Below are 56,156 nucleotides of genomic sequence, written 5' to 3' on the forward strand. Positions count from 1 at the left end.
GCTCCTCGCCCGCGGCAACCCCGCACCCTTTGCAGGAACGATTCGGCTGGCCGCCCACGGCGTGGAGATCGCCACCGCCTCCCCGGAGCTCTTCCTGCGCCGGACGGGCCGCCACATCGAGTCCGGCCCCATCAAGGGCACCGGCCGCACCGCCGCCGACCTGCTCCCCAAGGACCACGCCGAGAACGTGATGATCGTGGACCTCGTACGCAACGACCTCGGCCGGGTCTGCGCGACGGGCTCCGTCACCGTCCCCGAGCTGTGCGCCGTCGAGGAGCACCCGGGCCTGGTCCACCTCGTCTCCACCGTCAGCGGCGAACTCGCCGACGGCGCCGGCTGGCCCGAGCTGCTCGCCGCCGCCTTCCCGCCCGGTTCCGTCACCGGCGCCCCCAAGTCCTCCGCCCTGCGCATCATCGAGGCGCTGGAGACCGCCCCGCGCGGTCCCTACTGCGGAGGCATCGGCTGGGTCGACGCCGACCGGGGCACCGCCGAGCTCGCCGTCGGCATCCGTACCTTCTGGATCGACCGCGAGACGCCCGGCGGTCCCAGCCTGCTCTTCGGCACCGGCGCCGGCATCACCTGGGGCTCGGACCCCGACCGGGAGTGGGCGGAGACCGAGCTGAAGGCCGCCCGCCTGCTGCGGGTGGCGTCGGGCCTCGAAACCACCGGTGGCCAGGGCACCAACGGGACGATCGGAAGGACCGCAGGATGAGAATCTGGCTCGACGGAGCGCTGAAGGACGTCGGCAGCGCGCACGTGTCCGTCCTCGACCACGGACTCACCGTGGGAGACGGCGTCTTCGAGACGCTGAAGGCGGAGCACGGCCGGGCCTTCGCCCTCACCCGTCACCTGGAGCGGCTGACCCGCTCCGCCCGGGGACTCGGCCTGCCCGACCCCGACCCCGACGAGGTGCGCCGGGCCTGCGCCGCCGTGCTGGAGGCCAACCCGATGGAGCACGGCAGGCTGCGCGTCACCTACACCGGCGGAGTCTCCCCGCTCGGCTCCGACCGCGGGGACGCCGGCACCACCCTGATCGCCGCCGCCGCGCCGTCCGACCGCCGCCCGGACACCACCGCCGTCGTCACCGTCCCCTGGGTGCGCAACGAGCGCTCCGCCGTGGCCGGCCTGAAGACCACCTCGTACGCCGAGAACGTGGTCGCGCTCGCCGCCGCGCACCGGGCCGGGGCCTCCGAGGCGCTGCTCGCCAACACCCTCGGCCGGCTCTGCGAGGGCACCGGCTCCAACGTCTTCGTCGTCCTCGACGGGGAACTGCACACCCCGCCCCTGAGCTCCGGCTGCCTGGCGGGCATCACCCGGGCCCTCATCGTCGACTGGGCCGGCGCCAAGGAGACCGACCTGCCCTTCGAGGCGCTGGAACACGCCGAGGAGGTCTTCGTGACCTCCTCCCTGCGCGACGCCCAGGCGGTCGTACGGATCGACGACCGCGAGCTGGGCACGGGCCCCGGGCCCGTCACGGCCGAGGTGATGCGGATCTTCGAGGTGAAGGCCGCTTCGGACATCGATCCGTGAACCCTGGTGACGCGGGGCCGCGGGGCAGGTAGAACTCGAAGTGATGACCACCACCCTGCGGCCCGCACAGCCGCTCCAGCAGAACAGTGACGGAACCCGCTCGCGGACCTACGAGGTGCGGGTCAACAGCCGGCACGTCGGCGCCCTCGAACTGGCCACCCGGTCCGCCGCCGAGCCCCGGACCGGCGTGATCCGGGACCTGTGGATCGACGAACAGGACCGCCGGCGCGGGCGCGGCACGGTCGCCGCGCTCGCCGCCGAGGAGGTGCTGCGCTCCTGGCGCTGCACCGGCGTCGCCGTGTCGGTGCCCGCCGACGCCGGGCCGGCGCTGCGGATGGCCACGGCCCTCGGCTACCGGGAGACCGGCCGGGTCATGGTCAAGGAGCTGCCGGCCGAACCGCCCGCGCTCCCGGCGGGCAGCGCGGGCCGCCCCATGACCCCGGCGGAGTTCGACGCCTGGCTGGAGGTGGCGATCGTGGAGTACGCCCCCCGCCTCGTCGCCCCGGGCATGTCCGCGGAACAGGGCGTGGCCGCGTCCCGCGCCGATCACGCCCGGATGCTGCCGGCCGGGCGCGAGACCCCCGGCACCGCCTTCCACGTCGTGGAGAGCCCGCAGGGCGCGATCCTGGGCAGCGTGTGGGTGGGGGAGCGCGAGCTGCCCGGCCTCGGCTCCGTCCCGTACGTGTACGACGTCCGGGTCGAGCCCGGACACCGCGGCCAGGGGCACGGCCGGACCCTCATGCTGCTGGCCGAACACAGCGCACTGGCCGCGGGCGCCCGCCACCTGGGGCTGTACGTGGTCGAGGGCAACACCCCGGCCCGGCGGCTCTACGAGTCGCTCGGGTACCGGGACACCGCCGTGAACGCCGTCAAGGAGCTGATCTAGGACCTCAGGAGCCGAGCAGGCGGTCGGCGATCTCCTCGATGCGGGCGCGCAGGCCGTCCTGGCTCTTGCCGCCGTCGAGGCGCTCGCCGTCGATCACGTAGGTCGGGGTGCCGGTCACGCCGATCGCCTTGCCCTCGGCCTGGTCCGCGTCGACGATCAGGATGTGCCGCCCGTCGATCAGGGCGGTGTCGAACTCCTCGGCGTCCAGACCCAGTTCGCGCGCCACGTCCAGCAGCACCGGCTCGCCGCGCTCGGCCAGCTCGGCGGTGCGCGCCAGGACGGCCTCCGCGTAGGGCCAGCCCTGCCCCTGCTCGGCGGCCTCCTCGGCGGCCTGCGCCGCGGCGAAGGAGTGCTTGTGCTTCTCCAGGGGGAAGTGGCGCAGCCGGATGTCCAGCCGGTCGCCGTAGCGGGCCCGCAGGGCGCGTACGTCGTCCAGGGCGCGGTGGCAGTCCGAGCACTGGAGCTCGCACCAGACGTCGAGGATCACGGAATCGGTCATACGGACAGTCTCCCAGCCCCCGCCGGGCCCGCCGACCGGGACCCAGGGAGGAGGTACGACCCGGAGATGTCCCGGAGATCCGTCCGGGGAAGGCTGCGGACCTGGCCCCCGCGGCGACGGGCGGTGCAGGATGGATACGGACAGATCGCCTTGCCGCCGACAGCCCGGAGGACCGCATGCTCGCCGAGACCATTTGCTCCGCGGTGTCCGCGGCGGGCCTGGGCATCGCCGCGGTGACCGCCTACCGCAAGCGCTTCCTGGCCGCCGCGCGGATCACCGCGTACGCGCTGGTGCCCATCGGCCTGGTCCTGACCGGCGTCGTGGAGTGGGTGTCCGGGATGGTCTTCAAGCCGTCCGTCTGGGCCGGCTTCGGGCTGCTGGCGCTGGCCTGGCTGCTCCTCGCCACCACCCGGGGCGTCGAGCGCCGCCGCCTCGGCGCGTCCGGGGAGCCCGCGAAGAAGAAGGTCAAGCGGGGCCGGGCCCCGGAGGCCGTGGCCCCGGCCGCCTCCGCGCCGTCCCTCGGCGCCGCCGGAGCCGGGGCGCAGCGCGAGCCCGCGCCGGGCCGCAAGCCGGCGGCCGCGGCTCCCGCCGACGACTTCTCCGACATCGAGGCCATCCTCAAGAAGCACGGCATCTGACTCCGGGCCCGACCGGAGGACGCCCCCGGAAGGGGCCCTGGGGCGCACGGTCCACGAGATCGGGCGAACTGCCGCACGGTTGTTGGCGTGTTGAGGGGTGGACGGCGGCCCGCTGCGTCATCATCGCCCCGACATGCTCGAGACATCGCAGAGTGAGCCCTCGGTGCCCGTGCCGGTACCCGCCCCCGTCGTGGAGGAGCCGCGAGGCTGCCTCTTCGCGCTCTCCCAGCCGCCCCTGATGATCTTCCTAGCCGTGATCGGCATCCTGCTGCTGCTCGCCGCCGTGCACGACCTCTTCATGCTCTGACAGCCCCGCGTCGGCCTCCTTGCGCCGGGCCCGGTACGCCGCCACGTGCAGCCGGTTCCCGCAGGTCCGGCTGTCGCAGTAGCGCCGGGAGCGGTTGCGGGACAGGTCCACGAAGGCGCGCCGGCAGTCCGGAGCCTCGCAGCGGCGCAGCCGTTCCTGTTCGCCGGAGACCACGATGAAGGCCAGGGCCATGCCGCCGTCGGCCGCCAGGTGGTCGTCCACCGACGCGCCCGGCGCGAAGTAGTGCACGTGCCAGTCGTAGCCGTCGTGGTCGGTCAGCTGCGGGGTGGTGCCCGCGGTGTCCACGAGCTCGTTGATCAACGCGGCGGCCGCGCGGGGGTTGGGTGCCGCGAAGACCTGGGCGAATTTGGCGCGCACGGTCCGGACGCCGGCCAGGTCGCGGGCGCCGAGCTCGCCGACGTCACTGATCGCGTACTCCTGGACGAAGCCGCGCAGCGAGCCGACGTCCGAGAGTCCGTCGGGCTGGTCCGCCTCGGCCGCGGTGTTCACCAGCGCGACGACGACGTCGAGCGCGCGACGGGTGTCGTGGGGGATCTGCACGGGGTCTCCCTAGGGGCCGGGCCTGCGGCGACGGGAGGCGCCGCCGCTGCCGCCCGACAATAGCGGGTCCCGTCAAAGCACACCGGCGCCGTCCTCGCGGGTGGATCCCGCGGGGACAGCGCCGGCAGCCGTATGTGGTTGTCCGTCCCGCACCGTCGCCCCGAGTCGGACGGTGTCGAGCGGCTGTAGGCCTGGCTCAGCTTTCGGCCAGGATGTGGGAGAGCTCCTTGTCGAGGTCGAAGTGCCGGTGCTCGGTCCCGGGTGGAACCGCGGCGTCCGTCCGCTTGAGGAACGACTCGAGTGCTCGGGCGGGTGCTTCGAGCAGTGCTTCTCCCTCCGGTGAGCTCAGGGCGATGCAGACGACGCCCTGACCGTGGCTGCGGGACGGCCAGACGCGGACGTCGCCGGTACCGGTGGGCCGGTGGAGACCCTCCGCGAGGAGGTCGCGGGCGAATACCCATTCGACCGTCTCCTCGGCGCCGGTGTGGAAGGTGGCGTGCACGGCGTAGGGGTCGGCCGTGTCATACCGCAGGCCCGCGGGAACAGGCAGTGAGGACTCGCTCGACACAACGAGGCGCAGGTGCAGCTCGCAGCTGACCGTGGTGTTCATAAGCGCCAGGGCCTTTCGCTCAGTGTGCGCTCGGGGATTCGCACGTCGGCGAAATCGACATGCCACCTACGGTGCCGTTGTAAACCCCTCTGACCGTTTTGCGGACCTCTGGGTCCCTCGGACGGCGGATCCAAACCGTCATTCACGTGTGCTTCCGGCTCGGGTAGATTCGACCCCATGAATACGGGGAGTGACCGCGGAACCGACGAGTCCGCCGCCGAGGAATCCGCCGTGCGCGCCACGGGGGCCACCGAGGGCGCAGCAGCCGCCGAGGCCGTGAAGGCCGGGGAAGCCGTGGAGGCCGGGGAAGCCGCGGCCGAGGCGCCGCACGTCTCGAAGGCGCCCGCCTTCGTCAAGGCCCGCAGGAGCCTGCACCTCAGCTGGCAGGTCGGCGTCTTCGTCGTCGGCCTCGCCGTGATCGCCGCCGGTGTGGCCATGCTGGTCCTGCCCGGCCCCGGCTGGGTCGCGATCTTCGCGGGCCTGGCGATCTGGGCCACCGAGTTCGCCTGGGCCCACCTCGTGCTGCGCTGGACCAAGCGCAAGGTCACCGAGGCGGCACAGAAGGCGCTCGACCCGAAGGTCCGCCGCCGCAACATCATCCTGACCAGCGTGGGCCTCGTCATCGCGGGCGCACTGATCGGCTTCTACCTGTGGAAGTACGGGCTCGTCCTGCCCTGGAACCTCAAGGACCAGTGATGGTCGGGGAGCACCGCTGACATGCGGTAATGTTTGCGGTGCGTCCGGGCGATTAGCTCAGTGGGAGAGCACTTCGTTCACACCGAAGGGGTCACTGGTTCGAACCCAGTATCGCCCACCCGGACCAGAGGCCCGGAGACTTTCACAGTCTCCGGGCCTCTGGCGTTACCGCAGCCGTCCGAGCGCGTCCCGCAGCCGGCGGGCGTCGCGCAGCCGCTTCTCGTACGTCGCCCCCACCGCCAGCAGCAGCAGGCCCGCCAGGGCCGGCGGCACCCAGCGCGGCAGCGCCCCCGCGACCTGCACCACGTACGGGGCCAGCTCGTGCACCGCCACCACAGCCAGCACCGCACCGCCCAGCAGCAGCGGGGCCTGCAGCCGCCGCTGGGCGCCGATCAGGGTCAGGGCCAGCGCGGCCAGCCCCAGCAGCAGCGGCCTCACCCAGTTCCGGTCCTCCAGGGCCACCAGCAGGCTCGGCAGGAGGGTCGCCGCCAGCCCCGGGCCGTACGCCGTCCAGGACGAGGCCTGCGGGTCCCTGCGGCGCCGGATGAAGCCCACCACGAGGGCCGGCACCGTCACCGGCAGCGTGTAGGCCTCGGGCATCGTGACCCCGGCGTCGGCCAGCCGGACCCAGGTGGCCGCCGCGAAGAGCGCCCCCGCCGCCCAGCCCACCGCGCGCCGCTCCGGGCGCACCGCGGCCCCCGCACAGACCACCCCGGCCAGGGCCAGGACCAGCGCCAGCGTCCCGGCCCGCCCGGCCGACAGGGCCACCGCGAGGGCGCCGGCCACGGCCGCCGCGATCTCCACGGGCATCCGCACGCCGCCCAGCCGCGGCCCGGAAGCCGCCGCCAGCGCCGGGACCGCGAGCACCGGCAGCGACCACCACACCACCGCCAGGTCCGTCACCGCGGCCGCCGCCACCAGCAGCGCCGTGGCGTACCCGACGGCGCACACCGCCGCCGCGGAGCGGACCCGGAGCGGAGCGCGCCCGTAGGCCGCTCCCGCCGCGCAGGCCGCGCCCAGCAGCCCCCACACCGCGAAGGTCGCCACCCGGCCGTCCAGCGCGCCCACGGACACGTTCGCGGCCCCGGTCAGCGCGCACACGGCCGCCGCGATCCCGGCGCCGCGCGCGGGGGAGCGCAGGGCGAACACCCCGGCCGCGCCCGTGACCGCCAGCTGCGCGGCGAACACCGCCGCCGCCGGGAACCCGAGCACCGGAGCGGTGAACAGCCCCGCCCAGGCCAGGACCACCGCCACCACCCCGGGCTCCGGCCGCGCCAGCACCCGCGACAGCCACCAGCCCGCCCCCGCCGCCGTCAGCAGGATCAGCACGCCCGCCGCACCCGGCGCGTACGGAGTCGCGGGCGCAGCGCTCGCCGCCCACACCTCCTCCAGCACCCGCAGCCGGCCGAGCAGCGTCGGAACCACCGCTGCGCCGGCCGACAGCGCCACCAGGGCGGTCACCGCCACCCCCGCCCGCGCCAGGCCGCGTCGTACTGCCGCCGGGAGCGCGGAGACGCGTACCGCCGCCAGCAGCGGCAGTGCCACCAGCAGGTGCGCCAGCGCCACCCACGCACCGTCCCGGACCGAATCCGTCAGAGCCGGCCGGACCAGACCGCCCAGCGCCAGCACCGCCGCCAGGCCGGCCACCAGAGCGGCGACCCAGGCGCGCGGCTCCCGCCAGGCCGCCGCCGTGCCCAGGGCCGCGCCCGCCAGCAGCAGCGCCGCCGGAGCGAGCGCCTGCGTCACCGAGCCCGCCGACCAGGACTCGGCCACCCCGAGCAGCAGCGCCACCGCCGCGAGCACGGCCGCCGGGGCCGCCGCCGCCCGCACCCGCAGGGCGAGCGCCGCGTCCAGAACCGCCGTCGCCAGCAGCGCCCAGCCCAGCTCCAGCGGGCCCCCCTGCGCGGCCAGCGCCGCCAGCGGCAGCGGGAACTGCGCCGCCAGCACCGCCGCCGGCAGCGGGAGCCGCAGCTTCCGCAGGGCCGAGCCGTATCCGGCCCACACCGCCGCCAGCACCGCGGCCGCACCCGCCGCGTACCCGGTGCCGTCGGCGTCCGGCATTCCGACCGCGTACAGCGCGTACGCGTCCAGCACCGTCAGCAGCAGCCCCACCGCGGCCACCGACTCCGCGGTCGACCGCAGCCCCCGGCGCAGCAGCGGCACGGGCGCGGCCAGGGCCGCCGCCGTCACCGCGACCAGGACCGCCGAGCGCCCGGCGATCCCCATAGAGCCCCAGCTGACCAGCGTGAACGCGAGCGCGGCCACGGCCAGCAGCACGGCGCCCAGGGCGAGCAACACGTTCTGCGCGCTCGGGGCCGAGGTCTCCTTCGGCGGCCCGGCGGGCACGGCGGACCCCCAGCCGGCGGGGGCGGGGGCGGGTCCGGGCTGCTGGAGGATGTGCCGCAGCCAGTCCCGGCGGGTCAGCAAGTGGAGCCGCCGGGCATCGAGTTGCACCAGCTCACGCTCGATGAGCGCCAGCTCTTCGGCCGGCGGCAGAGGGTTGTTCATACCGGGAGTGTGGCGCCGGTCACGCCGTCAGGACATGGGCGGACGTACTCAGATCCGCTCTGAGTACGCAGCGGGAGGCAAGCGGTTTGAACCAGCCCCGAGGCTTCTGTATTGTTCAGTGCGTTCCCGGGCGATTAGCTCAGCGGGAGAGCACTTCGTTCACACCGAAGGGGTCACTGGTTCGATCCCAGTATCGCCCACCGGGACAGGCCGGTCCGTCGAAAGACGGACCGGCCTTCCGCATGTACGGGGCCGGGTGTCTTCAGGCCGCCTAGGCCGCCGTCGACAGGTCCGGCCGCAGCGGCCAGTGCGGATCGACCGGCTCCGGCGTCCCCTGCCGCGCGAACCACGCCTGCAGGCCCCGCGCCTGCGCCGCGTGCCAGACCGCCTGCAGCGTGTGCAGCTCCGCCGGCGACAGCCGCTCCAGCCGGGCCGCGAACCGGCGCCCCACCGCCCGTACGAGCTCCAGCGAGGCCATCGCGTCCGCCGCCGCGTCGTGCGCGCCCTCCAGCTCGATCCCGTAGTGCGCACACAGGTCCGTCAGCGTCCGCCGCCCCTTGCGGTAGCGGTCCAGGTGCTTGTCCAGCACCCGCGGATCCAGCACCGTCAGCGGCCGGTTGTCCAGGTACCGGGTCAGCGACGAGGCCCGGTGCCGGCGCAACTCCCGGTCCAGCAGCGTCAGATCGAACGGCGCGTTCATCACCACCACCGGCCGGCCGGCCACCTGCTGCTCCCCGAGCGCACGGGCTATCTCCTCCACCACGGGCGCCGGCCAGCGCCCGTGCCGCTGCAGGTGCTCGTCGGTCAGCCCGTGCACTTCCGTCGCCCCCGGCGGCACCGGAACGCCGGGATTGACCAGCCAGCGGGTGGTGCGGACCCGGCCCCCCGCACACTCCTGCACGACGAGCGCGGCGGACACGATCCGGTCCTGCTCGACGTCCACCCCGGTGGTCTCCGTGTCGAATGCGGCCAGCGGGCCCTCGTACCAGCGTGTCATGGCGAACTCCTCGTCCCCGGTCGGCAGATGGGGCGCACCTGGATCACGCCACCTTCGCCCGCATCGGTGATACCCGGGCTGTTTGCCCCGTACGCCGTTTGCGGGGACCCGGGTGCGGAGACAACATCCCTGGGGGGCCGTACACATGACCGGTCGTCACCCCACCCACCACCGACGGCAGAGCCCGGAAGGCATGGGGAGCCGGCCATGGCGCTCGCGCAGCCCGAACCGGGCGGGGTGCTGGCGGGGCAGATCGATCCGCGGACCGGAACACCGGACGACGCGCGGACCGGACCGCTGCGCGGCACACTCGCCACCACCGCCTGCATGGAAACCCTTCAGGTGGGATACCTGCACGCCGTCGCCGCCGCGGCCGGCTGCTCGCTCTCCCAGCCCTTTCCCGACAACGGCATCGACTGGCACGTCAGCCACGGCGCCCCCGAGCACGTCGTCGACGACGAGGTCACCATCAAGGTGCAGTTGAAGGCGACCTACCAGATACCGCCCCGGCCGGCCGGACCCACCTTCGCCTTCACCCTCGACAACGAGCACCTGGTGAAACTGGCCCGCACCCCGGTCGCCGTCCACAAGATCCTCGTCGTGATGCTCGTCCCGCGGGAGCGCGACCAGTGGCTCGCCGCCGGGCACGACCGCCTCGACCTGCGGCACTGCTGCTACTGGACCAATCTCGCCGGACACCCGGTGACCGGCCGCCGCCGGACCACCGTACGGATCCCGACCGCGCGGATCTTCGACGACCGGGCGCTGTGCGAGATCATGACCCGGGTCGGGTCGGGAGGGACACCCTGATGCACTGGCACTCGCCCAACCTGGAACCGCTGCCGTCCCCGGACTACGGCGGGTTCACGGACTCCGCGCACCCGGCCGCCCCCGATCCCGCACAGGTCGATCCGGCCGTGCTCGGCGCGCTGCTGCACCGCCACGGCTGGCTCCGCCGGGGCGGGGCCGCCGGCCGGTACGGGCGCTGGACCCCGCCCGCCGCGCACCCGACGGCCCGCGCCGCCACCAGCCTGCTCGTCCCCGAGAGCCGCACCTTCCCCGACTGCGCCGACCTGCTCGAAGAGGCGATCACGGCCCTCTCGCGCAGCGGCCTGCCCTCCGCGCGGGAGGTGCTCTACGGGCTGAGCGTGCCCAGCGACGAGATCCACTGGGACCGGGAGATCCCGCAGGGCGCGTACGGGCTCCGGGGCGAGGCCGCGTGGACGGTGCAGGAACAGCTGCGCTCGGCCGCCCGCCAGCTCCTCCTCGCCGGGGCCCTGGCCGAACGGGCCCGGGCCGGGTACTACGGGGCCCGGCACCGGGCCAAGGCCGAACGGGCCCTGGACGGGGTCCTGGTGGGCCCGCACCCGGGCGGCCGGCACCTGACCGCGTACGTACCGGTGGACGGCGGCCGGGGCACCGTGACCCGGCTCCACCACGCCCTGCACGCGGCCCGCGAAGCCGTGGACTACCAGCGGGCCACCGGCGGCATGGAGGCCTTCGACGCCGCGGTACGGGCCGGGGTCAGCCGGGAACTCGCCGAGGCACTGATCGCACTGGTCCGGGGCTCGGAGGGGGCCCGGATCGCGCTCGCCTGGGCACCGGCGGCCGGGGTCCCGGCGGGCTGCGCGGCCCGGCCCGAGCCGGTGGAGTTCTCACCGGGCGACCTGCCGGTGCTGCGGGAGGCGGCGGCGCGGTACACCCGGGACGAGCCGGCCGTCCAGGTCCGCATCGCGGGGGCGGTGGTCCGGATGCGGCGCTCGGCCCCGGGGGGCGGGGGCACGGTCCGGCTCCGGGTCCTCGCGGGCGCGGAGGTCCCGTACGTACGCGCCGCGCTGGACGAGGAGGCGTACCGGGTGGCGGGGCACGCGCACCTGGTGGGCCTGCCGATCCGCGTCGGCGGGCGGTTGCAGCGGCGGGGCGGCTTCCGTCGCCTCACGGACGCGACGGATGTGACGCCGGTGCCGCTGGACGAGGTCGAGCGGGACCGGCTGATGAAGTCGCTGGACGAGGCGTTCGATCCTGCGGATGTGCTCGAGGCCGAGGAGTAGCGCGCGCCGCCGCCGCTGGGGCTCCGCCCCAGACCCTCCCCCAGACTCCGTCCGGGGGGACCCCCACGCCTCAAACGCCGGCGGGGCTGAAACGGAAGGCGGCCATCGTCAGGTTCGGGGCGGGGGAGAAGTCGGGGCCTCGGGTGAAGCCCAGGTGTGCGTAGAGGGAGAGCGCGGGGGTGTTGGCGGCGCCCGTGGTGACCGTGACGGGGCGGCCCGCGAAGAGGTCGGTCAGGGCGTGGCGGAGCAGCAGGGAGGCGATGCCCCGGCGGAACCAGGCCGGGGACACGCAGAGACGGTCGATGGAGATGCCACCATCGGCCTCCTCCTCCCAGGCGAGGAAGCCGGCGAGCTCCCCGGCCTCGGGAACGGCGCCGACCCAGTTCAGCTCCTGCGCCCGCATCTCCGCGAGGCTCTCGCCCAGCGCCGGGATGCCGTCGAAGCCGATCAGCTCCGCCTCCACCGCGTACGCCGCCCGCCCGACCCGGTGCACGGCCACGGCAGTGGCGTCGTCGGTCAGGTCCAACAGGCGTATCCGCGGGCTAGGCATGCCGCCCAGGCTATCGGCCCCACCTCGAGGCGTGGCCGCATCATCCAGCCCCGCCGGCGTTTGAGGCGTGGGGGTCCCCCCGGACGGAGTCTGGGGGAGGGTGCGGGGCGGAGCCCCGGGTCTTTGAGCCGCACCCGGGCAGACCCGGTTGCTCCGGGGGCACGGGCGGAGCCCAGGGCAGGCGGGCGCGGGCCCCGGGCCGGGCCGGGGAGGTGGGTCCGGCGGGCCCGCGTCGTAACCGTTTAGCGGCGTGGCCGCTCCGCTCGGTACGATTCAGGCGCGCAGTGTTCGCTCGCGCACCCCCAGAGTTCAGGAGAGACCGGTGTCAGACGTCCGTGTGATCATCCAACGCGATTCCGAGCGGGACGAGCGCGTGGTGGCCACGGGCACTACGGCGGCCGAGCTCTTCGCCGGCGAGCGCACCATCGTCGCCGCGCGCATCGCAGGTGAGCTGAAGGACCTCGCGTACGAGGTGAAGGACGGCGAGACCGTCGAGCCGGTGGAGATCTCCTCCGAGGACGGCCTCAACATCCTGCGCCACTCGACCGCGCACGTCATGGCGCAGGCCGTGCAGGAGCTCTTCCCCGAGGCCAAGCTGGGCATCGGCCCGCCGGTCCGCGACGGCTTCTACTACGACTTCGACGTGGCCCGGCCCTTCACCCCGGAGGACCTGAAGGCCGTCGAGAAGAAGATGCAGGAGATCCAGAAGCGCGGCCAGCGCTTCTCCCGCCGCGTGGTCACCGACGAGGCGGCCCGCGAGGAGCTCGCCGACGAGCCGTACAAGCTGGAGCTCATCGGCATCAAGGGCTCCGCGTCGACCGACGACGGCGCGAACGTCGAGGTGGGCGGCGGCGAGCTGACCATCTACGACAACCTGGACGCGAAGACCGGCGAGCTGTGCTGGAAGGACCTCTGCCGCGGTCCCCACCTGCCCACCACCCGGAACATCCCGGCGTTCAAGCTCATGCGCAACGCCGCCGCCTACTGGCGCGGCAGCGAGAAGAACCCGATGCTCCAGCGCATCTACGGCACCGCGTGGCCGTCGAAGGAGGAGCTGAAGGCCCACCTCGACTTCCTCGCCGAGGCCGAGAAGCGCGACCACCGCAAGCTCGGCAACGAGCTGGACCTCTTCTCCGTCCCGGACGAGATCGGCTCCGGCCTCGCCGTCTTCCACCCGCGCGGCGGCATCATCCGCCGGACCATGGAGGACTACTCGCGCCGCCGGCACGAGGAGGAGGGCTACGAGTTCGTCTACTCCCCGCACGCCACCAAGGGCGCGCTCTTCGAGAAGAGCGGTCACCTGGACTGGTACGCGGAGGGCATGTACCCCCCCATGCAGCTCGACGGTGGTACCGACTACTACCTCAAGCCCATGAACTGCCCGATGCACAACCTGATCTTCGACGCGCGCGGCCGCTCCTACCGCGAACTGCCGCTGCGCCTGTTCGAGTTCGGCACCGTGTACCGGTACGAGAAGTCCGGCGTGGTGCACGGCCTGACCCGCGCCCGGGGCTTCACCCAGGACGACGCGCACATCTACTGCACCCGTGAGCAGATGGCGGACGAGCTCGACCGCACCCTCACCTTCGTGCTGAACCTGCTCCGCGACTACGGTCTGACCGACTTCTACCTGGAGCTGTCGACCAAGGACCCGGAGAAGTTCGTCGGCTCGGACGAGGTCTGGGAGGAGGCCACCGCGGTCCTCCAGCAGGTCGCCGAGAAGCAGGGCCTGCCCCTCACCCCCGACCCGGGCGGCGCGGCCTTCTACGGCCCGAAGATCTCCGTGCAGGCGCGCGACGCCATCGGCCGCACCTGGCAGATGTCGACCGTGCAGCTCGACTTCAACCTGCCGGAGCGCTTCAACCTGGAGTACACCGCCCCGGACGGCTCCCGCCAGCGCCCGGTCATGATCCACCGCGCGCTGTTCGGTTCGATCGAGCGGTTCTTCGCCGTGCTGCTGGAGCACTACGCGGGCGCCATGCCGCCGTGGCTGGCCCCGGTCCAGGCCGTCGGCATCCCGATCGGCGACGGGCACGTCGAATACCTGCAGGAGTTCGCCGCGGCGGCGAAGAAGCAGGGTCTGCGGGTCGAGGTGGACGCCTCCTCCGACCGCATGCAGAAGAAGATCCGCAACCACCAGAAGCTCAAGGTCCCCTTCATGATCATCGTCGGTGACGAGGACATGGCGGCGGGCACGGTCTCCTTCCGTTACCGCGACGGTTCGCAGGAGAACGGCATCGCCAAGGACGAGGCGCTGGCCAAGCTGGCCAAGGTCGTCGCGGACCGCGTCCAGGTCTGATCCGCACCCGCGGCATCGGTACCCGCAGCATCCTGGAAGGCCCCCGGAAGTGATCACTTTCCGGGGGCCTTCCTCGTACGGGAAGCCAAGGTCATATGCTTGCCGCCATGACGATTGAGCCGGAGCAGCAGATCGGTGTGGGCACGCAGGACGCGTTCCAGCGTCTGTGGACGCCCCACCGGATGGCCTACATCCAGGGGGAGAACAAGCCGACCGGTCCGGAGGCCGGCGACGGCTGTCCCTTCTGCGGGATTCCGGAGATGTCCGACCAGGACGGCCTGGTCGTGGCGCGTGGCAAGCACGTCTACGCGGTGCTGAACCTCTACCCGTACAACGGCGGCCACCTGATGGTCGTCCCGTACCGGCACGTCGCCGACTACACCGAGCTCGACGCCCCCGAGACGGTGGAGCTCGCGGACCTCACCAAGCGGGCGATGGTCGCGCTGCGCAAGGCCTCGGGCGCGCACGGTTTCAACATCGGCATGAACCAGGGCGTCGCCGCCGGAGCCGGCATCGCCGCGCACCTGCACCAGCACATCGTGCCCCGCTGGGGCGGGGACACGAACTTCATGCCGGTCGTCGGCCACACCAAGGTGCTGCCGCAACTGCTCGCGGACACCCGTCAGATGCTCGCGGACGCCTGGCCGGTCGGCTGACCAGCCGGCCGATCAGCCGGCCGACCGCCCCGCACGGCTCTCGCGCCACGCCTCCAGTACGGCCTCGACGTCGAATTCGGTCAGGCCCAGGGGCGGTCCCGGCGGGGGCCTGAGCAGGGCGGCGCGGATCTTCTCGTTCACCACCGTGAGGATGTCCCGCACCTGCCGCTCGGAGCGGGCCGCGAGGGCCGCCTCCCGGGCGTCCTCCGCCTCCTTGCGCAGCGCGAGCGCCGGGGGCAGGACGGCGAACCCCTCGCGGTGCAGCTTGCCCTTGATCCACCACAGCTCGTCGTACGGCGCGTCGAGGGAGTCCAGCGGCTTGCCGTAGCCGGGCAGGTTCTCGAATTCGCCCCGCTCGGCGGCCTGTCGGATCTGCCGGTCCACGAAGGACTCGAAGCTGACGCCAGGCGGTTTGCGCTCGGTCACGGCCGCTCCTCCGGATCGTAGGGATGCCACTGCCACTGCTCCAGCCCGCGCCTCCAGCCTACCTACGCGTCGTAGACGTCGGCCTTGCGCGGCGAGGGCTCCTGGATGAGCCCGCTCATGATCGAGGAGCGGTTGGTGAAGCGGTCGGTGTCGACGCCGTTCTCCTCCAGCACCTTGAAGGTCGCGGCGTGGATCGACCGCAGGACCGGAGCCACCGTGCGCAGGGCGTCGTCGGCCATGAACCGGTGGCGCCACATCGAGCTCGCCCAGACGTGCCGCAGGCCGAAGGGCTCGGGCAGCACGAGCTTGCCGCCGAAGAAGTCCAGGATCGGCGGGTACCAGGTCAGCGGGGCCCGTACGGCCAGGCGCACCACCTCCTGGACGTCCACCAGCGGCAGCGGTCGCTCCACGGTCTCCCAGAAGCGGATGCTCTTGGGCACCTCCACCACCGGGGCCGCGGACTTGGTGGTGAAGAGGCCGTGTACGGGGCCCAGGGCGTGCGCGGTGACGTCCACGCGCAGGGTCTTGTAGAGCACGGTGACCGTGACCAGCATGTTGATGACCAGCTGGCCGTCCCACAGCGGGTACTGGATGCCCAGGTAGTGCCGGTTCCCGGCGCTGAACTGCTGCTCGTTGCAGATCCGGGTGATCTCGTGCGGCTTGATGAGGAAGGCGTCGACGTTCTCGCCGGTGGGGCGGGCCACCTCGGCGGCGCCCTCGCCGACCGGGGTGACGATCCAGTGCTGGATCGCGGCCGTCGGGAAGCCGCCGGTGTGCAGGGGGCCCCGCTCCAGTTTGCGGAGCTGGGTGTCGATCGCGCGTATGACGTCCCAGCTGCGGAAGGGATGGATCTCCATCCCTTCGGTCTTGGGGGCGAGCTCCTCGGCCATCTGCCAGCTTCCCCAGCGGGTGCCCATGCCGAGGATCCCCTTGGGGCCCGCGTAGAAGACCTGGTTGCTGCGGTCCTCCGCGGTGAGCTTGGCGAGCTGGTGGCGCAGGTCCTCGCGCGCCTTCTCGTCGGGGTTGCCCGGAACGGCCTCGGGGATCTTGGCGCCGACCCCGCCGCCGGACAGCAGCCCGTCCCAGCGGGCGCGCAGGTCCTTGGCCGTGGCCTCGCAGGTCCGGCGGGCGAGCAGCCAGCCCAGGGCCGGGGCGATGATCATGCCGCGGGTGTAGAGCCCGAGGAAGCCGGTGAGCGGCAGCCGGAACATCAGGACGGCGGCCACGACGCCCACGCCGACCAGGACCGCGGTCCCGATCCAGGAGCTGCGCTTGTCGCCCTTGCCGGACAGGGTCTTGCGGAGTTGGAACAGGCCCAGCCACAGCAGCAGACCCGGCAGGAACAGCACCCCGCAGACCAGCATGATCAGCCGGAGCCTGCGGTCGCGCTCCTTGCGGATGCGGGAGGCGGCCAGGCAGTGCTCCACCACCGTCTGCGGATCGGCGCCGAAGGACTGGATCAGCGGCTTGCGGCCCGCGCCGAGGGTGCGGGCCTCGACGGCCCGGCAGAAGGCCTCGCCCAGGCTGGGCTCGAAGAGGGAGACCTTCGGGGGCTTGACCGTGGCCGGGTGGAGCTCGTTGTTGGCGGTGAGTAGCTTCTCCAGCCTGCTGTCCTTGCCGCCGTCGCGGTACGCGGCCGAGGCGAGGGCGTTGGTCGCCGCCGTCTGCCCACCGCCACCCTGGAGAGGAATCTGCGCTCCGGGCCTGAAGTCGAATCCGTCGTCCGCCACCGCTGCCCCCATCGCTGTGCGTTCGTGCTCTTTTGGTGCGCCGATGAGCCTATCGGCGGATCTCGCCCCATGGTCATGGGACAGGGAAATGCCGCCCACCGCAAGCTGGTTGGGTGGGCGGCCCTTCCCGACGCTATGTCAACTAGCTTCCCTTCTCTGTCTGTTCGCGCACCTTGTCCGCGATTTGAGGTGGCATGGGCTCGTGCCGGGCATAGGCCCGGGCGAAGCGTCCCGTGCCGTGCGAGACGGAGCGCAGCTCCACGGCGTAGCGGCCGATCTCGATCTCGGGGATCTCGGCGCGGACCCGGGTGCGCCCGGGGCCGGCCTGGTCGGTGCCGACGACGCGGCCGCGGCGGCCCGCGAGGTCGCTCATGACCGGGCCCACGTACTCGTCGGGGACGAGGACGGCGAGCTCGGCGACCGGTTCGAGGAGGTCGATGCGGGCCTCGGCGGCGGCCTCGCGCAGCGCGAGGGCGCCGGCCGTCTGGAAGGCGGCGTCGGAGGAGTCCACGGAGTGGGCCTTGCCGTCGAGCAGGGTGATGCGCACGTCGACCAGCGGGTAGCCGGCCGCGACCCCGCGGGCGGCCTGGCCGCGTACGCCCTTCTCCACGGACGGGATGAACTGGCGGGGCACGGAGCCGCCGACCACCTTGTCGACGAACTCGATGCCGCTGCCCGGCGGGAGCGGCTCCACCTCGATCTCGCAGATGGCGAACTGGCCGTGGCCGCCGGACTGCTTGACGTGCCGGCCGCGGCCGGCGGCCTTGGCGGCGAAGGTCTCGCGCAGGCTCACCTTGTGCGGTACGGGATCGACCTGGACGCCGTAGCGGGTGCGCAGCCGTTCCAGGGCGACGTCCTGGTGGGCCTCGCCGAGGCACCACAGGACGACCTGGTGGGTGTGCGGGTTCTGCTCCAGCCGCATGGTGGGGTCCTCGGCGACGAGCCGGGCCAGGCCCTGGGAGAGCTTGTCCTCGTCGGCCTTGCTGTGGGCCTCGATGGCGAGGGGGAGCAGCGGGTCGGGCATGGTCCAGGGCTCCATGAGGAGCGGGTCGTCCTTGGCGGAGAGGGTGTCGCCGGTCTCGGCGCGGGTGAGCTTGGCCACGCAGGCGAGGTCGCCGGCGATGCACCGGGTGAGGACGCGCTGCTGTTTGCCGAAGGGGCCGGTGAGGGTGCCGATCCGCTCGTCGACGTCGTGGTCCTCGTGGCCCCGGTCGGCGAGCCCGTGCCCGCTGACGTGGACGGTGTCCTCGGCCTTCAGGGTGCCGGAGAAGACGCGGACGAGGGAGACGCGGCCGACGTAGGGGTCGGAGGAGGTCTTGACGACCTCGGCGACGAGGGGGCCGGCGGGATCGCAGGTGACGTCCGGGCGGGCGGAGCCGTCGGGGCGGGTGACGGCGACGGCGGCGCGTTCCAGGGGGGTGGGGAAGCCGCCGGTGACCAGTTCGAGGAGTTCCACCGTGCCGAGCCCTTGGCGGGCGCCGTCGGTCGCGGGTGCGGCCATCAGGACGGGGTGGAAGGTGCCGCAGGCGACGGCCCGCTCCAGGTCGTCCACGAGGGTCTTGACGTCGATGTCCTCGCCGCCGAGGTAGCGGTCCATGAGGCCCTCGTCCTCGCTCTCGGCGATGATCCCCTCGATGAGGCGGGAACGGGCGTCGGCGATCAGCGCGAGCTCGGCGGGGTCCGGGTCGCGCTCCACGCGCTCGCCGGAGGAGTACTCGTAGACGCGCTGGGAGAGCAGGCCGAGCAGGCCGGTGACCGGGGCGTGGCCGTCGGGGCCGGCCGGGCCGTGCAGGGGCAGGTACAGGGGGACGACCGCGTCGGGGTCCTCGGCGCCGAAGATCTCGCCGCAGACGGTGGTCATCTGCGCGTAGTCGGAGCGGGCGGCCTCCAGGTGGGTCACGACGATGGCGCGGGGCATTCCGACGGCCTCGCACTCGTCCCAGACCATGCGGGTGGCCCCGTCGACGCCGTCCGAGGCCGAGACGACGAAAAGGGCCGCGTCCGCGGCGCGCAGACCGGCCCTGAGTTCCCCGACGAAGTCGGCGTATCCGGGGGTGTCCAAAATATTGATCTTGATCCCGCCCCATTCGACGGGGACGAGGGAGAGCTGGACGGAGCGCTGCCTGCGGTGCTCGATCTCGTCGTAGTCGGAGACGGTGGCGCCGTCCTCGACGCGGCCGGCCCGGTTGACCGCTCCGGCGGTCAGGGCGAGGGCTTCGACCAGCGTGGTCTTGCCGGATCCGCTGTGGCCGACCAGCACGACATTCCGGATGGAGGAAGGGCGGTCGGCCGTCAGTGCCCTGCCGGCGGCTCCGGCTTGGTGTGATGTGGCTCCCATGGTGCTCGTGCCTCCCGGTGGTGACGGTGAGGAGGGTGGGTTCCTTGATCGATTCCTTGAGCGGCTCCTCGGATGAGGAACACGGGGTTCTTCGAGCTTTGCACTGGTGTCACACCGCGTCCATACGTCGTACCGGGCACGTACCCGAGGGCCCACCGGAGGCGGTCCGTGACGTGAAGTACGCCTTACGCGGCACGAACCGGTGGGTGCGCGGCGTTCGGGCGGCGGCGTGCTGGCTACGATGGGCCAGCCGGTGGCCGTGGTGGCCGTGCGGCCCAGCGACCCTCCGGGAAGGCCATGCTGAACAAGTACGCGCGTGCATTCTTCACGCGTGTTCTCACGCCATTCGCCGCTTTTCTGCTCCGGCGGGGGGTGAGCCCGGACGCGGTCACCCTGATCGGCACGGCCGGAGTGGTGGCGGGAGCGCTGTTCTTCTTCCCCCGGGGCGAGTTCTTCTGGGGCACGATCACCATCACCCTCTTCGTCTTCTCCGACCTGGTGGACGGGAACATGGCCCGCCAGGCCGGCATCTCCAGCCGCTGGGGAGCCTTCCTCGACTCCACCCTCGACCGGGTGGCGGACGCGGCGATCTTCGGCGGTCTCGCGCTCTGGTACGCGGGATCCGGGAACGACAACGTCCTCTGCGCGGTCGCGATCTTCTGCCTGGCCAGCGGCCAGGTGGTCTCGTACACCAAGGCCCGCGGCGAGTCGATCGGGCTGCCGGTGGCCGTCAACGGGCTCATCGAGCGGGCCGAGCGCCTGGTGATCTCGCTGGTCGCGGCCGGCCTGTCGGGTCTGCAGACCTTCGGCGTGCCGTCCTGGATCGGGGTGCTGCTGCCGATCGCGCTGTGGATCGTGGCCGTGGGCTCGCTCGTCACGCTGATCCAGCGGGTGGTCACCGTACGCCGCGAGTCGGCCGAGGCCGACGCCGAGGCTGCCGCCGCCGACGGCGGCGCGGCCTGATGGGCAGCGCGCAGGACAAGCTGGTCAGCGGGCTCTACGGGCTCGGCTGGGCCGGGGTCAAGAAGCTGCCCGAGCCGGCCGCGGTGGCCCTGGGCCGGAGGATCGCGGACTTCGCGTGGAAGCGGCGCGGCAAGAGCGTGCTGCGGCTGGAGTCGAATCTGGCCCGGGTGGTGCCCGACGCCGGACCGGAGCGGCTGCGCGAGCTGTCCAAGGCGGGCATGCGCTCGTACATGCGGTACTGGATGGAGTCCTTCCGGCTGCCGACCATGGACCCGGAGCGGTTCAGTACGGACGTCGAGTTCCAGGACGAGCAGCTCCTGCGCGACGCCCTCGCCTCCGGGCGCGGGGTCGTCGTCGCGCTGCCGCACCTCGCCAACTGGGACCTCGCCGGTGCGTGGGCCATCGGCCACATCGGGGTCCCGTTCACCACGGTCGCCGAGCGGCTCAAGCCCGAGACCCTCTACGACCGCTTCGTGGCCTACCGGGAGAGCCTGGGCATGGAGGTCCTGCCGCACAGCGGCGGCGCCGCCTTCGGCACCCTCGCCCGCCGGCTCCGCTCCGGCGGCCTGGTCTGCCTCGTCGCGGACCGGGACCTGTCGGCCTCCGGGGTCGAGGTGGACTTCTTCGGCTCCACGGCGCGCATGCCGGCCGGGCCGGCGCTGCTGGCCCAGCAGACCGGTGCGGTCCTGCTCCCGGCCACCCTGCACTACGGGGACACGCCGAAGATGTACGGCCGCATCCACCCCGAGGTGGAGGTGCCGAAGAAGGGCACGCGGACCGAGAAGACCGCCGTCATGACGCAGGCGGTGGCGGACGCCTTCGCCTGGGGGATCGCCGAGCACCCGGAGGACTGGCACATGCTGCAGCGACTGTGGCTGGACGACCTGGAGGAGCGCGCGTAGTGAAGATCGGCATCGTGTGCCCCTACTCGTGGGACGTGCCGGGCGGCGTCCAGTTCCACATCCGGGATCTGGCCGAGCACCTGATCCGTCTCGGCCACGAGGTGTCGGTCCTGGCCCCGGCGGACGACGAGACCCCGCTGCCGCCCTACGTGGTCTCGGCGGGACGGGCGGTGCCGGTGCCCTACAACGGCTCGGTGGCCCGCCTCAACTTCGGGTTCCTCTCCGCCGCGCGGGTACGGCGCTGGCTGCACGACGGCACCTTCGACGTGATCCACATCCACGAGCCGGCCTCGCCCTCGCTGGGGCTGCTCTCCTGCTGGGCCGCGCAGGGCCCGATCGTGGCCACCTTCCACACCTCGAACCCGCGCTCGCGCGCCATGATCGCGGCGTACCCGATCCTCCAGCCGGCCCTGGAGAAGATCAGCGCGCGGATCGCGGTGAGCGAGTACGCGCGGCGCACGCTGGTGGAGCACCTCGGCGGCGACGCGGTCGTCATCCCCAACGGCGTCGACGTGGACTTCTTCGCCAAGGCCGACCCGAACCCCGACTGGTCCGGGCAGACCCTGGGCTTCATCGGCCGGATCGACGAGCCGCGCAAGGGCCTGCCGGTGCTGATGGAGGCCTTCCCGAAGATCGTGGAGGCCTGCCCGGACGTACGCCTGCTGGTCGCCGGCCGCGGCGACGAGGAGGAGGCGGTGGCCTCGCTGCCCGCGGAACTGCGCCGGCGGGTCAAGTTCCTCGGCATGGTCTCGGACGAGGACAAGGCACGGCTGCTGCGCAGCGTGGACGTGTACGTCGCCCCGAACACCGGCGGCGAGAGCTTCGGCATCATCCTGGTCGAGGCCCTGTCGGCGGGCGCCGCGGTCCTGGCATCGGACCTGGACGCCTTCGCGCAGGTGCTGGACCAGGGCGGGGCGGGGGACCTCTTCGCCAACGAGAACGCCGACGCCCTGGCGGAGGCGGCGATCACCCTCCTGCGCGACCCGGCCCGCCGGGCGAAGCTCAGCGCCAGCGGCTCCGCGCACGTCCGCCGCTTCGACTGGTCCACGGTCGGGGCGGACATCCTGGCGGTCTACGAGACGGTCACGGACGGCGCGGCGGCGGTCGCCGAGGACGACCGCAGCACGAGCCTCCGCACCCGCCTGGGCTTCTCGAAGGACACCTCGGCCTCCTGAGGGCTCACCACCCGGCGGAGACGACCCGGTCCGGCCGGCCGCCGGGGGTGATGGTCACCTCGTGGACCGCGCCCTCCCGTGTGGTCATCCGGATCCGGTCGGGGCCCGCCCAGACGGCCTCGCGGAGCTCGTTGTCGGTCGCGTCGCCGTTGAAGTGGCCGGCGATCCAGCGGCGCTCCCAGGGCCCGCTCCCCTCGTGGACGTACACGTACCACAGCGGGTCGATCATGGCCGAGCCCTCCTCGACGACCAGCCTCCGGTCGTCCCGGCCGGGGGCCGCAAGGCTCCGCGTCTGCTCCTGCCCGCCGTCCAGCATGGCCAGCATGGTGACGAGGACCATGACCGGCGCGCCGAGTCCGAGCACCGGTACACCGACGGTGACGCGCGTCATCGGTTTGCGCAGGCCCAGCAGGACCGCCCCGCACAGGGCTGCCAGCGTGAGCCAGCCGATCGCGACGAAGTGGCCGCGCACCCGGATCAGCACGACGAGGCCGCCGTCCGAACCGCCCCAGAGGTGGGCGGCCAGGGCGGTCGCCACCAGGGCGGCCGCCATCGCGAGCAGCGCGCACGCCAGTGGTCTGCGGTACGGAGCCATCTTCGTTCCCCCGGTAGGTGATGATCACGAGTGATCACGAACCCTATGGGCCCCGCGGCGGCCCGGCGAGGGCCGATGGGGGCCGGGGCCTCGCGGAGCGGTAGGGTCGCGCAGCGTGATCGAAACCCTTGTCTGGATCGCCCTGGCTCTCGGAGTCGTCGGGGTCTACCTCAGCTGGACCGCCGGCCGGCTCGACCGGCTGCACTCGCGGATGGACGCCGCGCGCGCCGCGCTCGACGCGCAGCTCGTACGGCGGGCCTCGGTGGTGCTGGAGGTGGCCACCTCCGGGGTGCTGGACCCCGCCTCCTCGCTGGTGCTGTACGAGGCCGCGCACGCCGCCCGGCAGGCCGAGGAGGAGCACCGCGAGGTCGCCGAGAGCGAGCTCAGCCAGGCGCTCCGGGCGGTCTTCGCCGACGCCGACCAGGTCGAGGTGCTCAAGGCGGCCCCCGGCGGGGCGCAGGCCACGGAGGAGCTGGCGGCGGCCGTCCGCCGGGTGCCCATGGCCCGCCGGTTCCACAACGACGCCGTACGGGCCGCCCGCGCGCTGCGCCGCCACCGCAAGGTCCGCTGGTTCAGACTGGCCGGGCACGCACCGTTCCCGCTGGCCTTCGAAATGGACGACGAGCCGCCGGTGGATCTTGCCGATCGGCCCACCTAGGGCCGTGAGGGACAAATGAAGGAGCCACAGGCTCCACATTGGCCCTTGTAGTGGACTGACCCGTGGGGTTTCCTCGGGCAGGTACTACCCGTCTTCCTTTCGAGTTCCCTTCGAGTGAGGTCATCCGTGAGCACGCTTCCCACCTCCCCCCAGTCCGCCGAGTCGGCGATCGGCACCTCGCGCGTCAAGCGCGGCATGGCCGAGCAGCTGAAGGGCGGCGTGATCATGGACGTGGTCAACGCCGAGCAGGCGAAGATCGCCGAGGACGCGGGCGCCGTCGCCGTCATGGCCCTGGAGCGGGTCCCGGCCGACATCCGCAAGGACGGCGGGGTCGCCCGCATGTCCGACCCCAACATGATCGAAGAGATCATCGAGGCCGTCTCCATCCCGGTCATGGCCAAGTCCCGCATCGGCCACTTCGTCGAGGCCCAGGTCCTGCAGTCCCTCGGCGTCGACTACATCGACGAGTCCGAGGTCCTGACCCCGGCCGACGAGGTCAACCACTCCGACAAGTGGGCGTTCACCACCCCCTTCGTCTGCGGTGCCACCAACCTGGGCGAGGCCCTGCGCCGCATCGCCGAGGGCGCGGCCATGATCCGCTCGAAGGGCGAGGCCGGCACCGGCAACGTCGTCGAGGCCGTCCGCCACCTGCGCCAGATCAAGAACGAGATCGCCCGCCTGCGCGGCTACGACAACAACGAGCTGTTCGCCGCCGCCAAGGAGCTGCGCGCGCCGTACGAGCTGGTCAAGGAAGTCGCCGAGCTCGGCAAGCTCCCGGTCGTCCTGTTCTCCGCCGGTGGCGTCGCCACCCCCGCCGACGCCGCGCTGATGCGCCAGCTCGGCGCCGAGGGCGTCTTCGTCGGCTCCGGCATCTTCAAGTCGGGCGACCCGGCCAAGCGCGCCGCCGCCATCGTGAAGGCCACCACCTTCTACGACGACCCGAAGATCATCGCGGACGCCTCCCGCAACCTGGGCGAGGCCATGGTCGGCATCAACTGCGACACCCTCCCCGAGTCCGAGCGCTACGCCAACCGCGGCTGGTAGTCATATGAGCACCCCCGTGATCGGTGTCCTGGCTCTCCAGGGCGACGTACGGGAGCACCTGATCGCCCTGGCCGCGGCGGACGCCGTGGCCAGGCCGGTCCGGCGCCCCGAGGAGCTCGCCGAGGTCGACGCCCTGGTGATCCCCGGCGGCGAGTCCACGACCATGTCGAAGCTCGCCGTGCTGTTCGGCATGCTGGAGCCGCTGCGCGAGCGCGTGGCCGCCGGCATGCCCGTGTACGGCACCTGCGCCGGCATGATCATGCTGGCCGACAAGCTCCTGGACGGCCGCGAGGACCAGGAGACCCTGGGCGGCATCGACATGATCGTCCGCCGCAACGCCTTCGGCCGCCAGAACGAGTCCTTCGAGGCGAAGGTCGACTTCGCGGGCATCGACGGCGGCCCGGTCGAGGGCGTCTTCATCCGCGCCCCGTGGGTCGAGTCCGTCGGCGCCTCCGCCGAGGTCCTCGCCACGTACGACGGCCACACCGTCGCCGTGCGCCAGGGCAGCGTCCTCGCCACCTCGTTCCACCCCGAACTGACCGGAGACGACCGAGTTCACGCGTACTTCGTCGACATGGTGCGCGCGGGGCTGTAACGGCATCCCGGTAGGATCTGAGGCGAACATATTTGGTGACGCGAAGGAGACAGGCAGATGTCCGGCCACTCTAAATGGGCTACGACGAAGCACAAGAAGGCCGTGGTTGACGCCAAGCGCGGCAAGCTCTTCGCGAAGCTGATCAAGAACATCGAGGTCGCGGCCCGTATGGGCGGTGCCGACGTCGACGGCAACCCGACGCTCTTCGACGCCATCCAGAAGGCCAAGAAGAGCTCGGTACCGAACAAGAACATCGACTCCGCGGTCAAGCGCGGCGGCGGCCTCGAGGCCGGCGGCGCCGACTACGAGACGATCATGTACGAGGGCTACGGCCCGAACGGCGTCGCGGTGCTCATCGAGTGCCTCACCGACAACCGCAACCGCGCCGCCTCCGACGTCCGCGTCGCCATGACCCGCAACGGCGGCTCCATGGCCGACCCGGGCTCGGTCTCGTACCTGTTCAACCGCAAGGGTGTCGTCCTCCTGCCCAAGGGCGAGCTCTCCGAGGACGACGTCCTGGAGACGGTGCTCGAGGCCGGCGCCGAAGAGGTCAACGACCTCGGCGAGAGCTTCGAGATCATCAGCGAGGCCACCGACATGGTCGCCGTCCGCACCGCTCTCCAGGAAGCCGGCATCGACTACGACTCGGCCGACTCCAACTTCCTGCCGACCATGCAGGTCGAGCTGGACGAAGAGGGCGCGCGCAAGATCTTCAAGCTGATCGACGCGCTGGAGGACAGCGACGACGTGCAGAACGTCTTCGCCAACTTCGACGTCTCGGACGAGGTCATGGAGAAGGTCGACGCCTGACCGGCAGACCGTGCAGCAGCGGGCCGACGGGGACACACCCCCGTCGGCCCGCTGCTTTGTCAGTGGTGCCCGATAACCTGCACCGACACGGACGGACGAGTGGACGAGGGGGGCGAAGGTGCGCGTACTCGGTGTGGACCCGGGGCTGACGCGATGCGGTGTCGGCGTCGTCGAGGGCGTCGCCGGCCGCCCCCTCACCATGCTCGGGGTGGGGGTCGTACGCACCCCCGCGGACGCGGAGTTGGGCCACCGGCTCGTCGCCATCGAGCAGGGCATAGAAGAATGGCTCGATACGCACCAACCCGAAGTCGTCGCCGTGGAGCGGGTGTTCAGCCAGCACAACGTCAGCACCGTGATGGGCACCGCCCAGGCGAGTGCCGTCGCGATGCTGTGCGCCGCCCGCCGCGGGATACCGGTCGCCCTGCACACCCCCAGCGAGGTCAAGGCCGCCGTCACCGGCAGCGGCCGCGCCGACAAGGCCCAGGTCGGGGCGATGGTCACCCGGCTCCTGCGGCTGGCCGCACCGCCCAAACCGGCGGACGCCGCCGACGCCCTGGCCCTCGCCATCTGTCACATCTGGCGGGCCCCCGCCCAGAACCGCCTCCAGCAGGCGGTCGCCCTGCACGCCTCTGGCTCGAAAGGCCGTACCCGATGATCGCCTTCGTCAGCGGCCCCGTCGCCGCACTCGCCCCCACCCTCGCCGTGATCGAGGTCGGGGGAGTGGGCATGGCCGTGCAGTGCACGCCGAACACCATCGCCGGCCTGCGGGTGGGGGAACAGGCCCGGCTGGCCACCTCCCTGGTCGTACGGGAGGACTCGCTCACCCTGTACGGATTCGCCGACGACGACGAGCGCCAGGTCTTCGAGCTCCTGCAGACCGCGAGCGGGGTCGGGCCGCGGCTGGCGCAGGCGATGCTCGGGGTACACAGCCCGGACGCGCTCCGGCTGGCCGTCTCCACGGGGGACGAGAAGGCGCTGACGGCGGTGCCGGGCATTGGCAAGAAGGGCGCGCAGAAGCTGCTGCTGGAGCTCAAGGGCAAGCTGGGCGCACCACTGGGCGCGAGCGGGCTGGTGGGCGCGCAGCGCGCCGTCGCGGCGGGGCCGGCGCCGTGGACGGAGCAGCTGTCCGCCGCGCTGATCGGGCTGGGCTACGCCTCGCGGGACGCGGAGGAGGCCGTCTCGGCGGTGACGCCGCAGGCCGAAGCCGCGATCGCCGCCGGCGGTTCGGCCCCGGTCCCGCAGCTCCTGCGAGCCGCCCTCCAGTCCCTGAACCGCGCTCGCTAGCGTGTCGGAGCCGCCGCCAGGCTCTGCCCGAGCCCGCGCCTCAATCGCCGGCGAGGCTGAAAGACCGGGGCTCCGCCCCAGACCCCGCGCCTCAAACGCCGGCGAGGCTGGATGGTGCGGGCGGGGCTGAAGGATCGGGGCTCCGCCCCGGACCCTCCCCCAGACTCCGTCCGGGGGGACCCCCACTCCTCAAACGCCGGAGGGGCCGGGTTTGGCCAGGCTGGGCTGGGTTTGGCCGGGCGGGGCTGAATGTGGCCGGGCTCGGCTCGTATGTTCCGCTTGGCGGGCGGTAGGCGGCACATGAACGCCTACGGCGGCCACATCCAGCCCCGCCGGCGTTTGAGGCGCGGGTCCGGGCAGCGCCCGGGAGACGCACCCGCAGGGCCCGACCACCCGCACGCGAACGAATAAGGCAGAGTGACACCGTGAACTGGGACGACGAGACCAACGCAGACGAGAGCGAGCGACTCGTCGCGGCCTCGGCCGACGGGGAGGACACCGCCGTGGAGGCGGCCCTGCGGCCCAAGGACCTCGGGGAGTTCGTCGGGCAGGAGAAGGTCCGCCAGCAGCTGGACCTCGTCCTGAAGGCGGCCAGGCAGCGCGGAGCCACCGCCGACCACGTCCTGCTCTCCGGCGCGCCCGGCCTCGGCAAGACCACCCTGTCGATGATCATCGCGGCCGAGATGGGCGCGCCCATCCGCATCACCTCCGGCCCCGCCATCCAGCACGCCGGCGACCTCGCCGCCATCCTGTCCTCCCTCCAGGAGGGCGAGGTCCTCTTCCTCGACGAGATCCACCGCATGTCCCGGCCCGCCGAGGAGATGCTCTACATGGCCATGGAGGACTTCCGCGTCGACGTGATCGTCGGCAAGGGGCCCGGGGCCACCGCGATCCCGCTGGAGCTGCCCCCGTTCACCCTGGTCGGGGCGACCACCCGGGCCGGCCTGCTGCCGCCCCCGCTGCGGGACCGCTTCGGCTTCACCGGGCACATGGAGTTCTACGCCCCCGAGGAGCTGGAACGCGTCATCCACCGCTCCGCCCGCCTCCTCGACGTGGAGATCGACACCGACGGAGCCGCCGAGATCGCCGGGCGCTCCCGCGGCACCCCGCGCATCGCCAACCGCCTGCTGCGCCGCGTACGCGACTACGCACAGGTACGGGCGGACGGAGTGATCAACCGCGAGGTCGCCGGTACCGCCCTCCAGGTCTACGAGGTGGACGCGCGCGGGCTCGACCGGCTGGACCGGGCCGTCCTGGAGGCGCTGCTCAAACTGTTCGGCGGCGGCCCCGTCGGGCTGTCCACCCTCGCCGTGGCCGTCGGTGAGGAGCGGGAGACCGTGGAAGAGGTTGCGGAGCCGTTCCTCGTCCGCGAGGGCCTGCTCGCGCGCACCCCCAGGGGACGGGTCGCGACGCCCGCCGCATGGGCTCACCTGGGGCTTGTGCCGCCACAGCACGGGGGAAGTGGATCAAGCGGACAACAGGGCTTGTTCGGGGCCTGACGGCGCGGAGGTTCGCCCCCTCAGGAACTGCGGTGCCATGCTGGGCGTTGTTCCATCGGTGCGGACTCGCCTAGACTCCGCCGATGCCGACCCTTCGGGTCGGTATGCCCACCCCCCGTAGAAAAGGCCGCCGTCCGCGTGCGGTCGTGCGAAGGATCTCCGTCCCGTGAATCTCGTGACACTCCTCCCGTTCATCGTGCTCATCGGGGCGATGTTCCTGATGACCCGCTCCGCGAAGAAGAAGCAGCAGGCAGCCGCGCAGATGCGCGACCACATGACGCCCGGCACCGGGGTCCGCACCATCGGCGGCATGTACGCCACGGTGAAGGAAATCGGTGACGACACGGTCACCCTTGAGGTGGCTCCCGGCGTCCACGCGATCTTCGCGAAGAACGCCATCGGCGCCGTTCTCGAGGACGCGGAGTACAACCGCATCGTCCACGGCATCACCGAAGACGTGACGACCGACACGCCGGTCGTCCCGGACGACGCCTCCTCCCTCACCGAGGAGCCGAAGACGGACCTCACCAAGGACAAGGGCGAGGACGAGGCTCCCAAGCTCGACCTGGGCAAGAAGGACGCGGTCGAGGGCGACGACGAGCCCAAGGACGGCAAGGCCGACGGCGAGGCCGGCGCGAAGTAGCGCGCGGCGGGGGACCGTGGAGGCGCCAGACCGGCGGTCGCCGCGGTCCCCGTCAGTGACACTTCTGCGGGGGGCAGGGGTCCCCACCACACATTTCGTGGCCGTCCGCGCGCTGACCCGGCGCGGGGCGGTTGGACAGGGAGAAACGACAAGGTGGCAGCACCGAAGAAGGGCCGGCGGCCCACGGGGGCTCAGGGGAGGCCGGGGCGCGCCCTGGCGATCATCCTGATCGCGATGGTGGCGCTCACCGCGGGGATGTTCCTCTCGAAGCAGACGACTCCCCGGCTGGGCATCGACCTCGCCGGCGGCACGAGCATCACGCTCAAGGCCAAGAGCGAGCCCGGCAAAGAGAACGCCATCAACGAGACCAACATGAACACGGCGGTCGGCATCATCGACCGCCGCGTCAACGGTCTCGGCGTGTCCGAGGCGGAGGTCCAGACCCAGGGCCGCGACCACATCATCGTGAACATCCCCAAGGGGACGAACGAGCAGCAGGCGCGCGAGCAGGTCGGCACCACCGCCCAGCTCTACTTCCGCCCGGTCATCGCGTTCGCGGACGGCGCCCCCGCCGCTCCCGAGGGCACCCAGAGCCCGAGCCCGAACCCGTCCGCGAGCGGTTCCGGTGCCCCCAAGGCCGAGGACGGCAAGAAGGCCAGCCCCTCCGCCACCCCGTCGTCCAGCGCCACTTCCCAGGGCCGTGCGCTCAGCGAGGCCCTCAAGGCCCCGACGGCCCCCACTCCCTCGCCCTCGGCGAGCGAGTCGAAGAAGGCAGACGACACCAAGGCCCCGTCGCCGTCCGCGTCCGCTCCCCCCACGGGTGACGAGGCGGCCGCCGCCGACCTGCAGGCCAAGTTCGCCGCGCTCGACTGCACCGACGAGGCGCAGCGCGCCGCCGTCGGCAAGGGCGTCAAGCCCACGGACCCGACGCTCGCCTGCGGCCAGCGCGGCACCGCGTGGGGCAAGTGGGTGCTCGGCCCGGCAGCGGTCGAGGGCAAGGACGTGAAGACCGCCAAGGGCATCATCGACCCGCAGACGGGTCAGTGGATCGTCACGATGGACTTCAACGACCGCGGCTCCGACGCCTTCGCCAAGGTCACCGGCGAGCTCGCGGCCAAGCAGTCGCCGCAGAACCAGTTCGCGATCGTGCTCGACGGCTCCGTCGTCTCGGACCCGTCGGTCAGCACCGCGATCATGGGCGGCAACGCCCAGATCTCCGGCGGCTTCACCCAGCAGTCCGCGCAGGACCTGGGCAACATGCTCTCGTACGGCGCCCTGCCGCTGTCCTTCCAGGAGGACAGCGTCACCACCGTCACCGCCGCCCTCGGCGGCGAGCAGCTGCGGGCCGGCCTGATCGCCGGTGCCATCGGTCTGCTGCTCGTGGTGATCTACCTGGTCGTGTACTACCGGGGCCTGGCCTTCGTCGCCATCCTGAGCCTCCTGGTCTCCGCGATCCTGACCTACACGATCATGTCGCTCCTCGGGAAGGGCATCGGCTTCGCGCTGAACCTGCCCGCCGTCTGCGGTGCGATCGTGGCGATCGGCATCACGGCGGACTCGTTCATCGTGTACTTCGAACGCATCCGCGACGAGATCCGCGAGGGCCGCACCCTGCGTCCGGCCGTCGAGCGGGCCTGGCCGCGCGCCCGGCGCACGATCCTGGTCTCCGACTTCGTGTCGTTCCTCGCCGCCGCGGTGCTGTTCATCGTGACCGTCGGCAAGGTGCAGGGCTTCGCCTTCACACTGGGTCTGACCACCCTGCTCGACGTGGTCGTGGTGTTCCTCTTCACCAAGCCCATCATGACGCTGCTGGCCCGCACGAAGTTCTTCGCCAGCGGTCACCCGTGGTCCGGGCTGGACCCCAACCGGCTGGGTGCCAAGCCCCCGCTGCGCGGGTCCCGCCGTACCGGGTCCGCCCCCGCCCCCGTCGAAGCAAAGGAGGCGTGAGAGATGTCGAAGCTGGGAGATCTCGGCGCCAAGCTGTACCGCGGTGAGGTCGGCTACGACTTCGTCGGCAAGCGTTTTCTCTGGTACGGCGTTTCCATCCTGATCACCATCACGGCGATCGTCGCCCTGGCCGTTCAGGGCCTCAACATGGGCATCGAGTTCAAGGGCGGTGCCGTCTTCACCACCCCGAAGACGGCCGTCTCCGTCGCCAAGGCGACGGAGGCCGCGGAGAAGGCCTCGGGCCACGACGCGATCGTCCAGGAGCTCGGCACCGGCGGCCTGCGGATCCAGATCTCCGGTGTGGACACCGACGCGGCGACCGGCGTCAAGAAGGTCCTCGCCACCGACCTCAAGGTCACCGAGGCCGACATCAACGCCGACCTGGTCGGCCCCAGCTGGGGCGAGCAGATCGCGAACAAGGCCTGGACCGGCCTCGGGATCTTCATGGTCCTCGTGGTGATCTACCTGGCCATCGCCTTCGAGTGGCGGATGGCGGTCGCGGCGCTGATCGCGCTGATCCACGACCTCACCATCACCGTCGGCGTGTACGCGCTCGTCGGCTTCGAGGTCACGCCCGGTACGGTCATCGGTCTGCTGACGATCCTCGGTTACTCCCTCTACGACACCGTCGTCGTCTTCGACGGTCTCAAGGAGGGCTCGAAGGACATCACCAAGCAGACCCGCTGGACGTACAGCGAGGTCGCCAACCGCAGCATCAACGGCACCCTGGTCCGCTCGATCAACACCACGGTCGTCGCGCTCCTCCCGGTCGCCGCGCTGCTCTTCATCGGCGGCGGCTTCCTGGGCGCCGGCATGCTGAACGACATCTCGCTGTCGCTGTTCGTCGGCCTCGCGGCCGGTGCGTACTCCTCGATCTTCATCGCGACCCCGCTGGTCGTGGACCTCAAGGAGCGCGAGCCGGCGATGAAGGCGCTGAAGAAGCGGGTGCTCGCGAAGCGGGCGGCCGCGGCGGCCAAGGGCGAGTCCCCGGACGACGGCTACGCGTCCGAGGACGAGCCGCAGGTCGTGGCGCAGGGCCGGCAGGGGCGGCGACGTTGACCGCGCCGCTGTCCGAGGACGTACGGGCCCTGCTGCTCGGCCGGATCAAGGACGTCCCGGACTACCCGAAGCCGGGCGTGATGTTCAAGGACATCACCCCGCTGCTGGCCGACCCGAAGGCCTTCGCGGCGCTGACGGACGCGCTGGTGGAGCTGGCCGGGCGGTACGGGGCGACGAAGATCGTCGGACTGGAGGCGCGGGGGTTCATCCTGGCGGCTCCGGTGGCCGTGCAGGCCGGGATCGGCTTCGTGCCGGTGCGCAAGGCCGGGAAGCTGCCGGGAGCGACGCTCGCGCAGTCGTACGAGCTGGAGTACGGCACCGCGGAGATCGAGGTCCACGCGGAGGATCTGGCGCCGGGTGACCGGGTCATGGTCATCGACGACGTGCTGGCCACTGGTGGGACCGCCGAAGCCTCGCTCTCGCTGATCCGGCGGGCCGGGGCCGAGGTCGTCGGCGTGGCCGTCCTGATGGAACTGTCGTTCCTCCCGGGCCGCGCCAAGCTGGCCGCTTCCCTTGCGGCGGCTCCACTGGACGCGCTGATCGTGGTCTGACCCTTGCTGTGCCGAAGCGGCGGGTATCCGGTTCCTCCGGGTGCCCGCCGCTTCCGTGTGCGCCGCCGCTGCGGGGGCCAGCCCCCGAGCCCCCGCGCCTCAAACGCCGGCGAGGCTGGAACAATCAGCCCCGCCGGCGTTTGAGGCGCGGGGTCTGGGGCGGAGCCCCAGCAGCGGAGCCGCACACGGGACGGGCTCGAGGAACGAGGGGGCCGAACCCTCGCTACCATGGGTTGTCCGGACCGGACAACGGGCACCGGATCCTCCCCCACACTTCGTCCGGGGGGACCCCCAGAGGAGCGCTCTTGCCAGACGAGGTCCAGCCAATCTCCGCCGCGCAGCCCGACCCGAAGGCCGAGCCGGCCAAGGCGGTTCCGGCCACGCCCCCGACGGCTCCGCCGGCCCCGCCGGTCAAGCCCGCGCCGGTGAAGTCGGCCGGGTCCTCGAACCGGGTGCGCGCCCGTCTCGCCCGGCTCGGCGTGCAGCGCTCGAACCCGTACAACCCGGTGCTGGAGCCCCTGCTCCGTATAGTCCGCAGCAACGACCCGAAGATCGAGACGTCGACGCTGCGCCAGCTCGAACAGGCCTACCAGGTCGCCGAGCGCTGGCACCGCGGCCAGAAGCGCAAGAGCGGCGACCCGTACATCACCCACCCGCTCGCGGTGACCACCATCCTCGCCGAGCTCGGCATGGACCCCGCCACCCTGATGGCCGGCCTGCTGCACGACACCGTCGAGGACACCGAGTACGGCCTGGAGGACCTGCGCCGCGACTTCGGCGACGCCGTGGCCCTCCTCGTCGACGGCGTCACCAAGCTGGACCGGGTGAAGTTCGGCGAGGCCGCCCAGGCCGAGACGGTCCGCAAGATGGTCGTGGCGATGGCCAAGGACCCGCGCGTCCTCGTCATCAAGCTCGCCGACCGGCTGCACAACATGCGCACCATGCGCTACCTCAAGCGGGAGAAGCAGGAGAAGAAGGCCCGCGAGACGATCGAGATCTACGCCCCGCTGGCACACCGGCTGGGCATGAACACGATCAAGTGGGAGCTCGAGGACCTCTCCTTCGCCATCCTCTACCCGAAGATGTACGACGAGATCGTCCGCCTGGTCGCCGAGCGGGCGCCCAAGCGCGACGAGTACCTCGCCGTCGTCACCGACGAGGTGATGGTCGACCTCAGAGCCGCCCGGATCAAGGCCACCGTCACGGGCCGCCCGAAGCACTACTACAGCGTCTACCAGAAGATGATCGTCCGCGGCCGCGACTTCGCGGAGATCTACGACCTGGTGGGCATCCGCGTCCTCGTCGACACCGTCCGGGACTGCTACGCGGCCCTCGGCACCGTGCACGCGCGCTGGAACCCGGTCCCCGGCCGGTTCAAGGACTACATCGCGATGCCCAAGTTCAACATGTACCAGTCGCTCCACACGACGGTCATCGGGCCCAGCGGCAAGCCCGTCGAGCTGCAGATCCGCACCTTCGACATGCACCGCCGCGCCGAGTACGGCATCGCCGCGCACTGGAAGTACAAGCAGCAGACCGTCGCCGGCACCTCCAAGGTCCGTACCGACGTCCCGCAGGCCGCCAAGGGCAGCGCCGGCCAGGACACGGTCAACGACATGGCCTGGCTGCGCCAGCTGCTGGACTGGCAGAAGGAGACCGAGGACCCGGGCGAGTTCCTCGACTCGCTGCGCTTCGACCTCTCCCGCAACGAGGTCTTCGTCTTCACCCCCAAGGGCGACGTCATCGCGCTGCCCGCCGGCGCCACCCCCGTGGACTTCGCGTACGCCGTCCACACCGAGGTCGGCCACCGGACCATAGGCGCCAGGGTCAACGGCCGCCTGGTGCCGCTGGAGTCCACGCTCGACAACGGCGACCTGGTCGAGGTCTTCACCTCGAAGGCCGAGGGCGCGGGCCCGTCCCGCGACTGGCTGGGCTTCGTCAAGTCCCCGCGGGCCCGCAACAAGATCCGCGGCTGGTTCTCCAAGGAGCGCCGCGACGAGGCCATCGAGCACGGCAAGGACGCCCTCGCGCGGGCCATGCGCAAGCAGAACCTGCCGATCCAGCGCATCCTCACCGGCGACTCGCTCGTCACCCTCGCGCACGAGATGCGCTACCCCGACATCTCCTCCCTGTACGCGGCGATCGGCGAGGGCCACGTGGCCGCGCAGGGCGTCGTACAGAAGCTGGTGGCGGCCCTCGGCGGCGAGGAGGCGGCCAACGAGGACATCGAGGAGTCGATCCCGCCCGCACGCGCCCGCAGCAAGCGGCGCAGCAACGCGGACCCGGGTGTCGTCGTCAAGGGTGTCGACGACGTGTGGGTCAAGCTGGCCCGCTGCTGCACCCCGGTGCCGGGCGACCCGATCATCGGGTTCGTCACCCGCGGCAGTGGCGTATCGGTTCACCGCGCGGACTGCGTCAACGTCGACTCGCTCTCCCAGCAGCCCGAGCGGATGCTGGAGGTCGAGTGGGCGCCCACCCAGTCCTCGGTCTTCCTCGTCGCCATCCAGGTCGAGGCGCTGGACCGGTCCCGGCTGCTGTCGGACGTCACCAGGGTCCTCTCGGACCAGCACGTCAACATCCTCTCGGCGGCCGTCCAGACCTCCCGCGACCGGGTGGCCACCTCGCGGTTCACCTTCGAGATGGGCGACCCCAAGCACCTGGGCCACGTCCTGAAGGCCGTTCGGGGTGTGGAGGGCGTCTACGACGTCTACCGTGTTACCTCTGCAAGGAGGCCCTGACCAAGGGCCCGATCAAGGCCGTGACCACGGCCTGACCGCTGCTCCGATGCCACCCCGGGGGGACCACGTGGCCGGCAACGACGTCTTCCCCGCGGGGCTCGCCCGCCGCTACCGTCCGATCGACGTGCTCGGACGGGGCGGGATGGGCGTGGTGTTCGAGGCGGAGGACACCCGGCTGCGGCGCCGGGTGGCGGTCAAGGTGCTGTCGGCCGTCGGCGCGAGTCTTCCGCACGAGATGCAGCGGAGGTTCGTGGCCGAAGCCATCGCGCTGGCCCGGATCCGCCACCGGGGCGTGGTGGGCATCCACGACTCCGGGTTCGACACCCTCAGCGGCACGCCGTACCTGGTGATGGAGATGCTCGACGGGGCCGATCTCTCGCTCCTCGGCGCCGGCGGCGCGCTGTCCGTGCCCGCCGCCTGCTGGATCGCCGCCGAGACCCTCGACGCGCTGGACTCCGCCCACAAGAGCGGGGTGCTGCACCGCGACGTGAAGCCGGGCAACATCCGGGTGAGCCGGACGGGCCACGTGATCCTCTACGACTTCGGGCTCGCCGTGGTGACCGAGCAGCCGCGCAGCACCAGGGGCGACGACCGGCTGATCGGCACCCCGCAGTACATGGCGCCGGAACGGATCGAGGGACTGACCCCGGTGGAGGCCACCGACCTCTACGGGGTCGGCGCCTGCATGCACTTCATGCTCACCGGCCGGCCCCCGTTCGAGAGCGATCCCGAGGAGTTCGGCGACCTCGTCCTGCGGGCCGCCAAGGGCATTCCCTCGCTGCGCAGCCGGGGAGTGGCCGCGTTGCCGGACGGCCTGGTCGAGGCCGTGGACGCACTGTGCGCGAGGGACTTCCGCGACCGGCCGACGGACGCGGCCGCCGCCGCTGCACTCCTGCGGCGCTGGGCGGACGGCGGGAAGGAACAGGTCGAACAGCTCATCACCCGGCACCTGCTGCACGGGGCACCCGAAGCCGCGCAGCCGGCGGAGGCACCCGAGTACGACTGGTACGAGGTCGACGTCACGGACGCCCCCGTGCGCCCGCTGCTGCCGGACGCGCTCCCCCGGGAGAGCGCCCCTCCGCCGTCGGACGAGGAGCTCTGGGAGCGGCCTCCGGGGCGCCGTCCGGGCCCGATCACGCTCAGCGAGGTCACCCGCAAGCTGGTGCACAGCCGGATGACCGCGAGCACCGCCCTGTCCCGCCAGCGCGAGGCGGTCGGGCTGGTCCTGCGGGGCGAGCTCCAGGAGGCCGCCCAACTCCTCTCCGGCGTCACCCCCTTCTGCGAGGAGACGCTGGGCCCGGCCCATCCGACCACGCTCGCCTGCCAGTACTGGCAGGCTGTGTGCCTGGCACGGATGGGGAAGGCGAAGAAGGCGCTGGAACTGTTCGCGTGGATCAGCGCACACCACGGACAGGGGAGGGACACACCGGATGCATGAGTACGACTTACGGGTGGATCCGTACAGACCGGGGCTGGGGCCGGAGACCGAACTGCGGTCGCTGCTGCTCTGGCTGCGCGAGGACGAGACGGTACGCCGCGAGGCGCGCGGGCGGATCCGGAGCAGGGCGGCGATCGCCGCGCCCGGCGGCACCCCCATGGGGTCCCCCGGCTTCGACCTCCTCCAACTGGCCGTCGGTTCCAGCCTGTCCACCGGATCGCTGGTGTTCTCCGTGCTCCAGTGGCAGGCGTCGCGCCGCCGGCCCCCCGCCCTCACCGTGCGCCGCGGCCCGTACGAGATCACGCTCACCGGGGACGAGGCCGGCGATCCCGAGGCCCTGCACCGCATCGTCGCGGCCCTGGAGGACGGAAGCGGGGACGCTGACCCGGACGGGGCCGATGACGGGACTGCCTGACCCCGCGGCCTCCCGGGCGGTCGTCATCGGGAGCGCCGCGTACCGGCACCTGGCGGCGCTCCCGGCCGTCGAGGCCAATGTGAAGGACCTGGCCGCCGAGCTGTGCGACGCGACCGTCTGGGGGCTGCCCGAGCAGCACTGCACCCTCGTACTCGACCCGCAGCACCCCGCCGAGCTCCTCGACCCCGTCAACCGGGCGGGGGAGGAGGCCACCGACACGCTGCTCGTCTACTACGCCGGGCACGGCATGCGGGACGCGGCGACCGCCGACCTCTACCTCGCCCTCCAGGGCTCCCGCGAGCACGTCGGCTACACCGCCGTCGCCTACCAGCACCTGCGCTCCGCCCTGCGCGACTCCGGAGCCCGGCGCAAGGTGGTCGTCCTCGACTGCTGCTTCAGCGGCCGGGCCGCCTCCACCCTCGCGGGGGAGCGGGACGCGCTCGCCGCGCAGGCCGCCGTGGAGGGCGCGTACGTCCTCACCGCGTCCCCGCGCGACCGGGTCGCCCTGGCCCCCGACGGCGAACGGCACACGGCGTTCACCGGCGAGCTGCTGACCATCCTGCGCGACGGGATCCCCGACGGACCCGAACTGATCGACCTGGAGACCCTCTGCCGCACCATGGAGGGCCGGCTGCGCGCCAAGAACCGTCCGCTGCCCCAGCACGCCCAGGAGATGGGCATGGGCCGGCTGCGGCTGGTACGCAACCGGGCGCGCGCCGTGCGCGGCACCCCGGCCGGCCCGGTCCTCGCCGCCGACGTCCGCTCCGCCATGGTCGTGGCCGGACTGGGGCTCGCCCGTACGCTGCGCGCCGCGGGCCGCACCCGTGACGCGCTGCCCGTGCTGCGCCTCGCCCTGCAGGAACGGGCGCCGGACGGGGAGAGCGACCTCCTCGCCGTCCAGCTCGAACTCTCCGACATGCTGGAGGAGACCGGACAGACCCGCGAGGCCATCGAGGTACTGGAGCAGGCCTTCCAGCAGGTGCACCGGTTCTACGGGCCCGAGGCCGTCCAGGTGTGCAGGCGGCTGGCCGCGCTGCTCCAGGAGTCCGGCAACCACATCCAGGCCTGCGCGGTCCTCGAACACGCGCTGGACCTCTTGCAGGACGGCAGCCGGGTCCGCCCGTGACACGAAAACGGGCGGGCACCACCGCTCTCACGGTGATGCCCGCCCGCCCCGGTCCTTCGGAGGGCCGTCAGCCCCCGAACTCCTCCAGGCCCTTCAGCGCCTGGTCCAGCAGGGCCTGGCGGCCCTCCAGCTCCCGGGCCAGCTTGTCGGCCTTCGCGTTGTTGCCGGCGGCGCGCGCCGCGTCGATCTGCTCACGCAGCTTGTCGACCGCCGCCTGGAGCTGACCCGTCAGACCGGCCGCACGGGCCCGCGCCTCCGGGTTCGTACGACGCCACTCGCCCTCCTCGGCCTCCTGGATCGCCCGCTCCACCGTGTGCATCCGGCCCTCGACCTTCGGCCGGGCGTCCCGCGGCACGTGGCCGATGGCCTCCCAGCGCTCGTTGAGGGAACGGAACGCGGCGCGGGCCGCCTTCAGGTCCGTGATCGGGACGAGCTTCTCGGCCTCGTCGGCCAGCTCCTCCTTCAGCTTCAGGTTCTCGGTCTGCTCGGCGTCGCGCTCCGCGAACACCTCGCTGCGCGCCGCGAAGAACACGTCCTGCGCACCGCGGAAACGGTTCCACAGGTCGTCCTCGGACTCGCGCTGCGCACGGCCCGCCGCCTTCCAGTCCGCCATCAGCTCGCGGTAGCGGGCGGCCGTCGGACCCCAGTCGGTCGACTTCGACAGCGACTCGGCCTCCGCGACCAGCCTCTCCTTGACCTTGCGGGCATCCTCGCGCTGCGCATCCAGCGAGGCGAAGTGCGCCTTGCGGCGCTTGGAGAAGGCGGAACGGGCGTGCGAGAACCGGTGCCACAGCTCGTCGTCCGACTTGCGGTCCAGGCGCGGCAGACCCTTCCAGATGTCCACCAGGGCGCGCAGCCGCTCGCCGGCGCTGCGCCACTGGTCGCTCTGCGCCAGCTGCTCGGCCTCGACGACCAGCGCGTCCTTGGCCGCACGGGCCTCGTCCGTCTGCTTCGCCTTCTGGGCCTTGCGCTCCTCGCGCCGCGACTCCACCGTCTCGACCAGCTTGTCCAGCCGCACGCGCAGGGCGCCGAGGTCGCCCACGGCGTGGTGCTCGTCGACCTGAGTGCGCAGGTGGTCGATCGCCGTCTGCGCGTCCTTGGCGGACAGATCAGTGGTCCGCACCCGCTTTTCGAGGAGGCCGATCTCGACCACCAGGCCCTCGTACTTGCGCTCGAAATAGGCCAGGGCCTCCTCAGGGGTGCCCGCCTGCCACGAACCGACGACCTGCTCGCCCTCGGAAGTACGCACGTACACGGTGCCCGTCTCGTCGACTCGGCCCCACGGGTCGCTGCTCACAGCGCCTCCTCCACCTGATGCCTGCGAGGGGTTCACCCCCTGGGCATCGTCCACAGTTTCCTGGGGCGGGCAGCGCCCGCCCTGCACAACGCAAACATAGGCGACCGCCGGGCCGGCTGTCCGCATCCCGCACGACGGAATCTCGGCGTACGGGCGGCGGACCGGCAAGGCCCGGGGCTGCCGCATCCCGTCAGTTCTGGGTGACGGTGCCCTTCTCGATCTTGACCTCGGTCTTCGGCGCACCGTCAGGGCCGCCGTCGACCGTACCGGCCTTGGCGATCTCCTCCAGGACCTTCAGGCCGGCCGCGTCGATCTTGCCGAACGGGGTGTACGTCGGCGTCAGCGGGCTGTCCTTGTAGACCAGGAAGAACTGGCTGCCGCCCGAGCCGGGCTGACCCGTGTTGGCCATGGCGACCGTGCCCGCCGGGTAGATCACCTGACCCTGCTCGTTGGCCTTGCCGAGCGAGTCCAGGTTCTCGTCCGGGATGTTGTAGCCCGGGCCGCCCCGGCCGGTGCCCTCGGGGTCGCCGCACTGGAGCACGAAGATCCCGCCGGCCGTCAGGCGGTGGCACTTCGTGTTGTCGAAGTACTTCTTGTCGGCGAGCGACTTGAACGAGTTGACGGTCTGCGGGGTCTTCGCCGCGTCCATCGCGAAGTTGATGTCGCCCGCGCTCGTCTTCAGGGCGAAGGTGTACTTCGCCTTCTGGTCGATCGCCATCTCCGGCGACGGGGACTGCTTGGGCTCGGGCGCCGACGGCGAGGCCGACGGGTTCGCCGCCGGGTCCGCGGCCTGGTCCTTCTTGTCCTTGTCGAAGACACCGCCCACGATCAGGCCGACGAGCGTCGCCACCACCACGGCCACCGCCGCGCCGATCACCGCCGCACGCTGGCGCGCCTTCTTGCGGGCCTCGGCCCGGCGCGCCGACTGGCGCTCGTACTTCTCCCTGGCGAGCTGTCGCCGCCGCTGATCGCTCGTGACCACGGGGTCGTCTCCTTGTACGTGTCTGGTACTGCTGTCCGGGCTGGGATAGGCCGTACCGTATATGGGTTCGCTGTGTAATGAGCGGCGCCGGTAGGCTCTGAGCAGCAGGATTCCGACCTGCAGCCTCCCGCCGGACGACGATTGAGGACGAACGTGCTGATTGCCGGGTTCCCCGCAGGGGCCTGGGGGACCAACTGTTACGTGGTCGCCCCCGCCGCCGGTGAGGAGTGCGTCATCATCGACCCGGGCCACCAGGCCGCCCAGGGTGTCGAGGAGACGCTGAAGAAGCATCGGCTCAAGCCCGTCGCGGTCGTGCTGACCCATGGCCACATCGATCATGTGGCCTCGGTGGTCCCGGTGTGCGGAGCACACGACGTACCGGCCTGGATCCACCCCGAGGACCGCTACATGATGAGCGACCCGGAGAAGGCCCTCGGCCGCTCCATCGGGATGCCGCTCATGGGCGAGCTGACCGTGGGGGAGCCCGACGACGTCCGCGAACTGGCCGACGGCGCCGCGCTGAAATTGGCCGGAATGGACTTCTCCGTGGCGCACGCGCCGGGGCATACCAGGGGGTCGGTGACCTTCCGGATGCCCGAGCTGGCCGACATCCCGCCGGTCTTCTTCTCGGGCGACCTGCTCTTCGCCGGCTCCATCGGACGCACCGACCTGCCCGGCGGCTCCCACGCCGAGATGCTCGAATCGCTGGGCCGCGTGTGCCTGCCGCTCGACGACTCGACCGTGGTGCTGTCCGGCCACGGTCCCCAGACCACCATCGGCCGCGAGCGCGCGACCAACCCGTACCTCCGGGAAGTCGCCGCCGGGCTCGGAGACGGCACCGCCGCTCCACGACGAGGAATGTGACGAAAGCTTCGTGGCTACTTTCCAGGCCCCCAAGGGCACGTACGACCTGATCCCGCCGGTTTCCGTGAAGTACCTGGCGGTGCGCGAGGCCATCGCGGCGCCCCTGCGCAACGCCGGCTACGGCTACATCGAGACCCCCGGCTTCGAGGACGTGGGCCTCTTCGCCCGCGGCGTCGGCGAGTCCACCGACATCGTCTCCAAGGAGATGTACGCCTTCGAGACCAAGGGCGGTGACCAGCTCGCCCTGCGCCCCGAGGGCACGGCCTCCGTGCTGCGCGCGGCGCTGGAGGCCAGCCTGCACAAGAAGGGCAACCTGCCGGTCAAGCTCTGGTACTCGGGCTCCTACTACCGCTACGAGAAGCCGCAGGCGGGCCGCTACCGCCACTTCTCCCAGGTCGGCGCCGAGGCGATCGGCGCCGAGGACCCGGCCCTGGACGCCGAGCTGATCATCCTGGCCGACCAGGCGTACCGCTCGCTGGGCCTGCGCAACTTCCGGATCCTGCTGAACTCGCTGGGCGACAAGGAGTGCCGTCCGGTGTACCGGGAGGCGCTGCAGTCCTTCCTGGCCGGCCTCGACCTCGACGAGGAGACCGTGCGCCGGGCCGAGATCAACCCGCTGCGCGTCCTGGACGACAAGCGGACCGAGGTGCAGAAGCAGCTCGTCGGCGCCCCGGTGCTGCGCGACTACCTGTGCGACGCGTGCAAGGCGTACCACGAGCAGGTCCGGTCCCTGGTTTCGGCGGCCGGTGTCGCCTTCGAGGACGACGAGAAGCTGGTGCGCGGGCTGGACTACTACACCCGCACCACCTTCGAGTTCGTCCACGGCGGCCTGGGCTCGCAGTCGGCGGTGGGCGGCGGCGGCCGCTACGACGGCCTGTCCGAGATGATCGGCGGACCGGCCCTCCCGTCGGTGGGCTGGGCCCTCGGCGTGGACCGCACGGTCCTGGCCCTGGAGGCCGAGGGCGTCGAGCTCGACATCCCGGCGTCGACCTCGGTGTTCGCGGTGGCGCTGGGCGAGGCCAAGGCGACCGTGTTCGGCCTCGTGACGCAGCTGCGCAAGGCGGGCGTCGCGGCGGACATGTCCTACGGCGGCAAGGGCCTCAAGGGCGCCATGAAGGACGCGAACCGCAGCGGTGCCCGCTTCGCGGTCGTGGTGGGCGAGCGGGACCTCGCCGAGGGCGTCGTCCAGCTGAAGGACATGGAGTCCGGCGAGCAGACCGCCGTGCCCGTCGACGGGCTGGTCGACACGGTCCGGGCCCGCCTCGCCTGACGGCAGCGGTACGGCAGCACAGCACGCAGGACGGGGCCGGGGATCTTTCCCCGGCCCCGTCCGTTCACAGGCTCGTACGGCACAATGGCCCGTGCTTGATCACCTGGCAGATGTGGAGCGGGCGGTATGACGACACGAAGCGCGGACGCGGACACCGCCCGGGACAGGACCGTCGGCGGCAGCCGGGCGCTGGCCTGGCTGCTGGTGATCACGGGGGCCGCCGGCCTGCTGGCCGCCTGGGTGATCACGATCGACAAGTTCAAGCTGCTGGAGGACCCGAACTTCACGCCGGGCTGCAGCCTGAACCCGGTCGTCTCCTGCGGCAACATCATGAAGAGCGACCAGGCCGCCGTCTTCGGCTTTCCGAACCCCATGCTCGGACTGGTCGCCTACGGCATCGTGATCTGCGTCGGCATGAGCCTGCTGGCCGGGGCCCGGTTCCGCCCCTGGTACTGGCTGACGCTGAACGCGGGCACCCTCTTCGGCGTCGTCTTCTGCGCCTGGCTCACCTACCAGTCGCTCTACAACATCAACTCGCTCTGCCTGTGGTGCTCCCTGGCCTGGGTCGCCACGATCTTCATGTTCTGGTACGTCACCTCGCACAACGTCCGCAAGGGCATGCTGCCGGCTCCGGGCTGGCTCAAGGGCTTCTTCGACGAGTTCACCTGGGTGCTGCCGGTGCTGCACGTCGGGATCATCGGCATGCTGATCCTGACCCGCTGGTGGGACTTCTGGACCTCCTGACCCCGTCCTGACGGCGGGCGGCCCTGTCGGTGGGCTCGCATAGGCTTCCTGTGTGGAACCAGACCTGTTCACCGCCGCTGCCGAAGAACGCCAGGAGAAGGACCCCGCGAGCTCCCCCCTCGCCGTCCGGATGCGCCCGCGCACCCTGGACGAGGTCGTCGGCCAGCAGCACCTGCTGAAGCCCGGGTCGCCGCTGCGGCGGCTGGTCGGGGACGGGGCGGGCGGCCCGGCCGGTGCCTCGTCGGTGATCCTCTGGGGTCCGCCCGGCATCGGGAAGACCACCCTCGCGTACGTGGTCAGCCAGGCCACGCAGAAGCGCTTCGTGGAGCTCTCCGCCATCACCGCGGGCGTCAAGGAGGTACGGGCGGTCATCGAGGGCGCCCGGCGCGCCGCCGGCGGCTACGGCAAGGAGACCGTCCTCTTCCTCGACGAGATCCACCGCTTCAGCAAGGCCCAGCAGGACTCGCTGCTCCCGGCCGTCGAGAACCGCTGGGTGACGCTGATCGCGGCGACCACCGAGAACCCGTACTTCTCGATCATCTCCCCGCTGCTGTCGCGTTCACTGCTGCTGACGCTGGAACCGCTGACGGACGCGGACCTGAGCGCGCTGATGCGGCGCGCGCTCGCCGAGGAGCGCGGCCTGGGCGGTGCGGTCACCCTGCCCGAGGACGCCGAGGCCCACCTGCTGCGGATCGCCGGCGGCGATGCCCGGCGGGCCCTGACGGCGCTGGAGGCCGGGGCCGGATCGGCCCTCGCCAAGGGCGAGGCGGAGATCACGCTGGAGACGGTCGAGGAGGCGGTCGACCGCGCCGCCGTCCGCTACGACCGCGACGGCGACCAGCACTACGACGTGGCGAGCGCCCTGATCAAATCGATCCGGGGCTCGGACGTGGACGCGGCGCTGCACTACCTCGCCCGGATGATCGACGCGGGGGAGGACCCCCGGTTCATCGCGCGCCGCCTGATGATCTCGGCGAGCGAGGACATCGGCCTCGCGGATCCGACGGCCCTGCCGCTCGCGGTGGCGGCGGCCCAGGCGGTGGCGATGATCGGCTTCCCGGAGGCCGCGCTGACCCTCTCGCACGCGACGATCGCGCTGGCGCTGGCCCCGAAGTCGAACACCGCCACGACCGCGATCGGCGCGGCGCTGGCGGACGTACGGGCGGGCCTCGCCGGCTCCGTCCCGACGCATCTGCGGGACGGGCACTACAAGGGCGCGGCCAAGCTGGGACACGCGCAGGGGTACGTGTACCCGCACGATGTCCCGGGCGCGATCGCGGCGCAGCAGTACGCGCCGGACGAGCTGCACGGGAAGCGGTACTACGAGCCGACCCGCTACGGAGCCGAAGCCCGCTACGCGGACGTGGTGGAAAAGGTCCGCGAACGGCTCCGCGGAGCCGGGCCGTCCTGACCTGCGTCAGGGCTTCTTGGGGCGCCGTGCAGTGACGCGGGACAGGGGCTCAGTGAGACGCCGCCGAGAAGAGCGTGTGCATCGCCCGCCGCAGGCCGCAGATGTCCGTCACCGGCTCCGGGAAGTCGAAGCGGGCGTCGAAGGAGCCGGCGGCGCCGCCGGTGAAGCGGACGCGCAGGCCCAGGCGGTCCAGGGAGAGGGGGACGGCGCTCATGCCGCGGGCCTCGCGCGGGCCGAGCAGGCCGCACAGCTCGCCGATCCGGTCCCCGTGCGCCGCGTGCAGGTGCTGCAGCAGTTCCGTCTCGTGGGCGACCATCGGGTCCGGCTCCGCCGCGGCCAGGTCCTCCGGGTCCACGTGCACGGCGCCCCACAGGTCGTCCACCGAGATCTCGCCGACCTCCAGCCGCAGCATCATCCAGGCCGGGCGGGCCGAGTACGGGAGGTCCGAGGCCTCCGCCAGACCCAGCAGCTCGCCCACCGGGTGGCGCTCCGCGAGCAGCGCGGCGCAGGCCGCGCGGTCGTCGCCGCGCACCGGCGTCAGCCACCCGGCCAGCCAGGCGCGACCTCGGATACGATGTGGGACGGACACCGGCGCCACGTCCGTGATCTCGATCACGGCGGTGAGGTCGTCGTCCTGGGCGTGAGCGGCTGCCCTGGCAGCCGTGGATTCCCCGGAAACAAGGAGAATCACGTCCCCGTCCGGGGTGACGGTCCGTGCGGCCGGCATCCCTGTCCCGAACTCCTCGTGCTCGTGACTGTCACGAGCACCGATGAGCGTGAGGGATACTGAGGCGTTGGACTCTACGAGGGTTCGTACGCGTTCGGCTCCGGTGAGCTGCCGAACGCCTTCCCTGGGACGCGGCTGACCTTGCTTATCGTCGTCGAAAGCAGATTCTGTTTCGTTGGAATCTGAACTTCGATGCGCACTGGGCAGGGGGATCCCATGTGGTCGAGACATTACGTCCTCCTCGCTAAGGTAAGCCTCACCTAACTTACATGGAGGTAGGTTCCACGTGAACCAGAAGCGACCCAAGGTCAAGAAGTCGCGTGCCCTCGGCATTGCGCTGACCCCGAAGGCCGTCAAGTACTTCGAGGCCCGCCCCTACCCGCCGGGCGAGCACGGCCGTGGCCGCAAGCAGAACTCGGACTACAAGGTTCGTCTGCTGGAGAAGCAGCGTCTGCGCGCTCAGTACGACATCTCTGAGCGTCAGATGGCCCGCGCGTACGACCGCGCCAAGAAGGCCGAAGGCAAGACGGGCGAGGCGCTTGTCGTCGAGCTCGAGCGTCGTCTCGACGCCCTGGTTCTGCGTTCGGGCATCGCCCGCACCATCTACCAGGCTCGCCAGATGGTCGTTCACGGCCACATCGAGGTCAACGGCGACAAGGTCGACAAGCCGTCGTTCCGTGTCCGCCCGGACGACGTCATCACCGTGCGCGAGCGCAGCCGCGAGAAGGTTCCGTTCCAGGTTGCCCGTGAGGGTGGCTACGCAGGCGAGGGCGAGACCCCGCGCTACCTGCAGGTCAACCTGAAGGCCCTGGCCTTCCGCCTGGACCGCGACCCGAACCGCAAGGAAATCCCGGTCATCTGCGACGAGCAGCTCGTCGTCGAGTACTACGCCCGCTGATGCAGGCCTAGTCTCACTGGCTGGTCAGCCCGCCGTCCCCTCCGGGGGGCGGCGGGTTTTCCCGTTCCCGGGCCCGTGCCGGCCCGCGGACTACGGCTGGTCCGCCGCCGCGCGGCGCGACATCCGCGGGCCGCCCGCCCCGCCCCGTCCTGCTTGCCGGGACACCCGGGCCGCGCCCCCGCGCTCACCGGGGCCGTGCTGAGCCCGCCCGACCAGGGCCTCGCGGCTCAGCTCCCGCCCCTCGGCCGCGTACGCCGCGTACCGCTCGGCGCCCAGCAGCTCGCCCGCCCGCTCCAGGCACATCAGCCGAGGGGCGTTGAAGTACCCCGAGCCGAACAGCTGCAGCCCCACCCCGCCCCACATCGGCTCCGCCGCCCCCTGCAGCAGCGCGGCCTCGGCCGGATCGCCCTCCGCGACGGTGACCAGCGCCAGCAGCTCCAGCGCGAGCACCAGCCCGATCAGATCGTGGAACGCGTCGTTGATCGCCACGCACTCGTTGAGCAGCCGCCGGGCCTCCTGCGCGTCCCCCGCGTCCAGGGCCGCGTACGCGAGCACGTACAGGGCGTAGGCCTTCGTCCAGCGCTCCCCGCGCTCCTCGCAGATCTCCCGGACCTCGCGGCACAGCGTGAGCGCGCCCGGCAGATCGCCCTGGAAGGCCAGCGCCATCCCCAGTTCCACCTGGCACATCAGCACGTTGCTGTTCAGCTCCCCGAGCGCCCGGTACCGCTCCAGCGCCGTGCCCAGCAGCTCCCGGGCCCGGGCCATGTCGTCCGAGACCAGCGCCAGACAGCCCAGCCGGTGCACCGCGTAGGCCGAGGCGAGGGCGTTCCCGCTCTGCGCCGCCGCGTCCCGGCACTCGTACAGGGCGCTCATCGAGGCCGCCGCGTCCCCCTGCAGGGCCGCGACGTAGCCCAGTACCCACAGGGCCTTGAGCCGCGAGTTCTCGTACTCCGTGAGCGCCCCGCCCGTCCGCTCCAGGGTCCGGTCCAGCCAGTGCCGCCCCTCGGTCAGGCGCCCGCAGCCCGCCCAGTAGAACCACAGGGTGCCCGCCAGGTACTGGCCCAGGTGCACCTCGTCCGGCTCGTCCAGACAGCACTCCAGGGCGAGCCGCAGATTCGGCAGCTCCGCCTCCACCAGTGCGGCGACCTCCTGCTGGCGGGGGCTGAACCAGTCCAGCTCGCACCAGGTCGCCAGCCCCATGTACCAGTCCCGGTGCCGCCTGCGCAGCCGCCGGGCGTCGCCCAGCGACTCCAGCCAGCCCGCCCCGTACACCCGTACGGTCTCCAGCATCCCGAAGCGGACCCCGGCGGCCGTCTCCTCGCGGACCAGCAGGGACTGGTCCTGCAGCTCCCCGACGAGGTCCAGGACGTCCTCCACCGGCAGGTCCGGACCCGCGCACACGTATTCGGCGGCGTCCAGGTCGAACCGCCCGGCGAACACCGACAGCCGCGCCCACAGCAGCCGCTGCGCGGGCGTGCACAGCTCGTGGCTCCAGCCGATCGCCGTACGCAGCGCCCGGTGCCGGGGCAGCGCCCCGCGCGCGCCGCCCGTCAGCAGCGCGAAGCGGTCCTCCAGCCGGGCCAGCACCTGCACGGGGGACAGGGTCCGCAGCCGGGCCGCCGCCAGCTCCAGGGCGAGCGGGATCCCGTCGAGGCGCTCGCACACCTCGACCAGCGCGTCCCGGTTCGCCGCGGTCACCTCGAAGGCCGGATCGGCCGCGCGGGCCCGCGCCGCCAGCAGGGCCAGCGCCTCCTCCGGGGCCGGCGGGGCCAGCGGGAAGGCCAGCTCCCCGTCCACGGCGAGCGGGCGCCGGCCCGCCGCGAGCACCCGCAGGCCGGGGCAGCGGCGCAGCAGATTCCCCACCAGGTCCGCGGTCTCGTCGACCAGCTGCTCGAAGCCGTCCAGGACCAGCAGCAGCCGCCGTCCGGCCAGGTGCTCGGCCAGGACGGTCCGCGGCGGCCGGGTGGTGTGGTCGGTCAGCCCGAGGGCCTCGGAGACGGTCAGCTCCAGCAGCGCGGGATCCCGTACGGACGCCAGCTCGGCCAGCCACACTCCGTCGCCGTGCCGGTCCTGCGCCGTCCGTGCCGCGAGCGTCCCGTCCGTCCCCTGCGCTCCGCGCGCCCCCTGCGCCACCTCGGCGGCCGACCGGGCGGCCGCCAGCACGAGCCGGGACTTGCCCACCCCGCCCACCCCGGTCACCGTCACCAGCCGGGAGGAGTCCAGGAGCCGTCCCAGCTCGGCGAGTTCGGCACCCCGCCCGATGAACCGGCCCAGCTCCGAGGGAAGATTGCCCCAGGGCCTGTCTCGCAGGGGTCTGCGTCGCATGGGACACGGAGGGTACTGGTCCGGATGCGCTGCGTTCAAGGCGGTGCCTTCCGACCCCTATTCCGGTACGGCCGGGGATCCCCGGCGCGATAGGGTCGGAGGATCGTTGAGGAATCGGTGCAGCCGGCAGTTCAGGCGCAGACAGAGAGCGGTGTGACGTGTCCGGTGTAGAGGTGGCCGGGATCATCGTGGCCGTCTTCTGGGCCATTCTGATCTCCTTCCTCGCCGTGGCGCTGGCGAGGCTGGCCCAGGTGCTCAGGGCGACCACCAAGCTGGTGGCCGACGTGACCGACCAGGCCGTTCCGCTGCTGGCCGACGCCTCCACGACCGTCCGCTCCGCGCGCACCCAGCTGGACCGGGTCGACGCCATCGCGAGCGACGTCCAGGAGGTCACCTCCAACGCCTCCGCACTCTCCTCCACCGTGGCCACCGCCTTCGGCGGGCCGTTGGTGAAGGTCGCGGCCTTCGGCTACGGCGTCCGCAAGGCGCTGGGCAAGGGGGATGCCGCGGCGCCGGGCGGCATGCCGCCGAAGGCATCCCGACGTAACGTGATCGTTGGCCGTACGGTGCCGCCCGCCCGGCGCCGGAAGCAGAAGGGCTGAGACCGCCGATGTTCCGCCGAGCCTTCTGGTTCACCGCAGGCGCAGCCGCCGGCGTGTGGGCCACCACCAAGGTCAACCGTCAGCTCAAGAAGCTGACGCCGGAGAGTCTCGCAGCCCAGGCGGCCGACAAGGCCGTGGAGGCGGGGCACCGCCTCAAGGACTTCGCCCTCGACGTCAAAGCGGGAATGACGCAGCGCGAGGACGAGCTGAACGACGCACTGGGGCTCCACCAGGACCCCGACCGGCCCGACAACGTCACCGCCCTCCCCGGGCCGCGGCGGCTGCGGGCCATCGAGAACACCAAGACCACCCACCGCCCCACGTTTTCGTACGACCGGAATGAGGACCACTGATGGAGTCGGCTGAAATTCGCCGCCGCTGGCTGAGCTTCTTCGAGGAGCGCGGTCACGCCGTTGTCCCTTCGGCGTCGCTCATCGCGGACGACCCGACTCTGCTGCTGGTCAACGCGGGCATGGTCCCCTTCAAGCCGTACTTCCTCGGCGAGACCAAGCCCCCGGCCCCCCGCGCCACCAGCGTGCAGAAGTGCGTCCGTACGCCGGACATCGAAGAGGTCGGCAAGACCACCCGCCACGGCACGTTCTTCCAGATGTGCGGCAACTTCTCCTTCGGGGACTACTTCAAGGAAGGCGCCATCCAGTACGCCTGGGAGCTGCTCACCAGCTCCGTGGCGGACGGCGGCTACGGCCTGGAGCCGGAGAAGCTCTGGATCACCGTCTACCTCGACGACGACGAGGCCGAGCAGATCTGGCGCGAGAAGATCGGCGTTCCCGCCGAGCGGATCCAGCGCCTGGGCAAGAAGGACAACTTCTGGTCCATGGGCGTCCCGGGTCCCTGCGGCCCGTGCTCGGAGATCAACTACGACCGCGGCCCCGAGTTCGGCGTCGAGGGCGGCCCGGCCGTCAACGACGAGCGCTACGTGGAGATCTGGAACCTGGTCTTCATGCAGTACGAGCGCGGCGCCGGCGACGGGAAGGAAGACTTCCCGATCCTCGGTGACCTGCCGTCGAAGAACATCGACACGGGTCTCGGCCTCGAACGCCTCGCGATGATCCTGCAGGGCGTGCAGAACATGTACGAGACCGACACCCTGCGCGTGGTCATGGACAAGGCCACCGAGCTGACCGGCGTGCGGTACGGCGCCGCCCAGAGCACCGACGTGTCGATGCGCGTGGTCGCCGACCACATCCGCACCTCCGTGATGCTCATCGGCGACGGCGTGACCCCCGGCAACGAGGGCCGCGGCTACGTGCTGCGCCGCATCATGCGCCGTGCCATCCGCAACATGCGCCTCATGGGCGCCACGGGCCCGGTCGTCCAGGACCTGGTCGACGTCGTGATCAACACGATGGGCCAGCAGTACCCGGAGCTCGTCACCGACCGCAAGCGCATCGAGACCGTCGCGCTCGCCGAAGAGGCCGCCTTCCTCAAGGCCGTCAAGGGCGGCACCAACATCCTCGACACCGCCGTGACCGAGACCAAGGCCGCCGGCGGCACGGTCCTCTCCGGCGACAAGGCGTTCCTGCTCCACGACACCTGGGGCTTCCCGATCGACCTCACCCTGGAGATGGCCGCCGAGCAGGGCCTCTCCGTGGACGAGACCGGCTTCCGCCGCCTGATGCAGGAGCAGCGCGACCGGGCCAAGGCCGACGCCAAGGCCAAGAAGACCGGCCACGCGGACATGTCCGCCTACCGGGAGATCGCCGACGGCTCCGGCGCCACCGAGTTCACCGGCTACGCCACCACCCAGGGCGAGTCCACCATCGTCGGCCTCCTGGTCAACGGCGTCTCCGCGCCCGCCGCCTCCGAGGGCGACGAGGTCGAGGTCGTCCTCGACCGCACCCCCTTCTACGCCGAGGGCGGCGGTCAGCTCGCCGACCAGGGCCGCATCAAGCTCGACACGGGCGCCGTCATCGAGGTCCGCGACGTCCAGCAGCCCGTCCCCGGTGTCTCCGTGCACAAGGGCTCCGTCCAGGTCGGCGAGGTGACGGTGGGCGCCTCCGCGTACGCCGCCATCGACATCAAGCGCCGCCGGGCCATCGCCCGCGCCCACTCGGCCACCCACCTGACCCACCAGGCGCTGCGCGACGCCCTCGGCCCGACCGCCGCCCAGGCCGGTTCGGAGAACTCCCCGGGCCGCTTCCGCTTCGACTTCGGTTCGCCGAACGCCGTTCCCGGCTCGGTCCTCACCGACGTCGAGCAGAAGATCAACGACGTGCTCTCGCGCGAGCTGGACGTCACCGCCGAGATCATGAGCATCGACGAGGCCAAGAAGCAGGGCGCCATCGCCGAGTTCGGCGAGAAGTACGGCGAGCGCGTGCGCGTCGTCACCATCGGCGACTTCTCCAAGGAGCTGTGCGGCGGCACGCACGTCGGCAACACCTCCCAGCTGGGCCTGGTGAAGCTGCTCGGCGAGTCCTCCATCGGCTCCGGCGTGCGCCGTGTCGAGGCCCTCGTCGGCGTGGACGCGTACAACTTCCTCGCCAAGGAGCACACGGTCGTCGCCCAGCTCCAGGAGCTCGTCAAGGGCCGTCCGGAGGAGCTGCCGGAGAAGATCGCCTCCATGCTCGGCAAGCTGAAGGACGCCGAGAAGGAGATCGAGAAGTTCCGCGCGGAGAAGGTCCTGCAGGCCGCCGCCGGTCTCGCCGCGAACGCCCAGGACATCCACGGCGTCGCCCTGGTCGTCGGCCAGGTGGCGGACGGCATCGGCGCCGACGACCTGCGCAAGCTGGTCCTCGACGTCCGCGTCCGGATCCCCGGCGACCGCCCGGCCGTCGTGGCCCTGTTCACCGTGGCGAACGACCGCCCGCTGACCGTCATCGCCACCAACGAGGCGGCCCGCGAGCGCGGCCTCAAGGCCGGCGACCTGGTCCGTACGGCCGCCAAGACCCTCGGCGGCGGCGGTGGCGGCAAGCCGGACGTCGCCCAGGGCGGCGGCCAGAACCCGGCCGCCATCCCGGAGGCCATCAGCGCCGTCGAGCGCCTCGTCGTCGAGACGGCCTGACGATGACGCTGCGCCGTGGCCGCCGGCTCGCCATCGACGTCGGGGACGCCCGGATCGGGGTCGCCTCGTGCGACCCCGACGGGGTGCTCGCCACGCCGGTGGAAACCGTTCCGGGCCGGGACATCCCCTTCGCCCACCGGCGGCTGCGGCAGCTCGTCGAGGAGTACGAGCCCCTCGAAGTCGTGGTCGGCCTCCCCCGCTCGCTCAGCGGGCGGGAGGGGCCGGCCGCGGTCAAGGTGCGCGCCTTCGCGAACGAACTCGCCAAGGGCATCAAGCCGGTGACGGTCCGTCTGGTGGACGAGCGGATGACCACGGTCACCGCCGCCCAGGGGCTGCGGGCCTCCGGAAAGAACGCCAAGAAGGGCCGGTCGGTCATCGACCAGGCGGCCGCTGTGGTGATCCTTCAGAACGCTCTTGAGACCGAACGGGTATCAGGTAATCCGCCTGGTGAGTGCGTCGAAGTGGTTGTCTGATCGCGATACGGTAACGTTCCGCGCGATGAGACGGCATTCGAACAGCCGTCGCCCACCGTCAAAGAGGCGGAACCGGGTGCCACGGACGACGGAGTCCGTGGCCTCCGTCTCGCGGCTCTAGGGGACCGATGACTGAGTATGGCCGGGGCCGTGGCCCCGAACCCTGGCACCCCGAGGATCCCCTGTACGGGGACCAGGGGTGGACCGGGCACCAGACCCAGCAGGGCCAGGTGCCCTACGGCGGTGCCCCGCAGCAGGAGTACCCGCAGGAGCCCCAGTACCAGCAGCAGTACCCACCGCAGTACCAGCAGTACCCGGAGTACGAGCAGCAGCAGTACCAGCAACAGCAGTACCAGCAGCAGTACCCCGACCAGCAGCAGTACGCCGCGCAGCAGGAGGCCTACGCCCCGCAGCAGCAGGCGTACGCGCCACAGCCGCAGCAGCAGGCCTACGCCCCGCAGCAGACGCAGCCCCACCCCCAGCAGCCGGTGTACGACAACCAGGGCTGGGACACCGGCCAGGGCCAGTACGCGGCCGCCGCGCAGGCCGACCCCTACGTGGGCGCGGACCCGTACGCGCAGCAGTCCGTCTCCGGCTACCCCGGCGAGGCACCCGACCTCTACACCACGCCCGAGGCCTACCCGCCGCCGCAGCCCCCGGGCCGGCGCCACCTGGAGCCGGAACCGGTCGAGGAGGAGGCGGAGGAGCCCGAGGGCGGCTTCTTCGCCGGCGGCGGTCGCGACGGCGACGACGACGGTGACGAGTCCGACGACGGTCGCCGCGGCGGCCGCTCGAAGGGCGGCAAGCCGAAGAAGCGCAGCGGCATGGCCTGCCTGATCGCCGCCGTCGTCATCATCGGCGTGGTCGGCGGTGGCGGCTACTACGGCTACGGCTACCTCAAGGCCAGGTTCGGCGCCGCCGAGGACTTCGCGGGCGAGGGCACGGACGAGCTGGTCGACGTGGAGATCCCCAAGGGTGCGCTCCTGGGGCAGATGGGCCGCATCCTCAAGGACGCCGGCGTGGTCGCCAGCGCCCAGGCCTTCGTCGACGCCGCGAACAACAACCCCAGGGGCAAGTTGATCCAGCCCGGCACCTACCCGATGAACAAGAAGATGTCGGCCGCGGCCGCCGTCGCGCTGATGATCGACCCCTCCAAGCTCAACGTCATCACCGTCGCCGAGGGCATGCGCAACACCAAGGTGTACGAGGCGATCGACAAGAAGCTGGGCAAGCCCAACGGCACCACCAAGGACATCGCGCTGCGCGAGGCCAAGAACCTCGGCCTGCCGGCCTGGGCGGGCGGCGACCCGAAGCTGATGGACCCGCTCGAAGGCTTCCTCTACCCGACGCGCTACGACCTGAGCAAGGACAGCACCCCCGAGTCCCTGCTCAAGGAGATGGTCAAGAACGCGACCGCCAAGTACACGGAGCTGGGCGTCGAGGGCAAGGCCAAGGAACTGGGCCTGGACAACCCGCTCCAGGTGGTCACGGTCGCCAGCCTCGTCAACGCGGAGGGCAAGAACCACGACGACTTCCGCAAGATGTCCGAGGTCGTCTTCAACCGCATGAAGAAGACCAACGACGTCACGAACCAGAAGATCGAGTTCGACTCGACGTACAACTACGCCAAGAACCAGAGCGAGATCAACTTCAACCTCAAGGAAGCCCAGGCGTTCAACCACCCCTACAACACGCACTTCATCAAGGGGCTGCCGGTCGGCCCGATCGGCAACCCGGGGCTGGACGCACTGACCGCTACGCTCAACCCGGATCACGGCGGCTGGATGTTCTTCGTGTCGGTCGACGGCAACACGACGACCTTCACCAAGACCTACGACGAGCACCTCAAGCTCGTCGCCGAGTTCCAGGAGCGACAGAAGCAGAAGAACGGCGGTTAGCAGGACATGTCACGCATAAGGGCCGCGGTGCTGGGTTCGCCCATCGAGCACTCCCTCTCACCGGTGCTGCACCGCGCCGCCTACCAGGAGCTCGGCCTCGACGACTGGTCGTACGACCGCTTCGAGATCGACGAGGCCGCGCTCCCGGAGTTCGTCGCCGGACTCGGCCCCGAGTGGGCCGGGCTGTCGCTGACGATGCCGCTCAAGCGGGCGATCATTCCGCTGCTGGACGGCATCAGCGAGACGGCCGCCTCCGTCGAGGCGGTCAACACGGTCGTCCTCACGAAGGACGGCCGGCGCCTCGGCGACAACACCGACATCCCCGGCATCGTCGCCGCGCTCCACGAGCGCGGCGTCGAGAAGGTGCCCTCGGCGGCGGTCCTCGGCGCCGGAGCCACCGCCTCCTCGGCGCTGGCCGCGCTCTCGCGGATCTGCTCCGGCGAGGTCACGGTGTACGTCCGCTCGCGGGCGCGCGCCGACGAGATGAGGCAGTGGGGCGAGCGGCTCGGAGTCCCCGTCCGCACGGCCGACTGGGCGGAGGCGGCCGGGGCGCTGGCCGCGCCGCTGGTCATCGCCACCACCCCGGCGGGGGCCACCGACGAACTGGCCGCCGCCGTGCCCGATGCCCCGGGCACCCTCTTCGACGTCCTCTACGACCCCTGGCCCACGGCCCTCGCCGCCGCCTGGTCGGGGCGCGGGGGCAAGCTCCTCGGCGGCCTGGACCTCCTGGTGCACCAGGCGGTCTTCCAGGTCGAGCAGATGACCGGCCGCTCCCCGGCGCCCCTCGAGGTGATGCGGGCTGCGGGTCTCGCGGCCCTCTCGGGATCCCACTGAGGTTCCGGCGAAACGGGGTGATCCCGTCAAGTTCGACGATCTTGGCGGGAAATCGCATACTCGCCGGTAATGTCACCCGTTAGGC

The 56,156-nt window shown here is 71.8% G+C and carries 53 protein-coding genes and 2 tRNA genes (1 of these 55 only partly in view); 41 read left to right on the forward strand and 14 right to left on the reverse strand.

Features of this window, described 5'->3' with window-relative positions:
• The 3 genes in view from ACIPYQ_RS27080 to ACIPYQ_RS27090 are tightly spaced (at most 43 nt apart) and all read left to right on the forward strand, a layout consistent with a single transcriptional unit that may run on beyond the window.
• Positions 1–712 carry the 3' portion of a chorismate-binding protein gene (locus ACIPYQ_RS27080; RefSeq protein WP_401255989.1) on the forward strand. It extends 371 nt beyond the left edge of the window, so the window shows 712 of its 1,083 coding nt (coding positions 372–1,083); the start codon falls outside the window, past its left edge; the stop codon is at positions 710–712.
• Positions 709–1,530 carry an aminotransferase class IV gene (locus ACIPYQ_RS27085; protein WP_401255992.1) on the forward strand — a complete coding sequence of 274 codons (822 nt, stop codon included), beginning with the start codon at positions 709–711 and terminating at the stop codon, positions 1,528–1,530. The genes ACIPYQ_RS27080 and ACIPYQ_RS27085 overlap by 4 nt, the downstream gene beginning before the upstream one ends.
• A gap of 43 nt (positions 1,531–1,573) precedes the next feature.
• Positions 1,574–2,416, forward strand: a complete 843-nt coding sequence (locus ACIPYQ_RS27090; RefSeq protein ID WP_401255995.1) for a GNAT family N-acetyltransferase — start codon at positions 1,574–1,576, stop codon at positions 2,414–2,416.
• A 4-nt stretch (positions 2,417–2,420) separates the two neighbouring features.
• On the opposite strand, the gene ACIPYQ_RS27095 is transcribed toward ACIPYQ_RS27090, so the two are convergent.
• Entirely contained in the window at positions 2,421–2,915 is a 495-nt protein-coding gene (locus ACIPYQ_RS27095) for a DsbA family protein (RefSeq protein WP_361765786.1), read from the reverse strand.
• Between the two features lie 176 nt (positions 2,916–3,091).
• On the opposite strand from ACIPYQ_RS27095, the gene ACIPYQ_RS27100 reads away from it, so the two are divergent.
• Together ACIPYQ_RS27100 and ACIPYQ_RS27105 are read left to right on the forward strand one after the other, a co-directional pair.
• A complete protein-coding gene (locus ACIPYQ_RS27100) occupies positions 3,092–3,553 on the forward strand; it encodes a hypothetical protein (protein WP_401255999.1) in 462 nt (153 codons plus the stop codon).
• 133 nt (positions 3,554–3,686) lie between these two features.
• Positions 3,687–3,860 (forward strand): hypothetical protein, encoded by a 174-nt coding sequence (locus tag ACIPYQ_RS27105; RefSeq protein WP_327412940.1) that lies wholly within the window; start codon positions 3,687–3,689, stop codon positions 3,858–3,860.
• Here ACIPYQ_RS27105 and ACIPYQ_RS27110 read toward each other — a convergent pair.
• Both ACIPYQ_RS27110 and ACIPYQ_RS27115 read right to left on the reverse strand, forming a co-directional pair.
• Entirely contained in the window at positions 3,801–4,421 is a 621-nt protein-coding gene (locus tag ACIPYQ_RS27110; protein WP_401256002.1) for a CGNR zinc finger domain-containing protein, read from the reverse strand. The two genes, ACIPYQ_RS27105 and ACIPYQ_RS27110, sit on opposite strands and share 60 nt — an antisense overlap.
• A 196-nt stretch (positions 4,422–4,617) precedes the next feature.
• Positions 4,618–5,031, reverse strand: a complete 414-nt coding sequence (locus tag ACIPYQ_RS27115; RefSeq protein WP_030011909.1) for an SsgA family sporulation/cell division regulator — start codon at positions 5,029–5,031, stop codon at positions 4,618–4,620.
• 177 nt (positions 5,032–5,208) lie between these two features.
• On the opposite strand from ACIPYQ_RS27115, the gene ACIPYQ_RS27120 reads away from it, so the two are divergent.
• Positions 5,209–5,727, forward strand: a complete 519-nt coding sequence (locus ACIPYQ_RS27120; protein ID WP_401256005.1) for a TIGR02611 family protein — start codon at positions 5,209–5,211, stop codon at positions 5,725–5,727.
• A gap of 46 nt (positions 5,728–5,773) precedes the next feature.
• Positions 5,774–5,845, forward strand: a tRNA-Val gene (locus ACIPYQ_RS27125).
• Positions 5,846–5,892: 47 nt separating this feature from the next.
• On the opposite strand, the gene ACIPYQ_RS27130 is transcribed toward ACIPYQ_RS27125, so the two are convergent.
• Complete coding sequence (locus ACIPYQ_RS27130) at positions 5,893–8,235, reverse strand: SCO7613 C-terminal domain-containing membrane protein (RefSeq protein ID WP_401256008.1); 2,343 nt, start codon at positions 8,233–8,235, stop codon at positions 5,893–5,895.
• 128 nt (positions 8,236–8,363) lie between these two features.
• On the opposite strand from ACIPYQ_RS27130, the gene ACIPYQ_RS27135 reads away from it, so the two are divergent.
• A tRNA-Val gene (locus tag ACIPYQ_RS27135) sits at positions 8,364–8,435 on the forward strand.
• Between the two features lie 71 nt (positions 8,436–8,506).
• Here ACIPYQ_RS27135 and ACIPYQ_RS27140 read toward each other — a convergent pair.
• Positions 8,507–9,232 (reverse strand): 3'-5' exonuclease, encoded by a 726-nt coding sequence (locus tag ACIPYQ_RS27140; protein ID WP_361765801.1) that lies wholly within the window; start codon positions 9,230–9,232, stop codon positions 8,507–8,509.
• A gap of 207 nt (positions 9,233–9,439) precedes the next feature.
• Here ACIPYQ_RS27140 and ACIPYQ_RS27145 point away from each other — a divergent pair, with 207 nt between their 5' ends.
• Both ACIPYQ_RS27145 and ACIPYQ_RS27150 read left to right on the forward strand, forming a co-directional pair.
• Positions 9,440–10,042: a DUF4365 domain-containing protein gene (locus ACIPYQ_RS27145; RefSeq protein ID WP_361765804.1), complete on the forward strand. Its 603-nt coding sequence runs from the start codon at positions 9,440–9,442 to the stop codon at positions 10,040–10,042.
• Complete coding sequence (locus tag ACIPYQ_RS27150) at positions 10,042–11,283, forward strand: hypothetical protein (RefSeq protein ID WP_361765807.1); 1,242 nt, start codon at positions 10,042–10,044, stop codon at positions 11,281–11,283. Before ACIPYQ_RS27145 ends, ACIPYQ_RS27150 begins: the two co-directional genes overlap by 1 nt.
• A 70-nt stretch (positions 11,284–11,353) precedes the next feature.
• Here the strand turns inward: ACIPYQ_RS27150 and ACIPYQ_RS27155 are convergent, their stop codons facing one another.
• Positions 11,354–11,833 (reverse strand): GNAT family N-acetyltransferase, encoded by a 480-nt coding sequence (locus tag ACIPYQ_RS27155; protein WP_401256013.1) that lies wholly within the window; start codon positions 11,831–11,833, stop codon positions 11,354–11,356.
• 322 nt (positions 11,834–12,155) lie between these two features.
• Here ACIPYQ_RS27155 and thrS point away from each other — a divergent pair, with 322 nt between their 5' ends.
• Positions 12,156–14,132 carry a threonine--tRNA ligase gene (thrS, locus tag ACIPYQ_RS27160; protein WP_361765813.1) on the forward strand — a complete coding sequence of 659 codons (1,977 nt, stop codon included), beginning with the start codon at positions 12,156–12,158 and terminating at the stop codon, positions 14,130–14,132.
• Between the two features lie 95 nt (positions 14,133–14,227).
• On the forward strand, positions 14,228–14,788 hold the full coding sequence (locus ACIPYQ_RS27165) for an HIT family protein (RefSeq protein WP_401256017.1): 561 nt from the start codon (positions 14,228–14,230) through the stop codon (positions 14,786–14,788).
• Positions 14,789–14,800: 12 nt separating this feature from the next.
• Here the strand turns inward: ACIPYQ_RS27165 and ACIPYQ_RS27170 are convergent, their stop codons facing one another.
• The 3 genes from ACIPYQ_RS27170 to ACIPYQ_RS27180 form a co-directional block, all read right to left on the reverse strand.
• The gene (locus ACIPYQ_RS27170; RefSeq protein WP_401256020.1) at positions 14,801–15,214 is read right to left on the reverse strand and encodes a DUF1992 domain-containing protein; all 414 of its coding nucleotides are present in this window, start codon (positions 15,212–15,214) and stop codon (positions 14,801–14,803) included.
• 62 nt (positions 15,215–15,276) lie between these two features.
• On the reverse strand, positions 15,277–16,944 hold the full coding sequence (locus tag ACIPYQ_RS27175) for a hypothetical protein (protein ID WP_401256023.1): 1,668 nt from the start codon (positions 16,942–16,944) through the stop codon (positions 15,277–15,279).
• Between the two features lie 142 nt (positions 16,945–17,086).
• Complete coding sequence (locus ACIPYQ_RS27180) at positions 17,087–19,282, reverse strand: elongation factor G-like protein EF-G2 (RefSeq protein WP_401256026.1); 2,196 nt, start codon at positions 19,280–19,282, stop codon at positions 17,087–17,089.
• 297 nt (positions 19,283–19,579) lie between these two features.
• On the opposite strand from ACIPYQ_RS27180, the gene pgsA reads away from it, so the two are divergent.
• From pgsA to ACIPYQ_RS27195, 3 genes are read left to right on the forward strand one after another with little or no spacing between them, the layout of a single operon-like run.
• Positions 19,580–20,245: a phosphatidylinositol phosphate synthase gene (gene pgsA / locus ACIPYQ_RS27185; protein WP_376615485.1), complete on the forward strand. Its 666-nt coding sequence runs from the start codon at positions 19,580–19,582 to the stop codon at positions 20,243–20,245.
• Positions 20,245–21,147: a phosphatidylinositol mannoside acyltransferase gene (locus ACIPYQ_RS27190; protein ID WP_401256030.1), complete on the forward strand. Its 903-nt coding sequence runs from the start codon at positions 20,245–20,247 to the stop codon at positions 21,145–21,147. Before pgsA ends, ACIPYQ_RS27190 begins: the two co-directional genes overlap by 1 nt.
• A complete protein-coding gene (locus ACIPYQ_RS27195) occupies positions 21,147–22,322 on the forward strand; it encodes a glycosyltransferase family 4 protein (protein ID WP_401256033.1) in 1,176 nt (391 codons plus the stop codon). Before ACIPYQ_RS27190 ends, ACIPYQ_RS27195 begins: the two co-directional genes overlap by 1 nt.
• A gap of 4 nt (positions 22,323–22,326) precedes the next feature.
• Here ACIPYQ_RS27195 and ACIPYQ_RS27200 read toward each other — a convergent pair whose 3' ends face one another.
• Complete coding sequence (locus tag ACIPYQ_RS27200; RefSeq protein WP_401256036.1) at positions 22,327–22,917, reverse strand: hypothetical protein; 591 nt, start codon at positions 22,915–22,917, stop codon at positions 22,327–22,329.
• Positions 22,918–23,032: 115 nt separating this feature from the next.
• Here ACIPYQ_RS27200 and ACIPYQ_RS27205 point away from each other — a divergent pair, with 115 nt between their 5' ends.
• The 15 genes from ACIPYQ_RS27205 to ACIPYQ_RS27275 all read left to right on the forward strand — a co-directional run bounded on the left by ACIPYQ_RS27205 (position 23,033) and on the right by ACIPYQ_RS27275 (position 38,724).
• A complete protein-coding gene (locus ACIPYQ_RS27205; RefSeq protein ID WP_319721116.1) occupies positions 23,033–23,575 on the forward strand; it encodes a hypothetical protein in 543 nt (180 codons plus the stop codon).
• Positions 23,576–23,701: 126 nt separating this feature from the next.
• A complete protein-coding gene (pdxS, locus tag ACIPYQ_RS27210; protein ID WP_030010552.1) occupies positions 23,702–24,619 on the forward strand; it encodes a pyridoxal 5'-phosphate synthase lyase subunit PdxS in 918 nt (305 codons plus the stop codon).
• A gap of 4 nt (positions 24,620–24,623) precedes the next feature.
• Positions 24,624–25,214, forward strand: a complete 591-nt coding sequence (gene pdxT / locus ACIPYQ_RS27215; protein WP_401256039.1) for a pyridoxal 5'-phosphate synthase glutaminase subunit PdxT — start codon at positions 24,624–24,626, stop codon at positions 25,212–25,214.
• 57 nt (positions 25,215–25,271) lie between these two features.
• Positions 25,272–26,024 (forward strand): YebC/PmpR family DNA-binding transcriptional regulator, encoded by a 753-nt coding sequence (locus ACIPYQ_RS27220; protein ID WP_361765845.1) that lies wholly within the window; start codon positions 25,272–25,274, stop codon positions 26,022–26,024.
• 118 nt (positions 26,025–26,142) lie between these two features.
• Positions 26,143–26,679 (forward strand): crossover junction endodeoxyribonuclease RuvC, encoded by a 537-nt coding sequence (ruvC, locus tag ACIPYQ_RS27225; RefSeq protein WP_361767727.1) that lies wholly within the window; start codon positions 26,143–26,145, stop codon positions 26,677–26,679.
• Entirely contained in the window at positions 26,676–27,308 is a 633-nt protein-coding gene (ruvA, locus tag ACIPYQ_RS27230) for a Holliday junction branch migration protein RuvA (protein WP_361767730.1), read from the forward strand. The genes ruvC and ruvA overlap by 4 nt, the downstream gene beginning before the upstream one ends.
• A 425-nt stretch (positions 27,309–27,733) precedes the next feature.
• Positions 27,734–28,807, forward strand: a complete 1,074-nt coding sequence (ruvB, locus tag ACIPYQ_RS27235) for a Holliday junction branch migration DNA helicase RuvB (protein WP_030706273.1) — start codon at positions 27,734–27,736, stop codon at positions 28,805–28,807.
• Positions 28,808–28,973: 166 nt separating this feature from the next.
• Entirely contained in the window at positions 28,974–29,450 is a 477-nt protein-coding gene (yajC, locus tag ACIPYQ_RS27240) for a preprotein translocase subunit YajC (RefSeq protein WP_401256044.1), read from the forward strand.
• A 153-nt stretch (positions 29,451–29,603) separates the two neighbouring features.
• The gene (secD, locus tag ACIPYQ_RS27245; RefSeq protein WP_401256047.1) at positions 29,604–31,397 is read left to right on the forward strand and encodes a protein translocase subunit SecD; all 1,794 of its coding nucleotides are present in this window, start codon (positions 29,604–29,606) and stop codon (positions 31,395–31,397) included.
• Positions 31,398–31,400: 3 nt separating this feature from the next.
• A complete protein-coding gene (gene secF, locus ACIPYQ_RS27250) occupies positions 31,401–32,456 on the forward strand; it encodes a protein translocase subunit SecF (protein WP_401256050.1) in 1,056 nt (351 codons plus the stop codon).
• Positions 32,453–33,007 (forward strand): adenine phosphoribosyltransferase, encoded by a 555-nt coding sequence (locus ACIPYQ_RS27255; RefSeq protein WP_401256052.1) that lies wholly within the window; start codon positions 32,453–32,455, stop codon positions 33,005–33,007. Before secF ends, ACIPYQ_RS27255 begins: the two co-directional genes overlap by 4 nt.
• A gap of 305 nt (positions 33,008–33,312) precedes the next feature.
• On the forward strand, positions 33,313–35,745 hold the full coding sequence (locus tag ACIPYQ_RS27260) for a bifunctional (p)ppGpp synthetase/guanosine-3',5'-bis(diphosphate) 3'-pyrophosphohydrolase (RefSeq protein WP_361767745.1): 2,433 nt from the start codon (positions 33,313–33,315) through the stop codon (positions 35,743–35,745).
• A gap of 67 nt (positions 35,746–35,812) precedes the next feature.
• Positions 35,813–37,183 carry a protein kinase gene (locus ACIPYQ_RS27265; RefSeq protein WP_401256056.1) on the forward strand — a complete coding sequence of 457 codons (1,371 nt, stop codon included), beginning with the start codon at positions 35,813–35,815 and terminating at the stop codon, positions 37,181–37,183.
• Positions 37,184–37,196: 13 nt separating this feature from the next.
• Complete coding sequence (locus tag ACIPYQ_RS27270) at positions 37,197–37,598, forward strand: hypothetical protein (protein WP_401256059.1); 402 nt, start codon at positions 37,197–37,199, stop codon at positions 37,596–37,598.
• Positions 37,582–38,724 (forward strand): caspase family protein, encoded by a 1,143-nt coding sequence (locus ACIPYQ_RS27275; protein WP_319721129.1) that lies wholly within the window; start codon positions 37,582–37,584, stop codon positions 38,722–38,724. The genes ACIPYQ_RS27270 and ACIPYQ_RS27275 overlap by 17 nt, the downstream gene beginning before the upstream one ends.
• Positions 38,725–38,791: 67 nt before the next feature.
• On the opposite strand, the gene ACIPYQ_RS27280 is transcribed toward ACIPYQ_RS27275, so the two are convergent.
• Both ACIPYQ_RS27280 and ACIPYQ_RS27285 read right to left on the reverse strand, forming a co-directional pair.
• Positions 38,792–40,021 (reverse strand): DUF349 domain-containing protein, encoded by a 1,230-nt coding sequence (locus tag ACIPYQ_RS27280; RefSeq protein WP_361767755.1) that lies wholly within the window; start codon positions 40,019–40,021, stop codon positions 38,792–38,794.
• 190 nt (positions 40,022–40,211) lie between these two features.
• Positions 40,212–41,003 (reverse strand): peptidylprolyl isomerase, encoded by a 792-nt coding sequence (locus tag ACIPYQ_RS27285; protein WP_401256063.1) that lies wholly within the window; start codon positions 41,001–41,003, stop codon positions 40,212–40,214.
• 153 nt (positions 41,004–41,156) lie between these two features.
• On the opposite strand from ACIPYQ_RS27285, the gene ACIPYQ_RS27290 reads away from it, so the two are divergent.
• From ACIPYQ_RS27290 to ACIPYQ_RS27305, 4 genes are all read left to right on the forward strand, one after another.
• Entirely contained in the window at positions 41,157–41,867 is a 711-nt protein-coding gene (locus ACIPYQ_RS27290) for an MBL fold metallo-hydrolase (protein ID WP_361767761.1), read from the forward strand.
• Between the two features lie 10 nt (positions 41,868–41,877).
• Entirely contained in the window at positions 41,878–43,137 is a 1,260-nt protein-coding gene (gene hisS / locus ACIPYQ_RS27295; RefSeq protein WP_401256067.1) for a histidine--tRNA ligase, read from the forward strand.
• A gap of 126 nt (positions 43,138–43,263) precedes the next feature.
• On the forward strand, positions 43,264–43,881 hold the full coding sequence (locus ACIPYQ_RS27300) for a vitamin K epoxide reductase family protein (protein ID WP_362239568.1): 618 nt from the start codon (positions 43,264–43,266) through the stop codon (positions 43,879–43,881).
• A gap of 52 nt (positions 43,882–43,933) precedes the next feature.
• A complete protein-coding gene (locus ACIPYQ_RS27305; RefSeq protein ID WP_401256070.1) occupies positions 43,934–45,292 on the forward strand; it encodes a replication-associated recombination protein A in 1,359 nt (452 codons plus the stop codon).
• 49 nt (positions 45,293–45,341) lie between these two features.
• On the opposite strand, the gene ACIPYQ_RS27310 is transcribed toward ACIPYQ_RS27305, so the two are convergent.
• The gene (locus tag ACIPYQ_RS27310; protein WP_401256073.1) at positions 45,342–46,019 is read right to left on the reverse strand and encodes a DUF2470 domain-containing protein; all 678 of its coding nucleotides are present in this window, start codon (positions 46,017–46,019) and stop codon (positions 45,342–45,344) included.
• A 286-nt stretch (positions 46,020–46,305) separates the two neighbouring features.
• Between ACIPYQ_RS27310 and rpsD the strand changes: the two genes are divergently transcribed.
• Complete coding sequence (gene rpsD, locus ACIPYQ_RS27315; protein WP_008740451.1) at positions 46,306–46,917, forward strand: 30S ribosomal protein S4; 612 nt, start codon at positions 46,306–46,308, stop codon at positions 46,915–46,917.
• 90 nt (positions 46,918–47,007) lie between these two features.
• On the opposite strand, the gene ACIPYQ_RS27320 is transcribed toward rpsD, so the two are convergent.
• Entirely contained in the window at positions 47,008–49,242 is a 2,235-nt protein-coding gene (locus ACIPYQ_RS27320; RefSeq protein ID WP_401256076.1) for an ATP-binding protein, read from the reverse strand.
• Between the two features lie 158 nt (positions 49,243–49,400).
• On the opposite strand from ACIPYQ_RS27320, the gene ACIPYQ_RS27325 reads away from it, so the two are divergent.
• The 6 genes from ACIPYQ_RS27325 to ACIPYQ_RS27350 all read left to right on the forward strand — a co-directional run bounded on the left by ACIPYQ_RS27325 (position 49,401) and on the right by ACIPYQ_RS27350 (position 56,071).
• Complete coding sequence (locus ACIPYQ_RS27325; protein WP_361767775.1) at positions 49,401–49,844, forward strand: DUF948 domain-containing protein; 444 nt, start codon at positions 49,401–49,403, stop codon at positions 49,842–49,844.
• Positions 49,845–49,852: 8 nt separating this feature from the next.
• Positions 49,853–50,197 carry a DUF6167 family protein gene (locus ACIPYQ_RS27330; RefSeq protein WP_361767778.1) on the forward strand — a complete coding sequence of 115 codons (345 nt, stop codon included), beginning with the start codon at positions 49,853–49,855 and terminating at the stop codon, positions 50,195–50,197.
• Positions 50,197–52,866 (forward strand): alanine--tRNA ligase, encoded by a 2,670-nt coding sequence (gene alaS, locus ACIPYQ_RS27335; RefSeq protein ID WP_361767781.1) that lies wholly within the window; start codon positions 50,197–50,199, stop codon positions 52,864–52,866. The genes ACIPYQ_RS27330 and alaS overlap by 1 nt, the downstream gene beginning before the upstream one ends.
• Positions 52,867–52,868: 2 nt before the next feature.
• Complete coding sequence (ruvX, locus tag ACIPYQ_RS27340; RefSeq protein ID WP_030009552.1) at positions 52,869–53,339, forward strand: Holliday junction resolvase RuvX; 471 nt, start codon at positions 52,869–52,871, stop codon at positions 53,337–53,339.
• 128 nt (positions 53,340–53,467) lie between these two features.
• Complete coding sequence (mltG, locus tag ACIPYQ_RS27345; RefSeq protein WP_401256081.1) at positions 53,468–55,237, forward strand: endolytic transglycosylase MltG; 1,770 nt, start codon at positions 53,468–53,470, stop codon at positions 55,235–55,237.
• Between the two features lie 6 nt (positions 55,238–55,243).
• Complete coding sequence (locus tag ACIPYQ_RS27350; RefSeq protein WP_401256084.1) at positions 55,244–56,071, forward strand: shikimate dehydrogenase; 828 nt, start codon at positions 55,244–55,246, stop codon at positions 56,069–56,071.
• Positions 56,072–56,156 lie beyond the last annotated feature (85 nt).

Source organism: Streptomyces sp. NPDC090045 (genome assembly GCF_044747975.1).
Taxonomy (GTDB): Bacteria; Actinomycetota; Actinomycetes; order Streptomycetales; family Streptomycetaceae; genus Streptomyces.

Coding starts and splice junctions, on each gene's coding strand:
- secF (WP_401256050.1), top strand. CDS start 31,401: ATGTCGAAGCTGGGAGATCTCGGCGCCAAGCTGTACCGCGGTGAGGTC.
- ACIPYQ_RS27180 (WP_401256026.1), bottom strand. CDS start 19,282: ATGGGAGCCACATCACACCAAGCCGGAGCCGCCGGCAGGGCACTGACG.
- ACIPYQ_RS27155 (WP_401256013.1), bottom strand. CDS start 11,833: ATGCCTAGCCCGCGGATACGCCTGTTGGACCTGACCGACGACGCCACT.
- ACIPYQ_RS27220 (WP_361765845.1), top strand. CDS start 25,272: ATGTCCGGCCACTCTAAATGGGCTACGACGAAGCACAAGAAGGCCGTG.
- ACIPYQ_RS27150 (WP_361765807.1), top strand. CDS start 10,042: ATGCACTGGCACTCGCCCAACCTGGAACCGCTGCCGTCCCCGGACTAC.
- ACIPYQ_RS27105 (WP_327412940.1), top strand. CDS start 3,687: ATGCTCGAGACATCGCAGAGTGAGCCCTCGGTGCCCGTGCCGGTACCC.
- ACIPYQ_RS27350 (WP_401256084.1), top strand. CDS start 55,244: ATGTCACGCATAAGGGCCGCGGTGCTGGGTTCGCCCATCGAGCACTCC.
- ACIPYQ_RS27115 (WP_030011909.1), bottom strand. CDS start 5,031: ATGAACACCACGGTCAGCTGCGAGCTGCACCTGCGCCTCGTTGTGTCG.
- pdxT (WP_401256039.1), top strand. CDS start 24,624: ATGAGCACCCCCGTGATCGGTGTCCTGGCTCTCCAGGGCGACGTACGG.
- ACIPYQ_RS27310 (WP_401256073.1), bottom strand. CDS start 46,019: ATGCCGGCCGCACGGACCGTCACCCCGGACGGGGACGTGATTCTCCTT.
- ruvX (WP_030009552.1), top strand. CDS start 52,869: ATGACGCTGCGCCGTGGCCGCCGGCTCGCCATCGACGTCGGGGACGCC.
- ACIPYQ_RS27330 (WP_361767778.1), top strand. CDS start 49,853: ATGTTCCGCCGAGCCTTCTGGTTCACCGCAGGCGCAGCCGCCGGCGTG.
- ACIPYQ_RS27140 (WP_361765801.1), bottom strand. CDS start 9,232: ATGACACGCTGGTACGAGGGCCCGCTGGCCGCATTCGACACGGAGACC.
- ACIPYQ_RS27275 (WP_319721129.1), top strand. CDS start 37,582: ATGACGGGACTGCCTGACCCCGCGGCCTCCCGGGCGGTCGTCATCGGG.
- ACIPYQ_RS27085 (WP_401255992.1), top strand. CDS start 709: ATGAGAATCTGGCTCGACGGAGCGCTGAAGGACGTCGGCAGCGCGCAC.
- alaS (WP_361767781.1), top strand. CDS start 50,197: ATGGAGTCGGCTGAAATTCGCCGCCGCTGGCTGAGCTTCTTCGAGGAG.
- ACIPYQ_RS27165 (WP_401256017.1), top strand. CDS start 14,228: ATGCTTGCCGCCATGACGATTGAGCCGGAGCAGCAGATCGGTGTGGGC.
- ACIPYQ_RS27320 (WP_401256076.1), bottom strand. CDS start 49,242: ATGCGACGCAGACCCCTGCGAGACAGGCCCTGGGGCAATCTTCCCTCG.
- ACIPYQ_RS27200 (WP_401256036.1), bottom strand. CDS start 22,917: ATGGCTCCGTACCGCAGACCACTGGCGTGCGCGCTGCTCGCGATGGCG.
- ACIPYQ_RS27145 (WP_361765804.1), top strand. CDS start 9,440: ATGGCGCTCGCGCAGCCCGAACCGGGCGGGGTGCTGGCGGGGCAGATC.
- ruvA (WP_361767730.1), top strand. CDS start 26,676: ATGATCGCCTTCGTCAGCGGCCCCGTCGCCGCACTCGCCCCCACCCTC.
- mltG (WP_401256081.1), top strand. CDS start 53,468: ATGACTGAGTATGGCCGGGGCCGTGGCCCCGAACCCTGGCACCCCGAG.
- pgsA (WP_376615485.1), top strand. CDS start 19,580: ATGCTGAACAAGTACGCGCGTGCATTCTTCACGCGTGTTCTCACGCCA.
- ACIPYQ_RS27120 (WP_401256005.1), top strand. CDS start 5,209: ATGAATACGGGGAGTGACCGCGGAACCGACGAGTCCGCCGCCGAGGAA.
- ACIPYQ_RS27100 (WP_401255999.1), top strand. CDS start 3,092: ATGCTCGCCGAGACCATTTGCTCCGCGGTGTCCGCGGCGGGCCTGGGC.
- ACIPYQ_RS27190 (WP_401256030.1), top strand. CDS start 20,245: ATGGGCAGCGCGCAGGACAAGCTGGTCAGCGGGCTCTACGGGCTCGGC.
- ACIPYQ_RS27130 (WP_401256008.1), bottom strand. CDS start 8,235: ATGAACAACCCTCTGCCGCCGGCCGAAGAGCTGGCGCTCATCGAGCGT.
- ACIPYQ_RS27090 (WP_401255995.1), top strand. CDS start 1,574: ATGACCACCACCCTGCGGCCCGCACAGCCGCTCCAGCAGAACAGTGAC.
- ACIPYQ_RS27300 (WP_362239568.1), top strand. CDS start 43,264: ATGACGACACGAAGCGCGGACGCGGACACCGCCCGGGACAGGACCGTC.
- ACIPYQ_RS27095 (WP_361765786.1), bottom strand. CDS start 2,915: ATGACCGATTCCGTGATCCTCGACGTCTGGTGCGAGCTCCAGTGCTCG.